Origin of the sequence: Streptomyces sp. NPDC052042, assembly GCF_044548345.1 — a bacterium.
GTDB lineage: Bacteria > Actinomycetota > Actinomycetes > Streptomycetales > Streptomycetaceae > Streptomyces.
The window spans coordinates 345063-401287 of record NZ_JBIUBU010000004.1 but is presented as its reverse complement, the minus strand read 5'-3'; the positions used below and the strand labels follow the sequence as shown (position 1 = coordinate 401287).

52 protein-coding genes (2 of these 52 cut by a window edge) are annotated in these 56225 nt (G+C 72.9%); 25 read left to right on the top strand and 27 right to left on the bottom strand.

Annotated features, from left to right (window positions below; genetic code table 11):
* On the bottom strand, window positions 1-90 hold the beginning of the coding sequence (locus ACIHCL_RS11245; protein ID WP_399859779.1) for a hypothetical protein. Its footprint begins 228 nt before the window's first position; 90 of the gene's 318 nt are visible here — the first part of the coding sequence; its start codon is at window positions 88-90; its stop codon lies beyond the left edge, outside the window.
* A 207-nt stretch (window positions 91-297) separates the two neighbouring features.
* Between ACIHCL_RS11245 and ACIHCL_RS11240 the strand changes: the two genes are divergently transcribed.
* On the top strand, window positions 298-1431 hold the full coding sequence (locus tag ACIHCL_RS11240; RefSeq protein WP_399859777.1) for a PLP-dependent cysteine synthase family protein: 1134 nt from the start codon (window positions 298-300) through the stop codon (window positions 1429-1431).
* Window positions 1432-1504: 73 nt separating this feature from the next.
* Here the strand turns inward: ACIHCL_RS11240 and ACIHCL_RS11235 are convergent, their stop codons facing one another.
* The 3 genes from ACIHCL_RS11235 to ACIHCL_RS11225 form a co-directional block, all read right to left on the bottom strand.
* Window positions 1505-1984: an SRPBCC family protein gene (locus ACIHCL_RS11235; RefSeq protein ID WP_399859774.1), complete on the bottom strand. Its 480-nt coding sequence runs from the start codon at window positions 1982-1984 to the stop codon at window positions 1505-1507.
* 85 nt (window positions 1985-2069) lie between these two features.
* Window positions 2070-3581 carry an SDR family oxidoreductase gene (locus tag ACIHCL_RS11230; RefSeq protein ID WP_399859771.1) on the bottom strand — a complete coding sequence of 504 codons (1512 nt, stop codon included), beginning with the start codon at window positions 3579-3581 and terminating at the stop codon, window positions 2070-2072.
* Between the two features lie 217 nt (window positions 3582-3798).
* Window positions 3799-4632 (bottom strand): DeoR/GlpR family DNA-binding transcription regulator, encoded by an 834-nt coding sequence (locus ACIHCL_RS11225; protein ID WP_399859769.1) that lies wholly within the window; start codon window positions 4630-4632, stop codon window positions 3799-3801.
* 264 nt (window positions 4633-4896) lie between these two features.
* Between ACIHCL_RS11225 and ACIHCL_RS11220 the strand changes: the two genes are divergently transcribed.
* Window positions 4897-7203 (top strand): hypothetical protein, encoded by a 2307-nt coding sequence (locus tag ACIHCL_RS11220; RefSeq protein ID WP_399859838.1) that lies wholly within the window; start codon window positions 4897-4899, stop codon window positions 7201-7203.
* Here ACIHCL_RS11220 and ACIHCL_RS11215 read toward each other — a convergent pair.
* From ACIHCL_RS11215 to ACIHCL_RS11205, 3 genes are all read right to left on the bottom strand, one after another.
* The gene (locus ACIHCL_RS11215; RefSeq protein ID WP_399859767.1) at window positions 7173-9605 is read right to left on the bottom strand and encodes a right-handed parallel beta-helix repeat-containing protein; all 2433 of its coding nucleotides are present in this window, start codon (window positions 9603-9605) and stop codon (window positions 7173-7175) included. The genes ACIHCL_RS11220 and ACIHCL_RS11215 overlap by 31 nt on opposite strands.
* Before the next feature lie 151 nt (window positions 9606-9756).
* A complete protein-coding gene (locus ACIHCL_RS11210) occupies window positions 9757-10371 on the bottom strand; it encodes a hypothetical protein (protein WP_399859765.1) in 615 nt (204 codons plus the stop codon).
* 314 nt (window positions 10372-10685) lie between these two features.
* The gene (locus ACIHCL_RS11205; protein ID WP_399859762.1) at window positions 10686-11165 is read right to left on the bottom strand and encodes a DUF6643 family protein; all 480 of its coding nucleotides are present in this window, start codon (window positions 11163-11165) and stop codon (window positions 10686-10688) included.
* Between the two features lie 292 nt (window positions 11166-11457).
* Here ACIHCL_RS11205 and ACIHCL_RS11200 point away from each other — a divergent pair, with 292 nt between their 5' ends.
* Window positions 11458-12759, top strand: coding sequence for a TerD family protein (locus ACIHCL_RS11200; RefSeq protein WP_399859760.1), 1302 nt, complete (start codon window positions 11458-11460; stop codon window positions 12757-12759).
* 52 nt (window positions 12760-12811) lie between these two features.
* Here the strand turns inward: ACIHCL_RS11200 and ACIHCL_RS11195 are convergent, their stop codons facing one another.
* Entirely contained in the window at window positions 12812-13984 is a 1173-nt protein-coding gene (locus ACIHCL_RS11195) for a glycosyltransferase (RefSeq protein WP_399859758.1), read from the bottom strand.
* Window positions 13985-14042: 58 nt separating this feature from the next.
* On the opposite strand from ACIHCL_RS11195, the gene ACIHCL_RS11190 reads away from it, so the two are divergent.
* The 6 genes from ACIHCL_RS11190 (at window position 14043) to ACIHCL_RS11165 (ending at window position 20638) form a co-directional block, all read left to right on the top strand.
* Window positions 14043-14828, top strand: coding sequence for a glutamate racemase (locus ACIHCL_RS11190; protein WP_399859756.1), 786 nt, complete (start codon window positions 14043-14045; stop codon window positions 14826-14828).
* Between the two features lie 60 nt (window positions 14829-14888).
* A complete protein-coding gene (locus ACIHCL_RS11185) occupies window positions 14889-15452 on the top strand; it encodes a hypothetical protein (protein WP_399859754.1) in 564 nt (187 codons plus the stop codon).
* A gap of 99 nt (window positions 15453-15551) precedes the next feature.
* Window positions 15552-17159: an apolipoprotein N-acyltransferase gene (gene lnt, locus ACIHCL_RS11180; protein ID WP_399859752.1), complete on the top strand. Its 1608-nt coding sequence runs from the start codon at window positions 15552-15554 to the stop codon at window positions 17157-17159.
* 229 nt (window positions 17160-17388) lie between these two features.
* Window positions 17389-17868, top strand: coding sequence for an NUDIX hydrolase (locus ACIHCL_RS11175; RefSeq protein WP_399859750.1), 480 nt, complete (start codon window positions 17389-17391; stop codon window positions 17866-17868).
* Between the two features lie 140 nt (window positions 17869-18008).
* The gene (locus ACIHCL_RS11170) at window positions 18009-19460 is read left to right on the top strand and encodes a ricin-type beta-trefoil lectin domain protein (RefSeq protein WP_399859747.1); all 1452 of its coding nucleotides are present in this window, start codon (window positions 18009-18011) and stop codon (window positions 19458-19460) included.
* Between the two features lie 170 nt (window positions 19461-19630).
* Window positions 19631-20638 carry a carbon-nitrogen hydrolase family protein gene (locus tag ACIHCL_RS11165; RefSeq protein ID WP_399859744.1) on the top strand — a complete coding sequence of 336 codons (1008 nt, stop codon included), beginning with the start codon at window positions 19631-19633 and terminating at the stop codon, window positions 20636-20638.
* Between the two features lie 7 nt (window positions 20639-20645).
* On the opposite strand, the gene ACIHCL_RS11160 is transcribed toward ACIHCL_RS11165, so the two are convergent.
* The 7 genes from ACIHCL_RS11160 to ACIHCL_RS11130 form a co-directional block, all read right to left on the bottom strand.
* Window positions 20646-21413, bottom strand: a complete 768-nt coding sequence (locus tag ACIHCL_RS11160) for an ABC transporter ATP-binding protein (RefSeq protein ID WP_399859742.1) — start codon at window positions 21411-21413, stop codon at window positions 20646-20648.
* Window positions 21410-22207 carry an ATP-binding cassette domain-containing protein gene (locus tag ACIHCL_RS11155; RefSeq protein ID WP_399859740.1) on the bottom strand — a complete coding sequence of 266 codons (798 nt, stop codon included), beginning with the start codon at window positions 22205-22207 and terminating at the stop codon, window positions 21410-21412. Before ACIHCL_RS11155 ends, ACIHCL_RS11160 begins: the two co-directional genes overlap by 4 nt.
* Window positions 22204-23100, bottom strand: coding sequence for an ABC transporter permease (locus ACIHCL_RS11150; protein ID WP_399859737.1), 897 nt, complete (start codon window positions 23098-23100; stop codon window positions 22204-22206). Before ACIHCL_RS11150 ends, ACIHCL_RS11155 begins: the two co-directional genes overlap by 4 nt.
* Window positions 23097-24062, bottom strand: coding sequence for an ABC transporter permease (locus tag ACIHCL_RS11145; RefSeq protein ID WP_399859735.1), 966 nt, complete (start codon window positions 24060-24062; stop codon window positions 23097-23099). The genes ACIHCL_RS11150 and ACIHCL_RS11145 overlap by 4 nt, the downstream gene beginning before the upstream one ends.
* Window positions 24062-25579 carry an ABC transporter substrate-binding protein gene (locus ACIHCL_RS11140; RefSeq protein ID WP_399859733.1) on the bottom strand — a complete coding sequence of 506 codons (1518 nt, stop codon included), beginning with the start codon at window positions 25577-25579 and terminating at the stop codon, window positions 24062-24064. Before ACIHCL_RS11140 ends, ACIHCL_RS11145 begins: the two co-directional genes overlap by 1 nt.
* Window positions 25580-25624: 45 nt before the next feature.
* Window positions 25625-26365: a DUF1684 domain-containing protein gene (locus tag ACIHCL_RS11135; protein ID WP_399859731.1), complete on the bottom strand. Its 741-nt coding sequence runs from the start codon at window positions 26363-26365 to the stop codon at window positions 25625-25627.
* 355 nt (window positions 26366-26720) lie between these two features.
* A complete protein-coding gene (locus ACIHCL_RS11130) occupies window positions 26721-27419 on the bottom strand; it encodes an HAD family hydrolase (protein ID WP_399859729.1) in 699 nt (232 codons plus the stop codon).
* A 578-nt stretch (window positions 27420-27997) separates the two neighbouring features.
* Between ACIHCL_RS11130 and ACIHCL_RS11125 the strand changes: the two genes are divergently transcribed.
* Window positions 27998-28675, top strand: a complete 678-nt coding sequence (locus ACIHCL_RS11125) for a ScbR family autoregulator-binding transcription factor (RefSeq protein ID WP_399859725.1) — start codon at window positions 27998-28000, stop codon at window positions 28673-28675.
* Between the two features lie 42 nt (window positions 28676-28717).
* On the opposite strand, the gene ACIHCL_RS11120 is transcribed toward ACIHCL_RS11125, so the two are convergent.
* From ACIHCL_RS11120 to ACIHCL_RS11105, 4 genes are all read right to left on the bottom strand, one after another.
* Complete coding sequence (locus tag ACIHCL_RS11120) at window positions 28718-29224, bottom strand: nucleoside deaminase (protein ID WP_399859723.1); 507 nt, start codon at window positions 29222-29224, stop codon at window positions 28718-28720.
* A 142-nt stretch (window positions 29225-29366) separates the two neighbouring features.
* The gene (locus tag ACIHCL_RS11115) at window positions 29367-29867 is read right to left on the bottom strand and encodes a nucleoside deaminase (RefSeq protein ID WP_399859721.1); all 501 of its coding nucleotides are present in this window, start codon (window positions 29865-29867) and stop codon (window positions 29367-29369) included.
* A gap of 136 nt (window positions 29868-30003) precedes the next feature.
* A complete protein-coding gene (gene cynS / locus ACIHCL_RS11110; RefSeq protein WP_399859718.1) occupies window positions 30004-30474 on the bottom strand; it encodes a cyanase in 471 nt (156 codons plus the stop codon).
* A gap of 59 nt (window positions 30475-30533) precedes the next feature.
* Window positions 30534-31133, bottom strand: coding sequence for a carbonic anhydrase (locus ACIHCL_RS11105; protein ID WP_399859715.1), 600 nt, complete (start codon window positions 31131-31133; stop codon window positions 30534-30536).
* A gap of 301 nt (window positions 31134-31434) precedes the next feature.
* On the opposite strand from ACIHCL_RS11105, the gene cynR reads away from it, so the two are divergent.
* Together cynR and ACIHCL_RS11095 are read left to right on the top strand one after the other, a co-directional pair.
* Window positions 31435-32367 carry a transcriptional regulator CynR gene (gene cynR, locus ACIHCL_RS11100; RefSeq protein WP_399859712.1) on the top strand — a complete coding sequence of 311 codons (933 nt, stop codon included), beginning with the start codon at window positions 31435-31437 and terminating at the stop codon, window positions 32365-32367.
* Between the two features lie 15 nt (window positions 32368-32382).
* Complete coding sequence (locus ACIHCL_RS11095) at window positions 32383-33027, top strand: GntR family transcriptional regulator (RefSeq protein WP_399859710.1); 645 nt, start codon at window positions 32383-32385, stop codon at window positions 33025-33027.
* A gap of 170 nt (window positions 33028-33197) precedes the next feature.
* On the opposite strand, the gene ACIHCL_RS11090 is transcribed toward ACIHCL_RS11095, so the two are convergent.
* Window positions 33198-33353: a hypothetical protein gene (locus ACIHCL_RS11090; RefSeq protein WP_399859709.1), complete on the bottom strand. Its 156-nt coding sequence runs from the start codon at window positions 33351-33353 to the stop codon at window positions 33198-33200.
* Window positions 33354-33511: 158 nt separating this feature from the next.
* Between ACIHCL_RS11090 and ACIHCL_RS11085 the strand changes: the two genes are divergently transcribed.
* The 4 genes from ACIHCL_RS11085 (at window position 33512) to ACIHCL_RS11070 (ending at window position 38924) form a co-directional block, all read left to right on the top strand.
* Entirely contained in the window at window positions 33512-34699 is a 1188-nt protein-coding gene (locus ACIHCL_RS11085; protein ID WP_399859706.1) for a PP2C family protein-serine/threonine phosphatase, read from the top strand.
* 171 nt (window positions 34700-34870) lie between these two features.
* Window positions 34871-36433, top strand: a complete 1563-nt coding sequence (locus ACIHCL_RS11080; protein WP_399859703.1) for a glutamate synthase subunit beta — start codon at window positions 34871-34873, stop codon at window positions 36431-36433.
* Between the two features lie 239 nt (window positions 36434-36672).
* Window positions 36673-38007, top strand: coding sequence for a diaminopimelate decarboxylase (gene lysA, locus ACIHCL_RS11075; protein ID WP_399859701.1), 1335 nt, complete (start codon window positions 36673-36675; stop codon window positions 38005-38007).
* The gene (locus ACIHCL_RS11070) at window positions 38001-38924 is read left to right on the top strand and encodes a LysR family transcriptional regulator (RefSeq protein WP_399859698.1); all 924 of its coding nucleotides are present in this window, start codon (window positions 38001-38003) and stop codon (window positions 38922-38924) included. The genes lysA and ACIHCL_RS11070 overlap by 7 nt, the downstream gene beginning before the upstream one ends.
* Window positions 38925-38945: 21 nt before the next feature.
* Here ACIHCL_RS11070 and ACIHCL_RS11065 read toward each other — a convergent pair whose 3' ends face one another.
* The 5 genes from ACIHCL_RS11065 to ACIHCL_RS11045 are packed head-to-tail and all read right to left on the bottom strand — an operon-like array spanning window position 38946 to window position 44023.
* Window positions 38946-39788 (bottom strand): serine hydrolase, encoded by an 843-nt coding sequence (locus tag ACIHCL_RS11065; RefSeq protein WP_399859697.1) that lies wholly within the window; start codon window positions 39786-39788, stop codon window positions 38946-38948.
* Window positions 39785-41401, bottom strand: a complete 1617-nt coding sequence (locus tag ACIHCL_RS11060; RefSeq protein WP_399859695.1) for an amidohydrolase family protein — start codon at window positions 41399-41401, stop codon at window positions 39785-39787. The genes ACIHCL_RS11065 and ACIHCL_RS11060 overlap by 4 nt, the downstream gene beginning before the upstream one ends.
* A complete protein-coding gene (locus ACIHCL_RS11055) occupies window positions 41401-42174 on the bottom strand; it encodes an amino acid ABC transporter ATP-binding protein (protein WP_399859693.1) in 774 nt (257 codons plus the stop codon). The genes ACIHCL_RS11060 and ACIHCL_RS11055 overlap by 1 nt, the downstream gene beginning before the upstream one ends.
* Window positions 42171-43127, bottom strand: a complete 957-nt coding sequence (locus ACIHCL_RS11050; protein ID WP_399859691.1) for an amino acid ABC transporter permease — start codon at window positions 43125-43127, stop codon at window positions 42171-42173. The genes ACIHCL_RS11055 and ACIHCL_RS11050 overlap by 4 nt, the downstream gene beginning before the upstream one ends.
* Before the next feature lie 8 nt (window positions 43128-43135).
* Window positions 43136-44023 (bottom strand): ABC transporter substrate-binding protein, encoded by an 888-nt coding sequence (locus ACIHCL_RS11045; RefSeq protein WP_399859688.1) that lies wholly within the window; start codon window positions 44021-44023, stop codon window positions 43136-43138.
* Window positions 44024-44174: 151 nt separating this feature from the next.
* Between ACIHCL_RS11045 and ACIHCL_RS11040 the strand changes: the two genes are divergently transcribed.
* From ACIHCL_RS11040 to ACIHCL_RS11020, 5 genes are all read left to right on the top strand, one after another.
* A complete protein-coding gene (locus ACIHCL_RS11040; RefSeq protein WP_399859686.1) occupies window positions 44175-45125 on the top strand; it encodes a hypothetical protein in 951 nt (316 codons plus the stop codon).
* A 247-nt stretch (window positions 45126-45372) separates the two neighbouring features.
* Window positions 45373-46614, top strand: coding sequence for an aromatic acid exporter family protein (locus tag ACIHCL_RS11035; RefSeq protein WP_399859683.1), 1242 nt, complete (start codon window positions 45373-45375; stop codon window positions 46612-46614).
* A 329-nt stretch (window positions 46615-46943) separates the two neighbouring features.
* On the top strand, window positions 46944-47930 hold the full coding sequence (locus ACIHCL_RS11030; protein WP_399859681.1) for an alpha/beta fold hydrolase: 987 nt from the start codon (window positions 46944-46946) through the stop codon (window positions 47928-47930).
* Window positions 47931-48253: 323 nt separating this feature from the next.
* Window positions 48254-48991 carry a hypothetical protein gene (locus ACIHCL_RS11025; protein WP_399859679.1) on the top strand — a complete coding sequence of 246 codons (738 nt, stop codon included), beginning with the start codon at window positions 48254-48256 and terminating at the stop codon, window positions 48989-48991.
* Window positions 48988-49617, top strand: a complete 630-nt coding sequence (locus ACIHCL_RS11020; RefSeq protein WP_399859678.1) for a hypothetical protein — start codon at window positions 48988-48990, stop codon at window positions 49615-49617. The genes ACIHCL_RS11025 and ACIHCL_RS11020 overlap by 4 nt, the downstream gene beginning before the upstream one ends.
* 48 nt (window positions 49618-49665) lie before the next feature.
* Here ACIHCL_RS11020 and ACIHCL_RS11015 read toward each other — a convergent pair whose 3' ends face one another.
* The gene (locus ACIHCL_RS11015) at window positions 49666-51441 is read right to left on the bottom strand and encodes a protein kinase (protein WP_399859676.1); all 1776 of its coding nucleotides are present in this window, start codon (window positions 51439-51441) and stop codon (window positions 49666-49668) included.
* A gap of 211 nt (window positions 51442-51652) precedes the next feature.
* Here ACIHCL_RS11015 and ACIHCL_RS11010 point away from each other — a divergent pair, with 211 nt between their 5' ends.
* Together ACIHCL_RS11010 and ACIHCL_RS11005 are read left to right on the top strand one after the other, a co-directional pair.
* On the top strand, window positions 51653-52348 hold the full coding sequence (locus ACIHCL_RS11010) for a ribonuclease H (RefSeq protein ID WP_399859673.1): 696 nt from the start codon (window positions 51653-51655) through the stop codon (window positions 52346-52348).
* A gap of 215 nt (window positions 52349-52563) precedes the next feature.
* A complete protein-coding gene (locus ACIHCL_RS11005; protein ID WP_399859670.1) occupies window positions 52564-53295 on the top strand; it encodes a CDP-alcohol phosphatidyltransferase family protein in 732 nt (243 codons plus the stop codon).
* Here the strand turns inward: ACIHCL_RS11005 and ACIHCL_RS11000 are convergent.
* Window positions 53261-53710 carry an adenylyltransferase/cytidyltransferase family protein gene (locus tag ACIHCL_RS11000; RefSeq protein WP_399859668.1) on the bottom strand — a complete coding sequence of 150 codons (450 nt, stop codon included), beginning with the start codon at window positions 53708-53710 and terminating at the stop codon, window positions 53261-53263. The genes ACIHCL_RS11005 and ACIHCL_RS11000 overlap by 35 nt on opposite strands.
* A gap of 207 nt (window positions 53711-53917) precedes the next feature.
* Between ACIHCL_RS11000 and ACIHCL_RS10995 the strand changes: the two genes are divergently transcribed.
* A complete protein-coding gene (locus ACIHCL_RS10995) occupies window positions 53918-55183 on the top strand; it encodes a glycosyltransferase (protein ID WP_399859665.1) in 1266 nt (421 codons plus the stop codon).
* Window positions 55180-56225: the 5' portion of a lipopolysaccharide biosynthesis protein gene (locus ACIHCL_RS10990; protein ID WP_399859664.1), read on the top strand. The gene runs 637 nt beyond the window's last position; only the first 1046 of its 1683 coding nucleotides appear in the window; its start codon is at window positions 55180-55182; its stop codon lies off the right edge, out of view. Before ACIHCL_RS10995 ends, ACIHCL_RS10990 begins: the two co-directional genes overlap by 4 nt.

The following is a 56225-nucleotide window of genomic DNA, read 5'->3' as shown; positions in this document are numbered from 1 at the left end:
GTCCTTGACGACCACCTGCCCGGCGCGGGTGAGCGACCGGGCCCACCGTTCGATCCGAACCCCCGTCGCGCTGAACTCCGTTTCCTGCATGGCTGCTTCGCCCCCTTCGTGGTGTTCTGATGGGCAGTCTGCACAAGCCGGGAGCGCCGCGCCAGGTCGCGTACCGGCGCACGGGTGCGTCCGTGCCGCGCGCCGGGGCCAAGGCGAGGCTATGGCTCATCAAAGGAAACGTTTGTGCAGGTGAGGGGAATATCGTGGGCGGCGTGGAGTTCCGGTGACACGAGGAGGAGCACGCCGATGAGTACCGTTCAGCAGGGGCACGGGGGGCCGGTCGTGGCGACCGCCGACATCGACCGTTCCGACCCCGGTTACCGGGCCTGGCTCAAGGAGGCCGTGCGCAAGGTCCAGGCAGACGCCAACCGCTCCGCCGACACCCATCTGCTGCGCTTCCCGCTGCCGGAGGCGTGGGGTATCGACCTCTATCTCAAGGACGAGTCGACGCACCCCACCGGAAGCCTCAAGCACCGGCTGGCCCGCTCGCTCTTCCTCTACGGGCTCTGCAACGGCTGGATCCGGCCGGGCAAGCCGGTGATCGAGGCGTCCAGTGGCTCCACGGCCGTCTCGGAGGCGTACTTCGCCAAGCTGATCGGGGTGCCGTTCATCGCCGTGATGCCCCGCACCACCAGCCCCGAGAAGTGCCGGCTGATCGAATTCCACGGCGGCCGGTGCCACTTCGTCGACGACTCCCGCACGATGTACGAGGAGTCCGCGACGCTCGCCGCGGAAACCGGCGGCCACTACATGGACCAGTTCACCTACGCCGAACGGGCCACCGACTGGCGCGGCAACAACAACATCGCCGAGTCCGTCTACCAGCAACTCAGGCTGGAACGCTACCCGGAGCCGACCTGGATCGTCGCCACGGCCGGGACGGGCGGCACCTCGGCGACCATCGCGCGCTACGTGCACTACATGCAGTACGACACCTGGATCTGCGTGCCGGACCCGGAGAACTCCTGCTTCTTCGACGGCTGGACCCGGCACGACCCCCTGGCCACCAGCGACTGCGGCTCCCGGATCGAGGGCATCGGCAGGCCCCGGATGGAGCCGAGCTTCGTGCCCGGGGCGATCGACCGGATGATGAAGGTGCCGGACGCGGCCAGCGTCGCCGCCGTACGCGCCCTGGAGACGGCCATCGGCCGCAAAGCGGGCGGCTCCACCGGCACCGGGCTGTGGAGCGCGTTCAAACTCGTCGCCGAAATGGTCGAGGAGGGCGCCACCGGCAGCGTCGTCACCCTGATCTGCGATCCGGGCGACCGCTATCTCGACAAGTACTACTCCGACGACTGGCTCGCCGGGCAGGGCCTGGACATCGCCCCGTACACGGCGACCATCGACACCTTCCTGAACGGCGGCGGCTGGACCGGATGACCGGGGCGGCCCGGACCACCGCGGCCACCGGGACGCGACACGGCCGCTTCCCACGCAGGGGCCGCGACCGGTCTCACGCCGAAGCGGCGGCCAGCCGCCCGTCGAGCGCGCGGACCGCGTCCCGGAAGGCCCGCCCCATCCCGGAGCGGCCCAGACGCAGCGCGAACCGGAAGGGGCCGGAACCGTCCGCGGCGAACGTCCACCGCACCCGCGTCCCGATCCCGTCCGGTGCGAGCAGCCACTCCTCCACCAGGGCCCGGACCCCGGGGGCGCCGGCCTCGTCCACCCGGTAGGCGTACCGCTCGCCGGGGTCCGCCGCGAGGACCGTCTCGCGCAGGGCCACGCCGCCCCTGAGCCGGACCTCGCGCCCGGTGCGCCCGCCGGTGGGCCGGGCCGCCGTGACCGAGGTGAACCAGCGCGGCCAGTCGGCCACGTCATCGGCGAGGGCGCGGTAGACCTCGCCGGGGGGCGCGGACATCCGGGCGGAGAACACCAGGCGCAGGGGAGCGGAGTCGACGAAGTCGACCCCCACGGAACGGAGTGGGCGTGACACGGGCGCACCTCCGTGCGGTCGGCGGCGTACGAGGCCGCGCACACGATAACCGGCGTCCGGTCAGATGTCTTGGTCCGCAAGGCCGTCAACCCGCCCGGTGCCGCGGGTCCGGGAACGCGGCGGCGGTGATGTTGCGGGCCATGCCGCCGAACACCACCGCGTGGAAGGGCCATACGCTCCACCAGTAGACATGGCCGAGCAGCCCGTGCGGGTGGAAGAGCGCACGCTGCCGGTAGACCGTTCGGCCCTGCCCGTCACGGCTCACCGACAGTTCGAGCCACGCCGGACCGGGCAGCCGCATCTCCGCGCGCAACCGCAGCAGCTCACCGGGAACGATCTCCTCCACCCGCCAGAAGTCCAGCGAGTCGCCCACCCGCAGCCGTTGCCGGTCCCGCCGCCCGCGCCGCAGCCCGACGCCGCCGAAAACGCGGTCGAGCCAACCGCGCACGGCCCAGGCCAGGGGGAACGAGTACCAGCCGTTCTCGCCGCCGACGCCCTCGATCACCCGCCAGAGCGCGTCCGGCGCCACCGGCACCACCAGCTCCCGTTCGTCCCGGTAGAGGGTGCCGCCGGACCAATCCGGGTCCGTGGGCAGCGGATCGCTGGGCGCTCCGGGCACCGAGGCCGAGGACCAGCGGGTGTCGACCCGCGCCTCCTTGATCCGCTGGAGCGCCAGTCGCAGCGCCTCGTCGAAGCCCAGGGGACCGCCCGGCGGATCCGGCACGTACCGGGCGATGTCGTGCTCGTGGCAGACCACCTCGTGCCGCAGCGACTCCGCCAGCGGCCGGGCGATCGAGGGCGGCACCGGGGTCACCAGCCCGATCCAGAGGCCGGAGAGCCCCGGGGTGAGCACGGGCACGGGCAGGATCAGCCGGTGCGGCAGCCCGGCGACCCGCGCGTAGCGGCGCATCATGTCCCGGTACGTCATGATGTCCGGGCCGCCGATGTCGAAGGCACGGTTCACCTCGGCGGGCAGCCCGGCGCAGCCCACGAGGCAACGGATCACGTCCCGTACCGCGATCGGCTGGATCGCCGTGCGTACCCAGCTCGGCGTGACCATCACCGGCAGCCGCTCCGTGAGGTGGCGCAGGATCTCGAAGGAGGCTGAGCCCGACCCGATGACCACCGCGGCCCGCAGCACGGCCGTCGGCACTCCGGAGCCGAGCAGCACGCGCCCCACCTCGGCCCGCGACCGCAGATGCGGTGACAGCCGCCGCTCCGGCACCCCGTCCGGGGTGAGCCCGCCCAGGTACACGATGCGCCGGACCCCCGCCGCCCGGGCCCGCTCACCGAAGATCCGGGCCGCCTCGCGGTCCCGCTCCTCGAAGCCGCGTCCGGAGCCGAGCGCGTGCACGAGGTAGTACGCCACATCCACGTCCCGCATCGCGTCCCGCAGGGACTCGGCGTCCTGGACGTCGACCGCCACCACCTCGACCCGGTCCGCCCACGGATGGTCCCGCAGCTTCCGGGGATCGCGCACCGCCGCGCGCACCCGGTGACCGGTGTCGAGCAGCGCGGGCACCAGCCTGCCGCCGATGTACCCGGAGGCACCCGTCACCAGACAGCGCGGTCGTGTTCCGGCCAAGGATTCGCTCACCCGCCCGAGTCTTGCATTGGACCGGCGCACGGGACCGGGCGAACGGCTCCGAACGGAGGCACGGGCCACCCGTACCGGCCACCCGCGCCTGCGCCGTCCGGACCCGTCCGGGCCGAGCCCGCCCACACCCCGGGTCCCGGCCACCGCCCCCGTCCGGCCGGCCCGCACCTGCCGCGGAGCACCGAGGCACCCTGGAAGCCGCGCGTCGTCCGCCGCCTCAGTCGCCGTCCGGGGCCGGCTCGGCCACCAGCAGACCCGGCAGATGCTCCGCGATCTCCTCGCGGGCCGCCGCAGACAGTCCCGAGTCCGTCACGAACGTGTCCACCTGCTCCAGCCCGGCGAACGAACTCAGGCCCACCGTGCCCCACTTGGTGTGGTCCGCGACCACCACCACACGCCGCGCGGACTGGATGAACCGGCGGTTGGTCTCGGCCTCCGCCAGGTTCGGCGTCGAAAGACCGGCCTCGACCGAGATCCCGTGCACCCCGAGGAAGAGCACATCGAAGTGGAGCGAGGCGATCGCCTGATCGGCGACCGGGCCGACCAGGGAGTCGGACGGGGTCCGCACCCCGCCGGTGAGCACCACCGTGGCGGCCCCGGTGCGCCCCCCGCCCACCGCGTTCGACCGCTGCACGGCGTGGAACACGTCGGCGACCCGCACCGAATTGGTCACCACCGTCAGATCCCGGACGTCCACCAGGTGTTGGGCGAGCACATACGTCGTCGTGCCGCCCGACAGCGCGACGGCGCTGCCCGGCACCACCATCGCCGCCGCCACCCGGGCGATGTCCTCCTTGGCCGTCGGCTCCAGGGCCGACTTGGCCTCGAAGCCGGGCTCGTGCGTGCTCGCCTCGACCACCGGAACGGCGCCGCCGTGCACCTTCTCGATCACGCCCCGGCGGGCCAGCGCGTCCAGGTCCCGGCGCACGGTCATGTCGGAGACGTTCAGCCTGCGGGTCAGTTCGTTCACCCGGACCCCGCCCCGCCTGCGCACCTCGTCGAGGATCAGGGCACGCCGCTGCTCCGCGAGCAGGTTCTGATTCTCGCTCAACGCCGGTCCGTTCCTTCCCGCCGCCCGCCGCTCTTCCGGGACGGGGTCATCCTCCCACGCGGTGTCGGCGGCGGACGTGGTGGGGAGATTCCGTGAGAGCGGCGCGGACTGCAGCGCTCCGCCGCGATCCTGGTGATCAACCATCAGAACCCCCCCACGAGAGAGCGAGCCACCTCTGTGCCATCCGCCACCTCGGCCCCGTCGTCACCGGGGCCAGCGCTGGAACTGCTGGTCCACGGCGTGGGCGGCGCCACCCCCCAGGAGATGCTCGACGACCCCCGCGCGGTCCGGATCACCGGCGACGCGACCGCGGCCGTCTACCGGCGCCCCGAGGACACGGACGCCGAACAGCACCCGGAGCGGTACCGCGACCGCCCCATCGAAGAGGCCTACTGCTGGTCCAACCTCACCTCCGGCAACGGCTCCCGGGCACTGTGGCTGCTGCTGCTCCCGTTCATGGTCGTCAACCTCGCCCACTGGATGCGCCCCACCGCCCGGGCCCGGACCCGCGCGGTGCGTCTGTACGGCGTTCTCGTCCGGCTCGTCGCGCTCAGCCTCACGGTCCTGCTGACCGCCGCGGCGTGCGAGGTCGCCCTCGACCTGACGGCCTGGCAGTGCGCGGGCGTCGCGGACTGCTCCGGCCGGCGGTCCTGGCTCGGCTTCCTGTCGTCGGCGCAGGGAGGCTGGTGGTCCCAGCCGGGGCGGAGACTGGCCGTCGCCTCCCTGGTGCCCGCCGCCCTGGTAGGACTGCTGTGGTTCCTGTCCAACCGGACATGGAGCGCGTACGAGTCGCAGCGCCCGCTCACCGGCTCCCGGCAGGACGACACCGATCCGGCGGCCGGGGACGGCACGGGCGCAGCCGGGAACGGGGAGGCGAGCCGCCCGGCCCTCGGCAGGCCCGGCTTCTGGTACGGCCGACGGCTGGTCGCCCGGCTGCGCGCCGCCCACACCGCCGCCGGGTTCCTGACCGTCGCGGCGTTCGTCGCGGGCGCCGCGGCCCGCCACGACCGTGCCGCCGCCGGCCCCGTGCCCGGAGTGATCGGCCGCCTCATCGAGGCGGCCCTGGCAGGGGCCGCGCTGATCGTGCTCTGGGTCGTATGCCGCCGCGGACGCAGCGAACGGCGCCTGGACAACCGGCTCGACCGCGCCCTGATCACCTACCTGCCGGGGGTCGGCCTGACGCTGCTCGTCCTCGCCGGGGGATACGCCGCCTGGTCGCGCCCCGGTTGGATCTCCTCGGGCGCCCTGCCCGGCGACACCGCCTTCGGCATCCTCACGCTCGCCCAGGTGGTGCTGGTGCTCCTGCTCGCCGGGGTGGCCTTCGGCCTGTACCGCAGGACGCCCGAACCCCGCACCGTCCTGTACGGACTGGGCGGGCCGGTGGTGGCCATGCTCGCCTGCGCGCTCGGCGGCGTCATGACCGGCGGGGTCGCCCAGCGCGTCGCGGACTGGCTCGACGGCCCCGGCACCCCGGGCACGGACGGTGCCGTCATCGAGGGACCGCCGGTGCTGCTGAGCTGGCAGGCCGCGGTCATCCCGGTGCTGCTGGCGCTTCTCGTCGCCCCGGGCCTTCTGCTCCTCGCCCGAACCTGGCTCACCGTCCGCTCCCTGGAGCCCGGGATCGAGCGGGAGTACCGGCACGAGCAGCCGGATCAGGCCCGGACGCGGCAGATCGCCCGGATCAGGGCCGCGGCGGCCCTCACCGACTCCGCCCCCTCGATCGTCGGCCCGGTCGCCGGCGCCACACTGCTGCTGGGCGCGGCGGCGGTCGGCGGCGCGTGGGTGAGCGGAGAGGTGCCCGGAGAGGCGCTGAAGGGGAGCGGCCCGTTCGTCGAGTCCGTGGCCGCGGCGGCCCAGTCCACCGGCTCCTGGCTGATCGGGCTCGGCTTCATACTGTTCGTCACCTGGGGGCGGCGTGCCTACCGGGACGCCTCCGCACGGCGCACGATCGGCATCCTCTGGGACGTCGGCACGTTCTGGCCGCGCGCCGCCCACCCCTTCGCGCCGCCCTGCTACGCCGAGCGCGCCGTCCCGGACCTGGTGTCGCGGATGTCCGGCTGGACCGCGCTCACCCGTGGCCGGCTCGTCATCTCCGGTCACTCCCAGGGCAGCGTCCTGGCCGCGTCGGCGGTGTGGCAACTGCCCGCGCGGACCCGGAGCCGGGTCGCCCTGCTCACCTACGGTTCGCCGATCGAGCGCCTGTACGGGCGCTGGTTCCCCGCCTACTTCGGCGCCGTACCGCTGCACGGCCTGCACCGCACCGTGAACTGCTGGCGCAACCTCTGGCGGTCCACCGACCCGATCGGCGGCCGGGTCGGCCTCGGCGAGGCGTCGGGGCCCGCCGTGGACCGGGGGCCGCTGAAGGACCCCCTGGTCTACGGACGCACGCCCGAACACCCGCTGCCCGAACCCGTTCTGGGGCACTTCGACTACCAGGCCGACCCGGTCTTCGCCGAGGAGCGGGCCGCGCTGCTCGACCGCCTCGGCCCCCTCCTGCCTCAACAGGCGGCGGGGGACGAGACCTCGAAGTCCCCGCGCGCTCAGGGGAGTTCCGGCAGATCCTCCGGGTAGAGCAGGCTGAGGTCGTCCGTGCTCGGCGCGGAGAGCTGGGCGACCCGGCCCGCGTGCCGCTCCACCATCGACTCGAACGTCTGGCGCGCGGTGCGGCCGTTGCCGAAGGCCGGGCCCTTGGGAAGTTCGGTGAAGTACTTCAGCAGTGCCTCATCGGTCCCGGGGGCCAGGCTGTACTCGTGCTCGTCGGTCTGCTGCCCGACGATCCGGAGCAGTTCGGCGGGTTCGTAGTCGCCGAAGGTGATGGTCCGTGAGAAGCGGGAGGCCACCCCCGGGTTGATGGTGAGGAACCGCTCCATCTCGTGGGTGTACCCGGCGACGATCACGACCACCGCGTCCCGGTGGTCCTCCATCAGCTTCACGAGTGTGTCGATCGCCTCCCGGCCGAAGTCACGGCCGGAGTCCTCGGGCGACAGGGCGTACGCCTCGTCGATGAACAGCACCCCGCCGCGCGCCCGGTCGAACGCCTCCTGGGTGCGGATGGCGGTCGACCCGATGTGCTCACCGACCAGGTCGACGCGGGACACCTCGACCAGATGCCCCCGCTCCAGCACCCCGAGCGAGGCGAGGATCTCCCCGTACAACCGGGCCACGGTGGTCTTGCCGGTGCCGGGGGAGCCGGTGAAGACGAGGTGGCGCCGCACGGAGGCGGCCTTGAGCCCCGCCTCCTGGCGCCGCCGGCCGACCTCGATCATGTCGGTGAGGGCGCGCACCTCCCGCTTGACGCTGTCCAGGCCCACCAGGGCGTCCAGTTCACCGAGGACGGTGTCCGAGTCGCGCACCGGCCGGGCCGGCGGCTCCTCGGCCGGCGCGGGGTCCGCGGCGCGCGGTCCGGGCAGCGCGCCGAGCAGTCCGGGGGAGGCGGGCTGGGTCGCGGTCAGTACGGCGGGCGCGGCGGGGGAGCGCAGCGCGCTCTCGTCGCTCGTGCAGTCCTCCACCACGGGGCCCGTGCCCTGGCCGTCGCCGAGGGCGCCGCCCTCCGCGAACTCGTAACCGCCGCGGGCGCACCGCTCGGTGCGGCACCGGGTGAGTGTCGTGCGACAGCCGTCCATCACATGGAAGCCGTAGCCCTCGCTGCCGGTGACCCGGCAGCCGTGGAAGGTGCCGCGGCCCTCGGCGGAGACGTAGAAACCGGCCTCGGTGGGTGAGGTGACCGTGCACCGCTCGATCGTCGGGTCGGCCCCCTTGGTGACGATCACCCCGGTCTGCACCGTGTCGATGGTGCAGTTGTTCAGCGTCCCTGCGCTGCCGTGGTCGCGGAACCAGGCGCCGGTGGACGCCTCGCGGACGCGGCAGTCGTCGAGCTGGGCCGTCGCCCCGTCGCTGACCGACACCGCGGTGTTGCGGATCTGGGAGAGGTCGCTGTCGACGACGTCGGCGCGTGATCCCCGGTCGAGCACGAACAGGGCGTCCGGCACGTCGTGGACCCGGCAGGAGTCCAGTACCACCGTCGCCCCGTCGCTCACCCAGACGGCGGGGTAGTCCCCCGTGCTGTCGTGGATCTCGCACTGGTTGGCGTCGACACGGGTGCCCGGGTCCCAGACCGAGAGCCCGTTGCGGCCGAACCGGCGCACCGTGGAGCGGGTCAGCGTCAGGACCGAGCGGGAACGCAGATCCACCGCGTTCTCCGGGACGTCGTGGATGTCGCAGTCGGCCAGGGTCAGCACGGCGTCGGTGTCGAGTGTGATCCCGTCCGCCGACGTGCGGTGCACCGTGCAGTCGGTGAGATGGGCCGCCGCGCGGGCCGACACCTGGATCCCGCAGCCCTTGATCTCGTACACCTCGCAGCCGACGGCCTCCAGTCCGCTGCCCTCGCCGATGACGCTCAGCCCCGCGCCGGAGGCGTGGTGGACCCGGCAGCGCTCCAGGCGCGGATGCGCGCCGTCGCGTACCGACACGCCGGACTGCCCGGCCGAGACGACCTCGCACTGCTCGAACGCCCCGCCCGCGCCGTCGAGTACGGCGATGCCGGCCCCGGCCGGGTTGTCGACCGTGCAGCGGCGCACCGTCGGCCGGGCCGCCCCGCGCACCTCGATCCCGGCGGCCGACCGCGTGACGATGCGCAGATCCGCGAGCTCCGGTGCCCCGTCCTCGACCAGCACCGCCGGGGCCGTCGAGTCCTGGCCCTCCACGTGCACGTCGGTGACGACGGCGGAGGCGCGGACGGTCAGCGGGACGCCGTCCACCGGCGCGATCCGCACCGAGCCGGCCGAGCCCTCGGGCCCGCGCAGCGTCACCGCGCGGTGCAGGACCAGATTCTCCCGGTAGGTGCCCGGCGCGACGGTGAGGACGTCGCCGTCCGCCGCGGCCTCCAGGGCGGCGGTGAGGGTGGGGTATTCCCCTGTGCGGCGCCGCCACCGCGATGTTCCGGCGTGCGTCACCTGGACCGTGCCCTGTGCCATGGCGCTGTTGTGCCCCCACCTCGTGCGTGTGTGTCGTCCGTGCCACCGGCTCTGGGGCAGCGGCGCACACGGGTCCGCCCGCCGAGGAAGCGGGCGGGCCGGTCCACCGTAGCGCGCGTGGCGGACGGGAGTTGACCCGAGCGGCCGCCGATCAGGTGCCGGTTCCGGTTCTGCCCCAGTCCGGACCGGTCTCGGTCCAGGCGTGGTCGATCCGTGCGTACCGTCCGCGGACCATGTGCCGGACGATCAGGCGGCGGGCGGACTCGATCAGCCCGGCGGTGAGCATCGCCGCCCCGAGCCCGGCCAGCACCGCGTGCGAGCGGGCCGTCGCCGCGTCCATGGGGCGCGGCACGGCGTGGCCCGTGCGGTCCGTCCAGATCCTGACCACGGTTTTGGGGGAGGTCCTTCCGGGCGGCGCGGTCACCGTACCGCGGCGCTCCGTGCCGTCCGGGGCCTTCCAGCGTGCCACCACCGACCTCCGCGCGCTGTGCTCGGAGGACCTCTCCGGCTCGGTGGCGCGAGGACGGGGCGACGCCGGGGACGGGCGCAGCACGACGGCCGTCGTGGCGATCCGCTCCGCCCGCTCGGCGCGGGCCGTCCGCTGCAGCGCGTCGTCCGCGAGCGCCCCGCAGACCGCGCCCAGGGCCGGTGCCACCAGCGTCATCAGAACCAGCGCGACCAGGGCCGTCCATGCCTCGCGCCGGTCGGTGGCGCGACAGAGCGGATTGTGCCGCCAACGCCACACCCCCTCGGCCGCTCGCACCATCCCGCGCCCCCTTCCGTATCCGTCGCGGCCCCGCACGGCGCTCCCCACGCCCCGGACCGGCGAGCCGGACCGAGCGGAGGCCGGGCGCGGTCCGGCACACCCCGCGTCCCCAACCGGTGCAGCGGAGCGCGGCCTCACCCGCCCGGGGCCGAACGGACCGGCCGCGCGGGGCCCGTCGGCGTGCGGTTGACGGCGCGTCCGACGCCGACGCGGCCGCGAGCGGAATGCGCGGGAACGACGAGGTCGCCGACGAGTCCCCATGGCTCGACGGCGACCTCGGTGCGACCGTGCGCGACTCCCGTTGCCTGGCCCTCTCAGTACCCCCGGCCCTGGTAGGGGTGCTGGTACGGGTCCTCGTAAGGAGCGGGCGCCGGGGCGGGGCGCGGTGCCGCCGGGCGCATCGCCTCGTACCCCGTGGCGGGGGCGGGCCGCTGCTGCTGCGGCGGCGGCGGATAGGGCGCCGGGTACCCGCCGCGGGCCGCGGTCGGCTGCGGGGGGATGTACGGCGCCGGGGCGCTCTGCAACTGCGGGGGCTGCGTCGGCGCGTACCCCTGCTGGGGCGGCTGCTGGTAGCCGTACGGCGGGGCGGGCTGGGAGGGTGCCGCCGGAAGGGCGGGCAGTGCCGCCGGGAGGGCCGGCAGATGGCCGCCTCCGGTGTCGTAGGCGGCGGGTACTCGGATCGGGGCGATCTGAGGGGTGCCCCGCTCCGCGACCAGGGAGTCGTAGATCGGAGTGTCGGAGAACGACGACGCAGCGTAGTAGCCGCTGCCGTAGGTGGAGCGGGGGGACGTCATACCCCCTAAGTTAAGCCCACGACGAGGCGGTTGGGGAGTCCGACAAGAGGGTTGTTTTGCGTGGTGCGGGGGAACCTCGTTCCCCAATGCGAGCGAACTTGGGAAAAAGGGGCACCAAAGTGTGACGGGATCGTGTAAAGAGGCGAGTTCTTGGTGGATGAACGGCTGATCACCGGACGTCTTCCCGTCGACGAGCGGTTGAACGCCGGACTCACCGCGCACCGTTGTGCACCCCGCGGCGGACGGGGCATTAGGTTGGCGGAAGAATGACCTTCGGTCGGCCGGACTCGCGATGGGGGCGATCATGACCATGATGAAAGGCGCCAATGTTCCGGTGCCGACTCGATCCGTGCGGGTCGAATTGGGGTGGCGCACCTCTCCGGGGACGCCGGGCGTGGACGGATCGGCACTTCTGCTCGTATCGGGAAAGGTGCGCGGCGACGCCGACTTCGTTTTCTACAACCAGCCCGCCCATCCCTCCGGTGCGGTACGCCACGAGGGCAGGCGGACCACCGGTGACGGGGTGACGGACAACCTCGCCGTCGACCTGGCACGCGTCGAGCCGGCCATCGAGCGCGTCGTCCTGGCCGCCTCCGCGGACGGCGGCACCTTCGGCCAGGTGACGGGGCTGTACATACGGGTCACGGACGCGGCGGACGGAGCGGAGATCGCCCGCTTCGACAGCGCGGACGCGACCGTCGAGACTGCGTTCATCCTCGGCGAGCTCTACCGTCGCCAGGGCGGCTGGAAATTCCGCGCCGTGGGGCAGGGGTACGCCACCGGTCTGGAGGGTCTGGCGACGGACTTCGGAATTTCCGTCGATGAACCGCAGAGTCCCGAGGCGTATCCCCAACCTCAATCACCTCAACAGGCCCAGCATTCAACGCCCGTCGGTCGACTTCCCCCGCCCGTTCCCGCGTTCCCGCCGGCCACGCCCCCCGCCCCGTCCGCCCCCGTCCGGCTCACGAAGGTCACGCTCACCAAACACGCTCCGACCGTCTCCCTCGCCAAACAGGGCGGCACTTCCGGGCTTCTCCGCGTCAATCTCAACTGGGAAGTCCGCAAACAGTTCACGGGATGGGGGAGCAAACTCGGCAGGGCCGTCGCCCACCACGCCGATCTCGACCTCGATCTGTGCGCCCTCTATGAACTCGCCGACGGTCGCAAGGGAGTCGTGCAGGCACTCGGGAACGCGTTCGGCGCGCTCGGGCAGCCCCCCTACATCCATCTCGACGGCGACGACCGCACCGGCGCCGTCGCCACCGGAGAGAACCTCACCGTCAACCTCGACCAGAAGGACAAGTTCCGCCGCGTCCTGATCTTCGTCACCATCTACGAGGGCGCCCGGAGCTTCGCCGATCTCCACGCGACCGTCACCCTCCAGCCCCAGAACGGCGCCCCGATCGACTTCTCGCTCGACGAGTGCACTGTCCCGTCCACCGTCTGCGCCCTCGCCCTCCTCACCAACGACGGCGGAGACCTCACCGTGCAGCGCGAGGCCCGCTACCTCGTGCCCGAGCGCGGAGTCAGCCCGCAGCGCACCATCGACTACGCCTACGGGTGGGGGATGAACTGGACGCCCGGCCGCAAATGACCCCCCGGACGTCCGGCCGGCACCGGTGCCACCGGACCACGGCCGGCTCCGTTCACCGGTCGGGCGCGGCCTCGGGGCGGGCGTATGTGCGACCCTTCCAGGCCGCGCCCCGCCCCCGGTGGTGCAGCACCGCCGAGTCGACGGTCATCAGCAGGTACAGCAGGGCGGTGAACGGCAGCAGCGGCGCCGTCCACGGCGACTGCCGGTAGTAGCGCAGCATCGGCAGGAACGTCCCGGTCATCACCGCCCACGCCGCACCGCCCGCCCACGCCGCCACCGGATCACCGCTCAGCAGGCCCGCGACGAGTGCGACCGGTGGCGCGAGGTACACCAGCGAGAGCCCCAGCACCGTTCCGACGAGCAGCACCGGACTGTGCCTCAGCTGGGCGTACGCGCTCCGCGACACCATCCGCCACAGATCGGCCAGACGGGGGTACGGGCGCACGCTGTCCACCCGCTCCGCGAGCCCCAGCCAGATCCGCCCGCCGTCGCGCCGCACCGCCCTGGCCAGGGAGACATCGTCGATCACCGCCTGCCGGATCGAGTCCGGCACCCGGGCCCGGTCCGCGGCCCGCGTCCGCAGCAGCACGCACCCGCCGGCCGCCGCCGCGGTGCGCGCCCCCGCCCGGTTCACCCACCGGAACGGATAGAGCTGCGAGAAGAAGTACACGAAGGCGGGCACGACCAGGCGCTCCCAGACGCTCGACACCCGCAGCCGGGCCATCTGCGAGACCAGGTCGAAGCCGCCTGAAACGGCGGCGGAGACCAGCTCCCGCAGGCTGTCCGGCTCATGCGCGATGTCGGCGTCCGTCAGCAGCAGGTACTCCGGCCGCCGGGCCCTGGCCAGCGCGATCCCGTGCCGCACGGCCCAGAGCTTGCCCGTCCAGCCCGGTTCCGGCTCGCCCGGCGAGGCCACCGTGACCGGCAGCCCCCCGTACCGTACGGACAGCGCGCGGGCGACGTCCCCGGTCCCGTCCCCGCTGGAGTCGTCGATGAGGAAGACCTCCGCGGCACCCGGATAGTCCTGCGCCAGCAGCGAGGGCAGACTCACCGGTAACATGTCCGCTTCGTCACGCGCGGGCACGACGATCGCGACCGACGGCCAGTGCTCCGGGTTCCGGCGGACCGGCATCCGCTGGTCCGTGCGCCAGAAGAACCCCTGTCCCAGCAGCAGCCACACCCACGCGGCCAGTGAACCCACGGCGATCCAGGCAATGGCACTCATTCGCCGCAGTCTGCCCCACAGCGACGGAATCGCAAGGGCGGTCGACTATGGTGACCGGGTGAAGATCGCGCTCATGGACTCCGGGATCGGCCTGCTCGCGGCAGCGGGGGCGATGCGCCGGCTGAGACCCGACGCCGATCTCGTGCTCTCCTCCGACCCCGGTGGCATGCCCTGGGGGCCGCGCACGCCCGAAGACCTCACCGCCCGCGCGCTGGACGTGGCCCGCGCCGCCGCCGCCCAGCGGCCGGACGCACTGATCGTCGCCTGCAACACGGCCTCCGTGCACGCCCTGCCGACGCTGCGCGCCGAACTGGAACCCGCGCTGCCGGTCATCGGCACCGTTCCCGCCATCAAGCCCTCCGCCGCGGGCGGCGGACCCGTCGCGATCTGGGCCACACCCGCCACCACCGGCAGCCCCTACCAGCGCGGACTCATCCGGGAATTCGCGGGCTGCGTCGAGGTCGCCGAGATCCCGTGCCCGGGGCTCGCCGACGCCGTGGAGCACGCGGACCAAGCGGCCATCGACCGCGCCGTCGCCGCGGCCGCCGCGCTCACCCCGCGCGACGTGCGGTCCGTGGTCCTCGGCTGCACCCACTATGAACTGGTCGCCGAACGCATCCGTGCCGCCCTGCGGGAGCGCGGCCTGCCCCCCGTCACGCTGCACGGGTCCGCCGGTGCCGTCGCCGCCCAGGCGCTGCGCCGGATCGGGGCGGCACCCGCTCCGTCGGCCCAACCGGCCGGAAGTCTCACCGTCCTCCTCGACGGGCACCCGGGCGACCTCCCCCCGGCCGCCCTGGCCTACGCGGAGGGGCGGCTGCTGGGTGCCGTCGCCCCCGTCCGCTGACCCCCTCACGGGCCCTTCGACGGGCCTCCCGCGCGCGGTCCCTTGAGTACGCTGCTTGACATGAGGGACCACCCCCGAGAACCAAGGCACAACGGGGCCGAGTCCGACTCCGACGTCTGGGTCGGCCGGGCCACCAACCGGGCCCAATGGGTGCTGGCCGCCGCGGGCGCCGCCTGTCTGGCGCTCGGTGTCCAGCTGGCCGTCACCTCCGACTGGACCTCCGGACGCGCCCCGCTGCTGATGTCCGTGATCGGCTGCGTGGCCGCCGGACTGCTCATGCTCTTCGGCACCCTCGCCTTCGTGAACGTGGCGGTCAGGGTCGACGGCGACGCCCTTGAGGTGCGGTGCGGCCACATGGGCCTGCCGCGCCGCCGGATCCTGCTGACCCATGTGGTGGGCGCGGAGTTCGCACCCCGGGTCACCCCGCGGCAGTGGGGTGGCTGGGGCTACCGCTGGCGCCCCGAGCAGGGCACCGCCGTGGTGGTCCGCCGGGGCGAGGGCCTGGTGCTCCGACTCGGCGACGGACGGACGTTCACCATCACGGTCGACGACGCCGAGGCGGGCGCCCGGTTCATCCGGGAACGCCTGCACCTGCCGACGAAGGGCGCGGCGGCCGGGACCTGAGCGGGACGAGGCGGACGACCGGGGCGCCGACGCCCCCCGGACCGGCGGCACGGGGGCGGGAATGCCGGGCGCACAGCCGATGACCGTAGACTCCGCCGGGTGAGCGCCACCATCACGTCACTGGACGACCCGCAGCGACCCGTCCCCGCTTCCGCGCCCGCGCCCGGACGGGGACGGCTGATCCCCGTCCTCGTACGGTCCGCGGCGGCCGTCGTCTCCGGGGCCCTGCTGTACCTCAGCTTCCCGCCCAGGCCCCTGTGGTGGCTGGTCCTGCCCGGCTTCGCCCTGCTCGGCTGGGTGCTCCACGGACGCCGGCCGCGCGCCGGATTCGGTCTCGGTCTGCTCGCCGGGCTGGGGTTCATGCTGCCGCTGCTGCGCTGGACGGGCGAGGAGGTCGGTCCGGTGCCGTGGCTGGCACTCGCCGCGGCCGAGGCGCTGTTCATCGCCGTCGGCTGCGCCGGGATCTCCGCCGTCTCACGGCTCGCCTGCTGGCCGGGGTGGGCGGCCGCGGTCTGGACCCTGGACGAGGCAGTCCGGGCCCGGGTGCCGTTCGGCGGCTTCCCGTGGGGGAAGATCGCCTTCGGGCAGGCGGACAGCGTGTTTCTGCCGCTCGCGGCGGTGGGCGGCACGCCGCTGCTCTCCTTCGCCGTGGTGCTGTGCGGCTTCGGCCTCTACGAGGCGGTACGCCGGTTCCGTACCTACCGGAGCACACGCGAGGTCCCCCGGGGCGCCGTGGCCGCCACGGCGGCCTGCGTCCTCGCCCCCGTCGCCGCCGCGTTCGCCGCCGTGCCGCTCGTGGACGACTCGGCCGAGAACGGCACCGCGACCGTCGCCGCGATCCAGGGCAACGTGCCCAGGCTCGGGCTCGACTTCAACGCCCAACGCCGCGCCGTCCTCGACAACCACGCGCGCCGCACCGAGCAGCTCGCCCGGGACGTGAAGGAGGGCAAGGCGCCCCGGCCCGACTTCGTGCTGTGGCCGGAGAACTCCTCCGACCTCGACCCCTACCGCAACGTGGACGCCCGGACCGTCATCGACCAGGCGGTGAACGCGATCGGCGTGCCCACCGTGATCGGGTCGGTGCTCACACCCGACACGGGCCGTCTGCGCAACACCCTCATCCGGTGGGAACCGGGGAAGGGACCCGTCGAAACCTACGACAAGCGCCACATCCAGCCCTTCGGCGAGTACATCCCGATGCGCTCCGTCGCCCGCTTCTTCAGCTCCGACGTGGACCGGGTGCGGCGGGAATTCGGCCCCGGGAACAAGGTCGGCGTCTTCGACCTGTCCGGCACCCGCACCGGGCTCGTGACCTGTTACGAGGCGGCGTTCGACGACGCGGTGCGGGACACCGTCGACCAGGGGGCCCGGCTGATCGCCGTGCCCAGCAACAACGCCACCTTCGGGCACAGCGAGATGACCTACCAGCAGCTCGCCATGTCCAGGGTCCGGGCGGTCGAGCACAGCAGGACCGTCGTCGTCCCCGTCACCAGCGGGGTCAGCGCGATCATCCGGCCCGATGGGACCGTCGTGCAGCAGACGAAGCTGTTCACCGCGGACGCGCTCGTCGACGAGGTGCCCCTGCGGTCCTCGCTGACGCCCGCGACCCGCATGGGCGCGCTCCCCGAGGCCGTGCTCGCGCTGATCGCCGCGGCGGGGCTCGGCTGGACCGCCGTCCGTGCGGTACGGCTCCGGCGCGGCCGGTGAAGCAGGAGGCTCCGGTTTCCCGGAGCGGGTGCAGTACCGCCGCGCAATGACGGTTGACCGCCGCACGGACGGCTGCGCGCGCGGGCGGATCGTAGGCGAGGCCGGCCGCCGAGGTCAGGGCGCGTTCGGACTCGCCCCCGTCTGACCGCTCCCGGGCGCCCCCGCCGTACCCCGTGCGCCGCTCCGCTGATCAACCGGGCACGGCGGGACGACGGCTATGGTCGGGCCCATGGGCACTCCTGAGTTCATCCGCAGGATCCGCGCCACCGCGGGCCATCAGTTGCTCCTGTTGCCGGGGGCGACCGCCGTGGTCTTCGACGACGAGGGCAGAGTGCTGCTCGGGCGGCGTTCCGACACCGGCAGATGGGCGCTGATCGGGGGCATCTGCGAGCCGGGCGAGCAGCCTGCGGCGACGGCGGAGCGAGAGGTGTACGAGGAGACCGCCGTGCACTGCGCGGCGGAGCGGGTGGTGCTCACCCAGGCCCTCGAACCGGTCGAGTACGACAACGGGGACCGCTGCCAGTACCTCGACGTCACGTTCCGCTGCCGGGCGACCGGCGGCGAGGCGCGGGTGAACGACGACGAGTCGCTGGAGGTGGGCTGGTACCCGGTGGACGCGCTGCCGCCGCTGAACGAGTTCTCGTCGTTCAGGATCAAGCAGGCGCTGACCGACGGGCCCACCTGGTTCGAACCCACCGCCCGGCCCTGACCACGGCCCCGCCGGCCGTCACCTCGGGTCCGTTCGGCGGGTACGGCGCCGGGCCGACGAGCACGTGTCCGACCCGCCGACCGGGTGTGCCGCGCGGCGGGTCGGTTGGTTCCGGGCGTCCACGCGGTGATCATCCGCAGATGGACCACCACGCGCGGGAGAAGGCTTGGAACGGCCGTCGCGCCGTCCGCCGCACGCTGGCGGCGGCCGCGGCGCTCTGCTCCCTGCTCGGCCCCGCCTCCGCCTTCGCGCCCGCCCCGCCCTCGGGACCCGGCACGGCGGCCGCACCACAGGCGGAGCCGTTCCGGTGCCGTCGCACCCTGGTGGGCGTGGCGCACCCCGACGACGACCTGTTCTTCCTGAACCCGGAGATCGCGCGGACGATCCGGGCGGCATGCCCGGTCCACACCGTGTACCTGACCGCGGGGGACGACGCCATCCGCGACCGCACCAAGGCACTGGAGTACGTGGACCGCAGGGAGTACGGGGTACGGGCGGCCTACGAGGCCATGGCGGGGGCCGTCGGCGGCTGGAAGCGGTCCGACGTGCGGGTCGGCGAAGCCCGCGTCCGGTCGTTCCTGCTGGCCGGCCGAGAGGCCGGCGCCGAGATCCGGCTCACCTTCCTCGATCTCCACGACGGGCTTCCGCACGGTCAGGAGGCCGACAGCGTGCTCAGGCTCTTCGACGGGAGCAGGCACAGCGTCCGCGGATTCCCGGACGGCCCCGACTACACCGAGGAACGGCTGGCCACGACCCTGCGCACCCTGGTCGGGACCGGTCGCGCGGAGCGCATCCTGACCATGGACCACGACAACGCGTCCTTCGCCTTCGGCCTCGGCGGCGGCGTCGACCACAGCGACCACGGCATCGCCGCCCGGTACTTCAGAAGTGCGGGCTACGCCCTCGGGGTTCCCGTGACCTCGTACCTCGGCTACCGGATGTCGCCGCTGAGCGCCAACCTCACGTCCGCGCAGACCGCCGAGAAGGAGCGGGTGGTGCGCTGGTACGTCGCCCGGCGCCGGTGCCCCGCCACCGGCGGGTGCGCGGAGGTGCCGCCCTACCTCGGTCCGCTCCAGGAGGACTGGAATCTGTGGGTCCGTCGGCAGTACACACAGGCGCACCGGTCTCCGGGGCCCGGCGAGATCCTCGGGGACATCGGACGGACCACGTACGCCTCCGGTCCGGACCCGGTCCGTTGCCTCGACGCGGCGGGAAACCCGGCGAGGACCCGGGCGGTCCGCATCCGCGCATGCGACGGATCCCCGGCCCAGCGGTGGCGGATGCGGCCCGACGGCACCATCGGCCTCAGGGACGAACCGGACTCCTGCCTCACGGCCGTCGGCACCGGAGCCGCGCTGCGACCCTGCCGGGGCGGCGCCGCGGACCAGCGGTGGACCCGTGTGCCGTGGCAGAGCCCGACGTGGAGGCGTACGGCATGGCGGATCGAGGACGCCGACCACCGCTGCCTGTACCAGGACGACCGCCGACTGCCCTCCCGCTGGGACAGCCGGGACCATGCCGACCCCCAACTGGTCCGCACCGACTGCACCGGGCCGGCCCGCCCCGAACAGTACTGGCGATGGGGCGGGTGACCAGACGATTCCGGCGCTACCGGCGCACGACGCGGTGAAGGATGGCACACTGCCACCGACCGACCCGCCGACGCATCCGGGGCCGGCGCGCCCCGGACTCCCCGGCGGCGTCCGGATCGCCCATCACCGTGGTGCGCGCCGTCTTACAGGGGGCTTTGATGCCATCTCCCGTGTCAGGGAAGCGAACCGTCGCGGCGGTGCACGCCGCGCCGGTGTTCATGGACACCGAGGCGACCGTCGACAAGGCCGTCGGCTTCGTCGAACAGGCCGGCCGGGAGGGCATCGACCTGCTGGTGTTCCCCGAGACCTTCGTGCCCGGCTACCCGTACTGGATCGAGGCCTACGCCCCGCTGGACCAGCAGAGCGCCAACGCCGCCTACGCCGAGGCGTCCGTCGAGGTGCCCGGACCGCAGATCGACCGGGTCCGCTCCGCCTGCCGCCGAGCCGGGGTCGGGGTGGTCCTCGGCGTCAGCGAACGGCTCGCGGGCACCCGTACCTGTTTCAACAGCCAGGTCTTCATCGACCCCGACGGCACTCTCCTCGGAATGCACCGCAAGCTCCAGCCCACCTACGCCGAACGGATCGTGTGGGCCCAGGGCGGCGGCGCGACGCTCGGCGTGTTCGACAGCGCCCTCGGCCGGATCGGCGGCCTGGTCTGCTGGGAGCACACCATGAACCTGGCCCGGCATGCCCTGGTCCTCCAGGGCCAGGAGATCCACGCGGCGGCCTGGCCCGGCCTGTCCACCATGGCCGGCTTCGAGGCCGTCGCCGACGTCCAGATCGACGCCATGATGAAGACGCACGCGCTCACCGCCCAGTGCTTCGTGGTCGCCGCGGGCAACCCGGTCGACGCGACGTGCCTGCGGTGGATGGCCGACACCGTCGGGCCGCAGCGGCACATCACCGAGGGCGGCGGCTGGTCCGCCGTGATCCATCCCTTCAACCAGTACCTGGCCGCTCCGCACACCGGCCCCGAGGAGCGGCTCGTCACCGCCGGGATCGACCTCGCCGACATCGCCGCCGTCAAGGTCTGGGTCGACTCGCGCGGCCACTACGCGCGCCCCGAGGTCCTCGGCCTGCGCGTCGACCGGCGCCCGCTCTGGCACGACGAGGGCGACCGCGGGTGGCCCACCGCCCCGGACGAGGACATCGCCGTGCCCGCGAGCGACGCGGACTGAGACGCGGTCAGGCGGGCAGCCGCGGCACGCTCTCGACGAGGCGACGCGTGTACGGGTGCGCCGGGGCGCCCAGCACCTGCGCCGTCTCGCCCTGTTCGACCAGGCGACCGCGCTCCAGGACCGCCGTGCGTTCGCAGAGCGAGGCGACCACCGACAGGTCGTGCGAGACCATGACCAGGGTCAGGCCCCGTTCCTCCTTGAGCTCCTTGAGCAGGTCGACGACCTTGACGCGCGTGGTGACGTCGAGCGCGCTGACCGGTTCGTCGGCCAGCAGGACCCGAGGCTCGCACACCGTCGCGCGGGCGATCGCGATGCGCTGGCGCTGACCGCCGGAGAACTCGTGCGGGTAGCGGCCCGCCGCGTCGGCCGGGAGACCGACCCGTTCCAGGGCCTCGGCGACCTTCGGCGCGGCGGTGACCCGGTCGTCGATCCCCAGGGAGCGCAGGGGCTCGGACACGATCGCGCCGATGCGCCGGCGCGGGTTCAACGACGAGTACGGGTCCTGGAAGACGCACTGCACACCGCGCCGGAACCGCCGCATCTGCGCGCCGTCGCGCGGCCTCAGCTCCTCGCCGTCGTACCGGACGGCGCCGGAGGACGGCCGGGCCAGCGCGAGCAGCAGACGCAGCAGGGTCGTCTTGCCCGCGCCGGACTCCCCGACGAGGGCGAGGGACTGCCCGGCCGCGACGGCGAGCGAGATGTCCTCGACCACGGGGGCGGTGCGTCCCCGGTAGCCGAAGGAGACCTCGTCCAGCTCCAGTACGGGCGTCATCATGTGCTCCTCAGGTCCAGCGCCGATTCCAGCCGGCGGGCGCTCGCCACCAGTTCCCTGGTGTACTCCTCGCGCGGGGCGCGCACGATCCCGTGGACGTCGCCCTCCTCGACGGCCCGGCCGTCCTTGAGGACCAGCACGCGATCGGCGACCTTCGAGACGACCGCCAGATCGTGGCTGACGAACAGGACCGCCATGCCCCGTTCCCGTACCAGGGCGTCGAGCAGGTCGAGCATGTCGGACTGCACGGTGACGTCGAGTGCCGTGGTCGGCTCGTCCGCGATGAGCAGCTGGGGGTCGCAGGCCAGGGCCATGGCGAGCGCGACGCGCTGGCGCTGGCCGCCGGACATCTCGTGCGGGAAGGCACGGGCGATACGGTCCGGCTCGGGCAGCCGCACCTGCTCCAGGGCCTCCACGACGGCCCGCTTCAGCCCGGTTCCCCTCAATCCCCGCCGTCTGCCGAGCGGTTCGGCGATCTGCCGGCCGACGCGCATCAGCGGGTCGAGGGCGGTGAGCGGTTCCTGGAAGACGACGGAGGCGTCCCGGCCGCGCACCGCCGTGAGCCGCTTCTCGCTCGCGCCCACGATCTGGGTGCCGGCGAGCTCGATGCTTCCCGTGGCCGTCATGCCGTCGGGCAGCAGTCCGAGCACGGCGAGGCTGGTCAGCGACTTCCCCGAGCCCGACTCCCCGATGAGTCCGAGGCGTTCGCCCCGGGCCATGGACAGCGAGAGCCCGTCGACGAGGGTCCGCCCCTCCGCCGTGCGGATCGTCAGGCCGTGTACGTCGAGGATGGTCACGCGCGCCTCCGCCGGGTCGCGGGGTCGAGGGTGTCGCGCAGTCCGTCGGCGACGAGGTTCACACCGATGACGAGCAGCACGAGCAGGATGCCCGGGGCCAGCGCGCCCGCCGGAGCCGTGGTGAAGGTGGCCTGGGCCTCCTGGAGCATGCGGCCCCACGAGGCGTTGGGCGGCGGCGCGCCCAGGCCCAGGTACGAGAGCCCGGCCTCGGCCAGCACCGCGAGTCCGAACTGCAGGGCGAGGTTCACCACCATGGTCGGCCAGATGCTGGGCAGCACGTGCCCGGCCACGATGCGCGGCCACGACGTGCCCGAGGTGCGCGCCGCCGTGATGTAGTCCTGTGCCAGAACCCGTTTGACCAGGATTCTCACCAGCCGTGCCACGACGGCGCTCTGCGCGAGGCCGATCGCCAGCACGGCGGAGCCCAGGGTGGCCGAGCGGGCAGCGACGATCAGCATCGCCAGCAGCAGCGTCGGGAAGGCGATCAGGATGTCGAGGAACGCGGAGACCGTGTCGTCGAGCCAGCCCTGTGCGAACGCGGCCAGCACCCCCAGTGTGCCGCCGAGTGCGGCGGCGATGAGCACCGAGCCCAGGCCCGCCTCGAAGGCGATGCGGGAACCGGTCATCAACTGGGTGAGCAGGTCGCGGCCCAGCTTGTCGGTGCCGAGCGGATGGTCCGCGCCGGGGCCGGTGAGCCGCCCGCCGGACGTGTCGTCGGCGGCGTACGGGAGCCAGAACAGCGAGACGAGCGCGACGAGGGCGATGAGCCCGGCCAGGGCACAGCCGACGGCCAGCGTGTACGAGCGCCGTCCGCGCCGCTTGCCGCCCGCGTGCTCCGCCGGGACCGCGGGCCTGGCCGCGCCCGTGCGTTCCGTCGGGACCGAGGATGTCACCGGGCACCTCCGGAGAGCCTGTCGCGCAGTCGGGGGTCGACGACCCGCTGGACGAGGTCGGCCACGAAGCCGATGAGCAGTACGGCGAGCGTGGAGACGAACAGCACGCCCTGGATCACCGGATAGTCGTGCTGCGCGATGCCGGTCGCGAGCATCGAGCCGAGGCCCGGGAGCGCGTACACGGACTCCACGACCACCGCGCCCAGCAGGGTGGACGCCAGCTCGATGCCGAGGATCGAGATCACCGGGACCGAGGCGTTGCGCAGTCCGTGCCGCCACATCGCCTGGCCGAACGACGCGCCCATGGCCCGGGCGGTGCGCAGGTAGTCGCTGTCCAGCACGTCGAGCACGGCCGATCTGACGTAGCGGATCAGCGAGGCGCTCATCACCAGGGCGATGGTGACGACGGGCAGGGTGAGCGAGCGGATCGCCTCGGACGGCTGCGACCAGCCCTCCTGCGGGAAGCCGCCCGCGGGGAGCCAGCCGGCGTTGAGCGCGAAGACCGCGATGAGGATCATGCCGAGCCAGAACACCGGCACGGCGATACCGAGTTGGGACACCCCGTTGAGCAGGGCGCCGTACCAGGTCCGGCGCCGGCGCGCGGCCACGAAGCCGACCGGCACGGCGATGAGCAGGGCCAGGACGAACGACGCCAGCGTCAGCGGGACCGTGACGTTCAGCCGGGAGCCGACTTCGGGGCCGACGGGCAGTGAGCTGACGAAGGACGTGCCGAGGTCGCCGCTCGCCAACTGCCCGATCCAGTGCGTGAACTGCTCGGGCAGCGGCCGGTCGGACCCGATGGAGTGCCGGGCGGCGGCGATCTGCTCCGCGTCGGCGCCCACGGCGGTGAGCGCGTTGGCGGGGTCGCCCGGCAGCATCCTCAGCAGCGCGAACAGGACCATGCTCGCCAGCGCCAGCGAGACCAGCAGGAAGGCGAGTCGGCGCAGCAGGTAGCGGCCCATCAGCCCTTCTTGATGCCGTAGGCGTAGAACTGGGAGTTCAGACCGTTGACCGGGTACCCGGAGAGCTTGCTGCTCGCCACCACGATCTGCGGGTACAGGTACAGCCAGTCGCTGGCCGCGTCCTCGGCGGTCTTGCGGTTGACCTTCTTGAGGAGCTCGGTCTGCTCGGCGGTGCTGGACGCCTGCTCGGCCTCCTCCACCCACCGGGTGACCTGCTTGTCGTCGTAGCCCCAGTAGAAGTCGGGGTTGCCGTACCAGACCAGGTCGCGGTCGTTGACGTGCTCCTGGAGCGTGGCCGTGAACGCGTGGTTCTTGTAGACCTTCGTGTACCACTCGTCCGGCGTGATCGTGTTGATCTTGACGGTGATGCCGACCTTGGCGAGTTCGGACTTGATGAAGGTCGCCGCGGTCGGGTGCGGGTCGTAGTTCGGGGTGTCGAGCGTGAAGGAGAAGCCCTTCGCGTACCCGGCCTCGGCGAGCAGCTTCTTGGCGCGCGCGGTGTCGTACGCGTTGACGTGGGTGAGGTCCTCGTACCAGGGGTCGGTGGGCGGCACCATGGAGCCGATGGGCTTGCCGTAGTCGCCCCAGACGGACTTCAGCAGCTTCTCGTCGTCGATGGCGGCGGAGACGGCCCGGCGCACCTTGACGTCCGTGAAGGGCTTGGCCTTGTCGTTGAAGGCGAGCAGCAGCTTGGTCGTCGAATTCCCGTCGCTGACCTTGTAGTTCGGGTTGTTCTTGAACTGGTCGAGGGCGTCGGGGGACTGCTCGCTCGTGACGATGTCCACCGCGTTGGTCAGCAGCGCGTTGTTCAGCGCCGTGGCGTCCTTGTAGTAGTGGAAGACGACGCGCTTGTTGGCCGCCGCGTCGCCCCAGTAGCCCGCGAACCGGTCGAGGGCGAGGGCGGAGCCGCGGGTCCACTTGTCCAGGGTGTACGGGCCGGTGCCGTCCTCGCTCGTCTTGAGGTTCTTCGCCTGGGAGTTGATGACCCAGACGTAGGAGAGGTTGTAGACGAAGGAGATCGACTTCTTCGACAGCCTGACCTCGACCGTGCGCGCGTCGGGCGTCCCGATGGACTTGATGACCGAGAGGTTGCTCTTGCGCGCGGACTGCGAGTCCTTCGCGAGGACCTTCTCCAGGCTGTACTTGACGTCCTGGCTGGTGAGCTTCTTGCCGCTGTGGAACGTCACGCCGTCGCGCAGCGTGAAGGTGTACGTGAGGCCGTCGGCGGAGACCTTGTGGTCCTGGGCGAGGAGCTTTTCGACCTTGCCGTCGTCGGTGAGCTTGAACAGCCCCTCGTAGACGTTGCCGTTGAGCGCCTCGGTGACGCCCTGACCGCCGCCCCCGGTGTTGTCGAGGTTCTGCGGTTCGTAGAGCGAACCGATGTTGACGATGGCGTCCTTGCCGCTTCGGCCTCCGGACGCGCCGCCGGAGCCGGATCCTCCGCCGCAGGCCGTGAGGGTCAGGGCGAGGGCGGCGGCGGTCGCTCCGCCGTACAGGGAGGTCTTCTTGATGTTCATGGGGGAGTACGCGCTTTCGTGCTGCGGGGCGGAGGTGCCGGGGGATCAGTGCTGTGCGGGGAAGCCGTCGCGGAAGACGGGCCGCTTCTCGCCTGCCGTCACGGGCAGGTGGAAACGGTTCTGCCGCGGCGGCATCGGACAGTTGTACTGATCGGAGAACCCGCAGGGCGGCACGAAGGCGCGGTTGAAGTCGAGGAGGACCCGGCCCTCGCCGACGCGGGTGACGAAGAGGAAGCGCCCGGCGCCGTAGGTGGTGTCGCCGTTGGTCGGGTCACCGAAGACGAGCAGCAGGGTGCCGTCGTCGTCGAAGGCGCTCAGGGTGTAGTCACGGCCGTCCAGGGTGAGTTCGATGTCTCCCGGCACGACGAGGTCGCGGGTGCCGCCGTTGTCACGGATGTGCTCGAACGGGACGCGCCGGGCGCCCGGCACCGGCGTGTACGCGGCCTCCAGCACCCAGGACGGGTCGTACGGGAAGACGTCGGTGCGGTCGAAGTGGCGGATCGCGGGGGAGTGCGCGTCCCAGAAGCGCAGCCCGTACTCCGGTCCGCCGGTGACGGCATCCGTGCGCTCAAGCGTGGTGACGGTCACGGAGTCCGACTGTCCGGCGCGGGCCGCGCCGAGGTCGGGGCGTTCACCGGCCGGGGCCCAGCGGGTCTCCACGAGGGCGAGGTTCCCGGTGGGCGAGGTGACGGAGCGCCGCCGCTCGGCACACCAGGCCTCCCAGTCCGCGGTGGCTTCGGCGGGCGTTCGAGGGGACGGGACGGCGTGCGGCACGGCATGACTCATTCAGGTAGGCGGTCACAGCTGTCACGCCTCGAATGTCACGATGCGTGATTTTAAACCCAAAGGGCCTTCTTTATCTTCCATAAGACACGCTAATGTCAAATGTGACTGCATGGTGAGACCCGGGACGTACCGGTCGTGGACGAACCGGTCGGGGCAGGGCGGGACGGGCCTTCGGGGGCGGGGACGTGCGACGGAGTGCGACGGCCCTGCCGACGCCGTGTGCCGCAGGGCGCCGGGCCGTGCCCCCGGCGGGGACCCGGCCGCGGCACCGTGCGCGCGCCCTTCACCCGTGCACCGGCCGGGCCGCCGGGAGCCCGGGGACGGGTGGGTCCGGCGGCCCGGCCGGCCCGCCGCCTCAGGCGACGGGGGGCGCGGTGTCGGCGATCCAGGTCTGGGCCCAGGCGACCAGAGCCGGATCGCTCAGGGCGTCCACCCAGAGGTCGACGCGGTCCGCCGCCTGCCCGGAGGGTCGCGGTCCGACGCCCATCACCCGCAGTCCGGCGGCCCGGGCGGAGACGATGCCGGTGAGGGAGTCCTCGACCGCCAGCGCTTGGTGCGGCCGGACGCCACAGCGTTCCGCCGCCTCCGCGTACACGTCCGGACGGGGTTTGGGGCGCAGGGAACCGCCCGCCACGACGATGTGGTCGAAGTGGCTGAGCAGTCCGGCCCGCCGCAGGCACGACTCAACCACTTCCAGCGGGCAGTTGCTGGCGACCGCGAGCGGGAGATGGCGGGCCGTGAGCCCGACCAGCGCGGCCGCGCCCGGCATGGTGACGGGGTCCTCGTCGACCAGCGCCATGAAGTTCCTGAGGAGCGAATGGGTCATCTCGTAGGTGAGTTCGGGTTTTCCGGTCTCCTGGGCCATCAGGCTTCCGCACTCGGTGTAGTGGACGCCCTGGGCGCGCTCGGCGAAGTCGGGTGGGGGTTTCAGGCCGAACTCCGCGAAAACTCTGTTGCGGGCGTCCTGCCAGTGGCGTTCGGTGTCCATGAGTGTTCCGTCGCAATCGAAGACGATGGCGGCGGGGGACCAATCGGGAATGGGATGAGCTGCCATTTCTCTGCCGTTCTCGGAGAGTGCGCCGACCGCGGCCCTGTTCCGATTCGCTGTTCTCCCGGGCTGGCGGAAGGTGCGCTGAACTGTGGGGGAACTGGATTCCGGAAGATCTCCGGTGACCTTTTGTGGAGGCGGTCGATTCGCCTCCGTGGGGCTCGCCGCAACGGATTTCATCCACCGATTCGGAGCGGGCCCGAAAACATCGTGGCGACTACGTTAATTTCGTGGCCGAGTCGTACGCAATCACTACTTCGAGTGTTTTGTGGCAGGTCGACCGTGCGCCGGGCGTGCGCGGAGGGGCGGGTCGAGGGTGACCGTGCGGCGTCGAACTCCCCGGCTCAAACGGCCCGAATGGCCGGTGATGTGAAAAAAACCTGGTCACTTCCGGGAGCGGCCGTGGCGGACTTGTGCACGCGGTCGACAGAAAGCGCCCGGAGCTCCCTCGGTATCGCCCCCTTGTGCGTGGTCGAAGAATAATAAAATCTCCGCACGGTACGGGTCGGCGGCATCATCGCTGCGCGGGCGCACTACCTCTTCGCGCCCTCCGTATCGCAAGAAACACCGAAGGTGGAACACACGTGCAGAAAAGGGCGCGAACGACCCGGAGATCTCTGCTGGAAGCCGCGGCGCAGCTCTTCGTCGAACGGGGGTATGTCGGAACGAGCGTCAACGACATAAGCGCCCGTTCGGGAAAGACCAGCGGGGCCGTCTATTTCCATTACTCCAGCAAGGAGAAACTCGCCCTCGCCGTGGTGCGCGACCGGTTCGCCGCATGGCCGCAGCTGAACGCGTACTACACGGCCCCCGACGTCCCGCCGCTCGAACGGCTGGTCACCCTGAGCTTCGAGATCGCCAGGGTCCTGTGCCAGGACGTCATGGCCCGCGCCGGTGCCCGGCTGTGGGCGGAGCGGCGGAGCATCGACGCGGTCGTGCCCACACCGTTCGCCGCCTGGACCGCGGCCGCCACCCGGCTGCTCGCCGCCGCCCGGTCGCGGGGCGAACTCGCCGAGGGCGTCGAACCGGCCGCCGCCGCCCCGGCCCTGGTGTGCGCCTTCTTCGGCCTGTACAGCCTCAGCGGCGACGGGGCGTCGCGGGAGGAAGAACTCTCGGCCGGGCTCGACCAGTGGTGGCGTCTGGTCCTGAACGCCCTGCAGGCGCGCCCGGACCCCGCCGCGCTGATCGCCCGCGCCCGGGACCGCCTTCCCGTCGGCGGCCCGGGCGCCCGGGGGGAGCACCGGCCGGGTTCCGGGACGTGATCCGGCACCGGCGTGCCGGAACCCGTGCCCGGTGCCCCGTGATCACACCGCCGGGTGCCTCGACAGGTAGGAGGAGCGGTGCATCTCCCGCAGGCGGACGGCCAGGGAAGGCACGGGGCCCTCGACCACGATGCCCGGCACCACCTCCTGGACCGGCAGGACGCGGATCGGGGAGGCCGGTGCGCCCAGTTCGTTCAGCCACTGCGTCAACTGGGCCGCGGAATGGGCGTAGACGATGCGGCCCAGGCCGACCCAGCCGTGGGCCGCCGCGCACATCGGGCAGTGCTCGCCGGAGGTGAAGACGGCCGCCTCGGCGCGCTGCGGAGCCGTGAGGTGTGCGGCAGCCCAGCGGGCCAGTTCGAACTCGGGGTGCCGGGTGCTGTCGCCGAGACCGTGCACACGGTTGCGGTCCTCGGCGAGGACGCGGCCGTCGCCGCCCACCAGGACGGAACCGAAGGGTTCGTCCCCGGCGTGCAGCGCCTCGGCCGCGAGGTCCACGGCACGCTCCAGGTGGCGGTGTTCGGCCTCGGTCAGTTCGACGGATGACAAGGGTCTCTCCTCATGTGTGCGGACAGGTCGGGTGTACGGACGGGTGCGCGGCGCGGCCCGCGGGTCCGTGGTACCACCATGTGCCGTGGGAGGGCCCGCCGACCGCGCCGCGTGGGGTGACGGGCGGCGCGGTCCCGGTCGCCTATTTCGTCGTCGGTGCGCCCGTGACCCTGCGGTTCCCGCCGTTGCGGTCCTGCCAGAGCCGGTAGACGTCGACCGCGGCCTCGCTCGGCTCGTGACGCATCGGCAGCCGGCGGTCCCGGTAGTCCTTGGCGAACTCACCGTAGAACGTCTTGAGTTCGAAGTACTTCCGGTCGTCCACATAATGTGGCTCGTACGCCTCCCGCGTGGTGAGGAACACGACCTCGTCGGGGGAGCAGTAGTACAGCGAGCCCAGGCACATGGGGCAGGGGTGGGCGAGTACGTAGATGGTGGCGCCGACGAGATGCTCGGTGCCGAGCTTTTGGCACGCCTCGCGGATGGCGAGGATCTCGGCGTGGGCGGTGGGATCGGACGTCTGGGCGACCCTGTTCGGGCTCTCGGCGAGGATCTCGCCGTCCTTGACGATGACGGTGGCGAAGGGGCGCCCGCCCTCTTCGACGTTCCGGCGGGCGATGTCGATGGTGCGTCGGGCGAAGTCCATGCGGGTCTCCGGTGGAAGGGGGGCCTGGTGGGGCAGGCGGATCCGGCAGCGGAGCGGGGGCGGGCCGGGGCGGCACCGGTCGGTGCTCTCCCGGCCCGCGGGCCGGCGGGCGTTCTCCTCCTGGACGGGTGGACCGTCAGAAGGGCTTGGTGGGCAGGTACTTGCCGTCCAGGGTGATGACGGCGCGCTCGCCGCCCTCGGGGTCGGCGACCTTCTTGACGTCCAGCTTGAAGTTGATCGCGCTGATGATGCCGTCGCCGAACTGTTCGTGGACCAGGGCCTTCAGGGTGGTGCCGTAGACCTGGAGCATCTCGTAGAAGCGGTAGATCGTCGGGTCGGTCGGGATGCCGCCGGGGATCGATCCGCGCGTGGGGATGGTCTGGAGCAGCATCGCCGCGTCGGCGTCCAGGCCCAGCAGCTCCGCCACGGCCTCGGCGGACTTCTTCGGCAGGGCGTGCTGACCGAGGACGGCGGCGGTGACGAAGGCGACCGACAGTTCGGCGGCGTCGGCGATCTGCTGCCAGGTCAGGTCCTTGCGAGTCTTGGCCTCGACGGCGGCAGCGGCGAGGGCCGCGCGGGCGGCGGGGTCGAACTGGGCGTGGGGCATGGGGGATTCCTTTCCTCGGTACCGGCTACGAGACGGCCGGTGAGTCCTTCGGGGGTGTGTCAGGCCGCGGTGACGGCCGGGTCGACCGTCTCGACGGATCCGGTCGCGATGTCGAACACCCAGCCGTGCAGGGTGAGCGTCCGGGCGGCCAGCGCGCGGGCCACCGAGGGGTGGGTGACCAGGTTCTGCAGCTGTGCCGCGACATTGGCGCGCACCAGGGCGGCCAGCCTGGACGTTCCGGGCGCGACCGGGACGGCGGCGGCGCGGGCGCGGGCGGCGTCCGCGTGCCGCAGCCAGTCGGCGATCACCGGGGCACCGCTCAGATCGTGCTCCTCGGCCAGTGCGGTCATGGCGCCGCACGCCGAGTGGCCGCAGACGACGACGTCGCGGACGCGCAGCACGCAGACCGCGTACTCGATGCTCGCCGTGACGCCGTCCGCGCCCGAGGCATGGGCGGGAACCAGGTTGCCCGCGGTACGGATGACGAACAGCTCACCGGGTTCGCTCTGGGTGATCAGTTCGGGTACCACGCGGGCGTCGGAGCAGCCGATGAACAACGTCTTCGGCCGGTGCGTCGTGGCCAGGCGGGCGAAGAGTCCCGCCTTCGCGGGGAACACCTCGCGGTGGAAACGCTCGGAGCCGTCGGTGATGTCGTGCACGATCACTCCCCTCGGTATTGCCGGCCCGGGTGGCTGACGTGTTCCACCATGCATGACCTGCCGCTATAGAGTCCAAGTCATGCTGTCCATAGATCTCATTGATCCCACCTATGGCTCAGTGTCGAACCGCCGTCGGTCGCCGCCGCGTGCGGTGCTTCTCCGGGCGCCGGGCGCGCGCCCGGCCGTGTGGCCGGACGCCGGTCTGCCATGCCTCCGGTCCCGAGTGACGCCGGTGAGCAGCGGGCATAGGTACAGACGAACATGTGCGGGTGATCGATCGATCCGCCCTATACTCCCTGCCATGGGTCCGGAACTGCGCCACCTCCGTTACCTGATCGCCGTGGTCGAGCACGGCAACTTCACCCGTGCCGCCGACGAACTGCACATCTCCCAGCCGACGCTGTCGCAGCAGATCAAGCAACTGGAGAGGGTCGTCGGCGTCCAGCTCCTCGACCGCGGGGGCCGAAGCGTCCGGCCGACCGACGCGGGCGAGGTCTATGTACGCCACGCCCGGCGCGCGCTGCGCGAACTGGCCTCGGCCGACCGCGCCGTCCTGGACGTCGCCGATCTCTCCCGGGGGCATCTGCGCCTGGCGATGACGCCGACCTTCACCGCCTATCTCGTCGGCCCGTTGGCACGGTGGCTCCACAGCCGCCACCCCGGGATCACCCTGGAGGTGCGGGAGACGACGCAGGACCGCATCGAGACGAGCCTCCTGGCCGACGAACTGGACATCGGCATCGCGTTCGGGGGAGACCATCTGCCCGGGATCGCCGCGACCCCGCTCTTCACCGAGAGCCTGGGTCTGGTCGTCACCGCCCACCGCCGGGACGCCCGCACCGGGCGCCCCGTCCCGGTCCGGGACCTCGCCGTACAGCGACTCGCGCTGCTCAGCAGCGACTTCGCCACCCGGAACCACATCGACGCGTACTTCGCCCGGCACCACGTCAGCCCCCCGATCGCCATCGAGGCCAACAGCGTCCAGGCGCTCACGGAGATCGTGCAGCGCACCGAGGGGCTGGCCACCGTGCTGCCGCACGCGATCACGGACGATCACCCCCACCTCGCCCCCGTCCCGGTCGATCCCCCCCTGCCGACCCGGGTCGCCACCCTGCTGCGCAGGGAGAGCGCCTACGAGAGTGCCGCCGCGCGCGCCTTCACCCGGCTGGCGCACGCCCTGGTCCGGGAGCGCGGCTACGCACCGGCCGGGGTGCCCCCCGACGCCGACGACTGATGGGAGAATGAGGACATGACAGCGCCTGGCGACTTCGAACCCGAGTCGGAGCGGGTCACCCGGCAGTTGCGCGACGAGATCATCGACGGTACGCGCGCCCCCGGCAGCAGACTCGTCGAACGCGAACTCGCCGCGGAACTCGGGGTGAGCAGGCTGCCCATCCGGGAGGCGCTCAGGGCCCTGGTGACCGAGGGGCTGGTCACGCCGAGGCCGCGGACCTGGGCCGTGGTCAGGGAGTTCACTCCGACGGACATCGCGGATCTCGACGAGGTCCGCACGGCCCTGGAGACCCTGACGTTCCGGCTCGCCGCCCAGCGACGCACCCGCGCCGGGCTGGCGAAGCTGCGCGCGGACCTCGACGCCGAGCTGGGGGCGGCGCACGAGGGCGACGCCGTACGGGCGCGCCGGGCGGCGGCCGACTTCCACGAGACGGTGACGACCCTGGCCGGCAACGAGCTCCTGAGCGAACTCGGAACCACCCTGCGCAGCAGGATGCGCTGGCTGCTGGGGCAGCATGACGACCTCGTGGCGGTCGCCGAGGAGCACGAGGACCTCTACGAGGCGATCGCGGACCGGGACGTGCCGCGGGTCGAGGAACTCGTCATGAAGCACCTGGCGACCAGCCGCACCGCCGCGCGCCGCAAGAACGCCCGGGGCTGAACACCCCGAACGGGTTCCGGCACCGGCTACTGGATCCCCGCGTCCCCGCGGATGCGCGAGGCCAGGACCGCGATGTCGTCCCGCAGAGCCCGGCGCGGCGGGCAGGATGCCCTCGGCCGGGGCACCGGCCCGCAGAGGCGGAGCCGCATGCGGGGGTCCGCCGCCGCGGGTCAGCTCTCGGAGTCGTCCGGCAGCCGCTCGCCCTCCGCCTGGGACGGCTGGGTGCGGATCGTGGCGGGGTGCCGCGGCTCGGCCGGGTTCAGATCCTCGTCCAGCCGCTCGCCCTCGGCCTGCGACGGAGTCGGGTATTCCTCGTTCTCGCTCATGGCCGCCTCCACGGTCGGAACGCGTGTGCGGACTGCCCGCAGAACGAGCCTAACGCGCCGAGCGGGCGACAGCCCGTCCCTGAGCCACGGCCGGTGCGCGGTCCGCGCCGCTCCCGGCCGAGTCGTCAGGCGGCCGGGAGCGGTGCACTGTGGAAGACGTGAGGATCGGCGAACGCTTTACGGCCCTTGGCAAGTCGTGGCGGCCGGGCCACGGGCTGCTGGCGCTGCCCCTGGTCCTCATCGGCGTGATCACCGTCACGGACATCCTGACGGGGCGGGACATACAGCTCGGACCGCTGCTGGTCATCGCGCCCGCGCTCTGCGCGTCCTTCGAGGGGCCGGTGCTGACCGGAATGGTCGGGTTGCTGGCGGTGTCAGCCCAGGTGTTCATCGTCCAGCACCTCGGCAGGCTGACCACCCGGAACTCGCTGGTGCAGATCACCGCCCTCGCGGTGCTCTCCGTGCTCATCGTGTTCTACTGCCTGCTGCGCGAACGCAGCGGCCGGCAACTCGCCCAGGTGCGCTCGGTGGCGGAGGCCGCGCAGCATGTGCTGCTGTGGCCGCTCCCGGACCGGATCGGCCCGCTACGGGTGGCCTCCCTCTACCTCCCCGCCGAGGACGAAGCCCTGATCGGCGGGGACCTGTACGCGGTCACCCGTGTCGACGGCGGCACCCGGTTGCTGATCGGCGACGTGCGGGGCAAGGGACTGGCCTCGATCGGCGAGGCCGCCGTACTGCTCGGCGCCTTCCGGGAGGCCGCCCACCGGCACACCGGCCTGCCCGAGCTCGCCGCGGCCCTCGAACAGAGCGTCAGCCGGTACGAGGCCGACTTCGAGCGGGAGGGCGAGGTCGGCGAACCCTTCGTCACCGCCCTGTTGCTGGAGATCCCCGACGAGGGCGGCATCAGCCGGATGACGAGCTGCGGACACCCTCCGCCCCTGCTGCTCGGCCCGGGGCACTCCGTCACCGTGCCCCGCCTGCACCCCTCGCCGCCCCTGGGAGTCGGCAGTCTCGGGCCGTCCTCCTACGTCCTCGACTCGTTCGCCTTCGAGGAGGGCGAGACCCTGCTCCTGTACACCGACGGCGTCGTCGAGGCACGCGACCGGGACGGACGGTTCTACCCGTTCGCGGAGCGGGCGGCCCGGTGGACCGAGAGTTCCCCGGAGGGACTCCTGCACCATCTGCGGCGCGACCTCCTCGCCCACGCCGGAGGACGACTGGGCGACGACGCCGCCGTCATCGCGCTACACCGCCAGCCCGTCGCCTCCGAGCCGCACCGGTTCGCCGAGACCGCCCGCGCCGGGGAAGTCCGGGACGGTGCCGGAGGAACCGGCTCCGTGGCCTGACCGGGGCCGCCGCGGCCACCGGCACACCGCCGGGACGGACGCGAGCGCCAGGAGGCCGGTGCCCCGAAAGGACCCCGTCCGCGGTTCCCCCGCGCGGATGGCCGCGGGGGTGGGCGGGCGTAGGCTGGCCGTAACGCCTGTGCACCGCGAGTGGGCGACGGAGGCGGATGCATGACCGATCCCCACGGTTTTCTCAGAACCGGCCGACGGCCCGTTCCGGCCCGGCCCGTGCAGGAACGGCTGGACGACTGGAACGAGGTCCACGCGGGGCGGGCGCTGCTGCCGCTCGTCTCCGAACAGGCCGGGCGCTGCATGGACTGCGGCATTCCCTTCTGCCACAGCGGCTGCCCCTTGGCCAACCTCATCCCCGAGTGGAACGCGTACGCGCGGAAGGGCGACTGGTGGGCGGCGGCCGAGCGGCTGCACGCGACGAACAACTTCCCGGAGTTCACCGGGCGGCTCTGCCCGGCACCGTGCGAGGACGCCTGTGTGCTGTCCATCAACGCCGACCCCGTGACGATCAAGAACGTCGAGCAGACCATCGCCGACGAGAGCTGGGCGCGCGGATACACGGCGCCCCGGCCGCCCGAGCGGCTCAGCGGCAAGTCCGTCGCCGTCATCGGTTCCGGACCGGCGGGACTCGCGGCGGCGCAGCAGCTCACCCGCGTCGGCCACACCGTGACCGTCTACGAACGCGCCGACCGCGTCGGCGGACTCCTGCGCTACGGCATCCCCGCGTTCAAGCTGGAGAAGTGGCTCCTGGACCGCCGGATCGAGCAGATGCGGGCGGAGGGCACGGAGTTCCGCACGGGGGTGCGCGTCGGTGACGACCTCGACGCCCGCGGACTCGCGGAGCACAGCGACGCCGTCGTCATCGCCGTCGGGGCCACGGAGCGCAGGGAACTTCCGGTGCCGGGCCGTGACCTGTCCGGTATCCACCAGGCCATGGACTACCTGACCGTGGCCAACCGGATCGCCGAGGGTGATCGCGGCGTCCCGGTCCTCACCGCTGAGGGCAGGCACGTCGTGATCGTCGGGGGCGGCGACACCGGAGTGGACTGCCTGGGCACGGTCCTGCGCCAGGGGGCCGCGTCCGTGGTGCAGCTCGACATCAATCCCGAACCCGGCCCCGTACGCGGGGAGGCCGAGCCCTGGCCCGTGCGCCCCAGGGTCTACCGTGTGTCCCACGCCCACGAAGAGGCCAGGGACCGGGAGGGCACGGACCCGAGGCGCTTCCGCGCGGTGACCCTGGGATTCGACGACGACGGCTCCGGTCACGTGTGCGCGCTGCGCCTGGCGGAGGCGGCGCCCGGGCACAGGACGCCGCGCCCGGGGACGGAACACGTGATCCCCGCCGACCTGGTGCTGATCGCCCTCGGCTTCCACGGCCCGGAGCGGGGCGGCAAGCTGGAGCGGCAGATCGGACTCACCCTGGACGACCGGGGGAACTACGCCCGGACCGGCGCCTTCGAGGCCGTGACGACCGCACCGGCCGGCCCCGGCCCGTCCGCGCAGACCGGGGCACCCGGACGGGACGGGCCGGACGAGGGGCGGGCGGGGCGCACGGAGCCGGGCGGCGTGTTCATCGCGGGAGACGCGGGGCGCGGCCAGTCCCTCGTCGTCTGGGCCATCGCCGAGGGGCGGTCCGCCGCGGCGGCGGCGGACCGCTACCTGAACGGCTCCACGGTCCTGCCGGCCCCCGTGACCCCCCTCGACCGGCCCCTGGTCGCCTGAACCCCCGGCCGCGGCGTGCCCCGGCGCACGGCGCACGTCCACGCCGCGCCCGCCGCCGAGGTCCGTGGCCACGCGTCGGCGGTGCCCCGCCGCCTCGCGCACCCGCGCGGGACCGGGGCGCGGGCCCGTCACCGGCCACGGCATCGAAGAACATGAGGCTCAGCCACGGAAGAATGCGCTTTTGTGTCCCCTCGCGCAGGCCGCAGGATGACCGGGAACCGGCCCACAGGGGAGGAATCATGACGTCAGCCATCGAAACGGGTCTGCTGCCCCTCACGGCCGAGGACCGCCCCGGCGGACTCGCCGTCGGAGGCGTCCCGCTCGTCGACCTCGCGGAGCGCTTCGGAACCCCGCTGTTCGTCTACGACGAGGAGCACCTGCGCCTGCGCTGCCGGGAGGCGGTCGCCGCCTTCGGCGCGGACAACGTCGCCTACGCCTCCAAGGCGTTCCTGTGCACGGCCATGGCCCGTCTCGCCCACGAGGAGGGGATGCTGCTCGACGTCGCCTCCGGCGGCGAACTGCGGGTGGCCCTGCACGCGGGCGTACCGGCCGACCGGATCGTGCTGCACGGCAGCAACAAGGACGAGGCGGAACTGCGCACGGCCATGTCGGCCGGGGTGCGGCACGTCGTGGTCGACAGCCTCGATGAGATGGACCGCATCGAACGGCTGCACGCCGAGGAACGACTGCCGCCCGCACACATCCAGTTGCGGGTGGCTCCGGGCGTCGCCGCCGGCGCGCACGAGGCGATCAGGACCGGCGGCCACGACTCGAAGTTCGGCTTCGGCCTGGCGGACGGGGCCGCCGAGCACGCCGTACGACGGGCCACCGGGTCCCCGGCGATGGTCCTTGAGGGCATCCACGCGCACGTGGGCTCCCAGGTGCTGGACGCCGCCGAACTCGCGGCCGGCGCCGCCGCCGTGGCACGGTTCGCGGCGCGGGTCCGCGTGCACCGGCTCACCGTCGGCGGTGGCCTCGGCGTCGCTTACGAGGCCGGGCAGACCGCCCCGTCGTTCGCCGACTGGGCCGCCCGGGTGCGGTGCGCCGTCCGGGAGGCCGGCTGGCACGGCGAGGTCGCGGTGGAGCCCGGGCGGTCCATAGCGGCCCGAGCCGGACTGACCCTGTACCGGGTCGGGACGATCAAACGGATCGAGGGCGTGCGGACCTACGTCGGCGTCGACGGAGGGATGAGCGACAACCCCCGCCCCGCCCTGTACGGCAGCCGCTACGAGGTGTTCCTGCCCCGCAGTCCGCGCGCGCCGCGGCCGTTGCGCGCGCGGCTGGTCGGCAAGCACTGCGAGAGCGGCGACGTGCTCGTCGACGACGCCGCCCTGCCCGCCGGGACCGCCGTCGGGGACGTCCTGGCCACACCGGTCACCGGCGCCTACGGATACGCCATGGCGTCCAACTACAACAAGCTGCCGCGCCCGGCGGTCGTCTTCGTCCGCGACGGCGGTGTCCGCACCGTGGTGCGCCGCGAGACCGAGGAGGACCTGCTGCGCCTGGACGCCGACGAACCCGCGCGGCCCCTGGAGCGGTTCGCGCCGGAACGGCCTAGTCTGACCCGATGCTGAACAGTGCCCGACTACTCGTCCTGCTGGAGATAGCCCGCACGGGCACCATCGTGGCCGCGGGCCGGGCACTGCACCTGAGCCCGTCCGCGGTCTCGCACCAACTCGCTCGGCTGGAACAGGAGGTCGGGACCGCCTTGGTGGAACGTCAGCCGCAGAGCCTGCGGCTGACCGCGGCCGGAGCGCGACTGGCCGAGCACGCGCAGGCCGTGGCCGACCTGATGGCCGTCGCACAGGACGACCTGCGCGCGCACGCGGAGGGTGAGGCCGGCGTACTGCGCGTCGGGTTCTTCGCCTCCTCGGGCCTGGAGCTGCTGCCGCGGGCCCTGTCCGCCTTCGCGGCCGCGCGGCCACAGGTCGAGCTGGAGCTGATCCTCGGACAGCCGCACGAGACGGTGCCCGATCTGGAGGCCGGCCGGCTCGACGCGGCGGTCGTCTTCGAACACCCGCTGGACCCCTGGTGCCGGCACGCGGGCGTCGACGTCGAGATGTTCTTCGACGAACCCCAACTGGTGGTCCTCCCGCTGGGACACCGCTTCGGCCGGCGCACCGCGGTCCGGCTCGCCGCCCTGGAAGGGGAGAGCTGGATCGGTACGCACGGCGGCCGCACCGGCGAACCGGTGCTGGAACGCGCGTGCGCGACCGAGGGATTCCGCCCCCGGATCCGCTGCCGCACCGACCACTACCAGGTCACGGTCAATCTGACCCGGGCCGGGATGGGCATCGCGCTCGTCCCGGCCCTCGGACTCGGGGACAGCACGGGCGTCCACGTCTGCCGGCTGGACCATCCCCGGCTGTACCGGCGGATCGGGGTCGCGACCCGGCCCACCAACCGCAACCCGCTGCTGCGGATCTTCCTCGCGGAACTGCGGTCGGCGGCCGAGGAGATCAGGTCGCTGCTGGAGATGCAGTGGTCCTGACGCGGCCCCGCCCCCGCCTCGTCAAGGGGCGGAGCGGCCGGCGCAGGCGGCGAGGGTGCGGCCGACGTCCCGCACGGCGTGCACCGCCGCCCGCTCGGCGCCCGGCCCGAGATCCGTGTCCCAGTGCGCTACCACCGCGTACGCGATCCGCCGCGCTCCCACGATGACCCCGGCGTCGGCGCGGACCCCGGTGTCGGTGCCGGTCTTGTTTGCCACCAGCAACCCGCCCGGCAGCGGATCCGGGAAGCCGGACGCGTACGGGTCGTGGTCCACCAGCGCCGGGACCAGCCCGTGGTCGGTGTTGGCGCGCATCCATCCCAGCAGCCGGGCGGAGGCCCCGGGAGAGACCATCGTGCCGCGCGCTGCGTGCGTCACCAGCCGCGCCAGGTCCCGCGCGGTACCGGTGGCGAAGACGGGAGGCGCGTCCGGGCCCCGGACGTCGCGGACCTTGTCGTGGAGCGTGAGGCGGTCCAGCCCGAGCCGCTGAGCCAACCGGGCCGTGGACTCCCGTCCCACCATGCGCAGCAGTGCGTTGGTCGCGGTGTTGTCGCTGACCGAGGCGGTCAGCCAGGCCAGGTCCTCGACACTCCAGCCGTCCCGGCCCATCCGGCGCAGCAGCCCGGTGCCGTCCGCACGGTCCTCGTCGAGGATCTCGACGATCCGGCCGGCCGGCAGCTCTCCGCCGTCCAGCCGACGGGACACCTCGGCGAGCAGCAGCAGCTTGGAGGCGGACGCAACGGGCAGCACCGCCTCGTCGTCGACGCCCACCGCGCCGCCGCCGTCGATGTCGACGGCGGCGACCGCCAGGGTGAGCGGCAGCGCGGCGGACCGCCGTGCCGCCGCGGCCACCTGGGCCAGTGTCATCGGACCCTCACCACTTCCCCCGCCCGTGCGGCGGTCGGACGGCCGTCCCTGACCGCGACCCGCCCCGCCACCACCACGGTACCGATGCCCTCGGGTGCCAGCAGCGGACGCTCGAACGTGGCACGGTCGCGCACCGTCCCCGGATCGAACACCACCAGGTCCGCCACGGCGCCGTCGCGGACCACACCGCGCCCGGTGAGCCCGAACCGGCGGGCAGGCAGCCCCGACATCTTGTGCACCGCCCGCTCCAGCGGCAGCAAGCGCTGATCGCGGGCGTAGTGACCGAGCACGCGGGCGAAGCTGCCCGCCCAACGCGGGTGCGGGCGGCCGGGTTTGGGGACACCGTCCGAACCGATCATCGACAGCGGGCCGGCCAGCACCCGCCGGACGTCGTCCTCGCGCATGGAGTGGCTGATGATGGTCACCTCGCCCCGCTCGGCCAGCAGCAGGTCGCATACGTAGTCGACCGGGTCGGCACCGTGCTCGGTGGCGAGGTCGGCGACACGGCGGCCCTCGATGTCCGGACGGGACCGGGCGGCGGCCACCGCGATGAGGTCCCAGCCGCCGTTGCCCACGGTGTTCTCCCACCCCGCCACGCCCGTGGCGATGTCCGCCCGGATCCGGTCGCGGACCTCGGTCCGGCGCAGCCGTTCCAGCAGCGCGCCGACGCCGCCCTCGCTCGCCCACGGCGGCAGCATCGCGTGCAGCACGGTGCTGCCCGCGGTGTACGGGTACACGTCGCAGAGCACGTCCACGCCCTCGGCGCGGGCCTTCTCCAGCCGGGGCAGGGTGCGCAGTGTGGCGCCCCAGGCGTACCGGCCGGCGGTCTTGTGGTGGGAGACCTGGAGTGCCGCGCCGGAACGCGCCGCGATCTCCAGTGCTTCCTCCAGCGCCGACTCCACCTGCGACATCTCGTCGCGCAGATGGGTGACATAGGGCTTGCCGCGGCGGGCGGCGACCCGGGCCAGGGCGACGATCTCCTCGGTGGCCGCATAGGTGCCGGGCGGGTAGATCAGTCCGGTGGACAGGCCCGCCGCGCCCTGGCCCAGCGCCCGGTCGAGCAGTGCGCACATGGCGTCCAGTTCGTCGGGCCGGGGCGGACGGTCCTCGAACCCCATCACCCCGGCGCGCAGCGTTCCGTGCCCCACGAGCGAGGCGATGTGGTTGTGCCGCAGCGCCGGGTCCTGACTGTCGGCGAACGCGTCGAAGTCCACCGCGGGCCGGACCGGACCGAGTCCGAAGGTCACCCGGAGGTGTTCGGCCAGTGCGGGCAGCCGCTCCGGCAACGACGGGAACAGGCTGGTCCCGCAGTTGCCGCAGATCTCCGTGGTGACGCCCTGCAGCAGCGGGGCCAGGCGCAGTTCCCCGGCCGGTTCTGGCGCGCCGTCGCCGAGGGGCGCGGCCAGGGCGTCGGAATGGGTGTGCACGTCGATGAAGCCGGGGGCGACGGCCTGGCCGGACACGTCCAGGACCTCGGCCGCCGCGGCCGCCGCGCCCGCCGGGAGCACGGTGATCCGCCCGTCCGCCACCGCGACGTCCGCCTCCCGGGCGGGTGCGCCGGTGCCGTCGACGAGCAGCCCGCCGCGCAGCAGCAGGTCCAGGGGGCGGCCCATCACAGCACCGTCGACAGGAAGGCCCGCGTGCGCGCGTGGCGCGGGGAGGTGAACAGCAGATCCGGGCTCCCGGACTCGACGACGGCGCCCCGGTCCATGAACACGACCCGGTCGGCGACCTCGCGGGCGAAGCCCATCTCGTGCGTGACCACGACCATCGTCATGCCCCGGCGCGCCAGATCGCGCATGACGCCCAGGACCTCGCCGACGAGTTCGGGATCGAGGGCGGAGGTCGGCTCGTCGAAGAGCATCAGGCCGGGTTCCATGGCCAGCGCGCGGGCGATCGCCACGCGCTGCTGCTGGCCGCCCGACAACTGCGCCGGGTAGTGGTCCGCCCGGTCCGCGAGACCGACCTCGGCCAGCAGTTCCAGGGCACGCTTCGCGGCCTGCGCGCGGGAACGGCCCTGCACGGCGACCGGCCCCTCCATCACGTTCTGCACCGCCGTGCGGTGCGGGAACAGGTGGAACCGCTGGAACACCATGCCGATCCGCTCGCGCTGACGCCGTACGTCGCGCGGGCGCCGTTCGCGCAGGACCCGGCCGGACGGCCCGTGCTGTTCGTAGCCGATCAGCTCGCCGTTCATCCACACCCGTCCCGCGTCGATCCGTTCGAGATGGTTGAAGCAGCGCAGCAACGTCGACTTGCCGGACCCGGAGGGGCCGATCACGCACAGCACCTCACCGCTGCTGACGTCGAGATCGATGCCCTTCAGCACCTCGGTCTCGCCGAACCGCTTGCGGATCCCGCGGGCCTTGAGGATCACGTCGTTCATGCCGTCGCTCCCTTCCTGGCGGTGCGTCCGGGCCGGAGATCGGCCAGGATGCGGCGCCGCAACGGCGGGGCGGCCCCCGGGCTGTAGCGGCGTTCGACCGCGTGCTGTCCGATGCTGGCGATCGTCGTGAGGGCCAGGTACCAGAAGGACGCCACCAGCAGCAGGGCCACCACCTCGAAGTTGGCGAGATAGAGGTGCTGGGACACGGTCATCAGATCGGAGCCGGCGATGACCGACACCAGCGAGGTCGTCTTGAGCATGGAGATGAACTGGTTGCCGAACGGCGGGACGATGACCCGCATCGCCTGCGGGAGGACGACCCGGAACAGGATCTGGCGGTTCGACATGCCGAGGGAGGCCCCGGCCTCGCGCTGGCCGGGATCCACGCTCCCGATGCCCGCCCGTACGATCTCGGCCATGTAGGCGCCCTCGTTGATGGAGAGTCCGAGCAGAGCCGCCACGAAGCCGGTGATGACCTGGTTCGACTGCCAGCTGATCAGCTTCGGACCGTCGAAGGGGACACCGATGCTGATCACCGGGAACAGCAGGGCCAGGTTGAACCAGAAGATGAGCTGGACCAGCAGCGGGGTGCCCCGGAAGAACCAGGTGTACGCGCCGGCCGTGAAGCGCAGGACCGGGCTGTCGGAGAGCTGCATCACGGCGACGACGACGCCGATGACGACGCCGAGGGTCATCGAGACGAGGGTCAGCTGGATCGTCACCCACAGACCCTGGAGGATCACCCCGTCGAACTGGTACTCGGCGACGATGTCCCAGTGCAGATGGGGATTGACGATGACGGTGTACGCGATCCACACCGCGAACAGCGTGGCGGCCAGCACCGCCAGCCAGCGCCCCGGCCGGGGGCGGCGGCTCACCCGGAGGGCGAGGTCGTCGTCGGGCGCCACCGGGTCGTCCACGGGCGCGGTGGCGGACGCTTTCTGGTACGTCATGTCCGTTCTCACTGCCCGTCGTTGACCGTCGCCTCGGTGACGGCGCTGTCGCCGACGTCCCAGGTGTCGAGGATCTTGCGGTACTCGCCGTTGTCGATCAGTTCCTGGAGGGCCTTGTGCACCGCGTCGCGCAGTCCGGCCTGGCTCTTCGAGACCGCGATGCCCCACGGAGCGGTGCCGTACTGCGTCGGCAGCACCTCGTAGGCGCCGCTCTTCTTCTCGTTGAACATCCTGGCGACGGGGTAGTCGACGATGGTGGCGACGGCACGCCCGCTGTCCAGTTGCAGCAGACCCGTCGGCGCGTCCTCGCTCTGCGAGATCCGCATCTTCTCCCCGCACGCGGCGTTCTGCTCCTCGCCGATGCGGAGGTTGGAGCTGCCCTTGGCGAGGACGACGCTCTTTCCGCACAGGTCCGCGAGGGAGGTGATGCCCTCCGGGTTCCCCTTCTTCGTCATGACGACGCCGCCGGTCCGGAAGTAGTCGACGAAGTCGACCGCCTGCCGCCGCTGGGCACTGTCCGTCATGGACGACATGACCAGGTCGAAGCGGCCGGACTCCAGACCGGGGATCAATCCGTCGAACGCGGCGTTGGTGAGTTCCAGCCTCAGCTTCAGCCGGCCGGCGACGGCCTTGGCCAGATCGGGGTCGACGCCGGTGAGCCGGGTGGTTCCCGGCTCGTACATCTCCATCGGCGGGTACCCCACCGCGGTGGCCACCCTCAGCACCCCCTTCGTCCGGTACGGCTCGGGGAGCAGCTCGGCCGCCGACCGGCCGTCGGCGGCTCGGGAGGAACTGCCGGACGGGGCGTCGCCCTGGCCGGAACGACCGCAGGCGGTGGCCGCGAGGGCGACCAGGGCCAGGGCTGCGAGACAGCGCAGAGAACGGGGACGTTTCATCTGATTTCTCCCTCAACGGGGTGGCGGTGCGCCGATGCTGGCAGCCAGGCCCCGGGGAATGGAAGATGATGAAGCCATTCATGCCTGACCATCGAAATCTGTACGGGTCGTCCGCCTCGCGGCCGGACCCGGAACGGGAACGGGGCATCGCATGCCAGGACCTCTCGGGCGCCGCGCCCTGCTGCTGTCGACCGGCGGACTGCTCACGGGAGCCGCCACCGGCTGCACGGACACGTCCCGGACGGCGCCGGTTCCGGCCCGGTCCCCGTCACCGCATGCCACCCTCCCCGCGACGATCGCCTGGCGCCCCGACCGCGACGATGTGGACCCCGACGTGAAGCTGCGGGCCGTGCAGGTGGTGGAGGCGATCGGGGCGTGGCCCGCCGGGCAGGGCGGCGCGGCGGCGGCGAAGCGGCGGGTGGCCGCGCTGGGGGCGGAGCCGTCGCTGGTGGACCGGGCGGGCGCGGTGCGGCCCGAGGCGGACGAGGCCGCGCTCCAGGTGATCGACGCGCAGTACGGCGGGATCCTGGCGGACAGGGCCAGCGTGATGGTGGCGTACCGGCAGTGGACCCCGGGGCGTGCGGGCGGCACGACCGTCGACGTACGGCTGAGCCGGGCGCGTCCGCGCTGGGAGGTCACCGAGCTGCGCCCGGGGGCCCTTCGCGCCGCCGCGCCCGTGCTTCCCGCGGAGGCGCGGCGGGTGCTCGACCACGCGCGGATCGGGCTGCCTCCGGCGGCGGACGCGGATGTCCGCAGCGGGCACATCCGCCCGGCCGCACTGAGGGCCCTGCGGGACCTGGCCGGTACCTACCGGATCGATGTCACCGTCTTCAGCTCCGGGCATCCGCTGTACGTGTTCGGCACCGACCGGCGCAGCGACCACCCGCCGGGCCGCGCCTTCGACGTGTGGCGGATCGACGGGCACCGGGTCGTGGACCGGGCGACCCCGCGGCGGCTGATCGAGTCGTTCATGCGGGACGCCGCCGCGGCCGGCTCGTACAACGTGGGCGGGCCGGTGCGGTTGTCCGGGGGCGCGACGCCGAACCAGTTCTTCACCGACGCCACCCACCACGACCACGTGCACGTGGGGTTCGCGGGCTGACGTCTCCCGCATCGGGTCCGCCGTGGAACACGTGCTCAAGGAACCGTCGTACCGGCCCCGGGCCGGACAACTCGCCGACGGGACACGGGCCGCACCCCCTGCGCGGAGCCGATCGACGCCCTCGCACCCTGGGGCCGAACCACCGGCGTGCCCGGGTGCCGGACCGCGCCGGCGCCCGGCACGTCCGTACGGTGGGGATCGCGGCGCGGGGGCGGTGCGACGGCGTACCAGCGGGCATGGGAAGGAGATGCCAGCAGTATCCGAGCCTGTGATCAAGCTCGTCCGGCGCACCATCGAACCCGTCGGGGCGCAGACCCTGCGTTCCACGGCGGCGGCCGTCATCGCCTACGCCGTGGCGGTGTGGACCCTCCCGCACCCGGCGCCCCTCACGGCACCGCTCACCGCTCTCCTCGTCGTGCAGGTGACCCTCTACGCCACCCTCACCACCGGGATCAGGCGCGTCAACTCGGTCGTGGTCGGCGTGGTCATCGCCAGCGCGTTCAGCTCCCTGGTCGGCCTCAGCTGGTGGAGCCTCGGGCTGACGATCTTCGTCTCGCTGATCATCGGACGGTTCGTGCGGGTCGACGAGTTCGTGCCCGAGGTGGCGATCAGCGCCATGCTGGTCCTGGGGGTCGCACAGGTCGCGTCCACTGCACTGGACCGGGTGCTGGAGACGCTCATCGGCGCGGGTGTGGGGCTCCTGTTCAACCTGCTCTTCGCCCCGCCGGTGTGGGTGCAGAGCGCGGGCGCCTCCATCGAGAGCCTGGCCGGGGCGATGGGGGCGATGCTCCGCGCGATCGGCGAGGACGTGCACGGCCGGCTCTCCGTGGCGAGCGCGGCCGAGCGCCTGCACGCCGCCCGCAGGCTGGACCACGACATCGTCGAGGTGGACGCCTCGCTGCGGCAGGCCGAGGAAGGGCTCACCCTCAACCCCCGCGTCCGGCAGGGGCTGCTCTACCGGGTCGTTCTGCGCACCGGTCTGGACACTCTGGAGATCTGCGCCGTGGTGCTCAGGGTGCTGTCCCGCACCCTGACCGATCTGGCCAAGGCCCGAACGCAGGAGGCGCTGTTCCCTGCCGACGTGGCCGACTCCCTCAGAGAACTGTTCGGGCAGATGGCCGCCGCCGTCGAGGCGTTCGCGGCGCTGATCACCACCCCGCTCGCGGAGAACGCCGAGACGGCGGAGGACCGGCTGGCCGAGGCGCTCGCCGTCAGCCGCGCCACCAGGGACCGGGTGGCCGGCCAACTCCTCGAAAACGTACAGGAGCACCCCCGGCAGTGGCAGTTGCACGGGGCCTTGCTCGCCGAGGTCGACCGGATCCTGGACGAGCTGGACATCGACAAGCGCACCGAACGACTCGGCGGGGAACTCGACCGGCGGGCGGCCCAACTGCACGAGCGCCACCCCTGGTTGCGGGCCGTGTCCCGGAGACTGCGGGGCGGGGGCGCGGCAACCGGACGGGACTGGGGCCAGGAGGGACGAGGCTGAGGCCGAGGGACGGGGCTGAGGGCGGAGCCGGCCGGGGAGGAGGGGGCGGCGGGGGAGGAGGGGGCGACCGGGGGGAGAACGGCCCGGGAGCCCGGGAGCCGGGCGCGGCGGTGCGGACCGCGGCGGGGCGTGACGCGGAGCGGACGGGATCAGAGGGGAGCGGGGCAGCGGGCCCGAGCAGGCGTTCCGGGGCGCTCCGGCCTTGCCGCGCCGCCGCTCACCCGGACGGTCGGCCGGTTTCACTCCGACGCTTTCCGCGTCGCGCCGATCCGGGCGAACCCCGGGAACGCTGGGTTCACCAACCGCTCCCCGACGAAGAGAGATCAGCAATGACCGCCTCACCCCTCCCCGCCTCGCGCACACGGACGGCCGGGCGGACCGTCGCCGCGGCCCTGGCGACGGCCGCCCTCGCCGCACCTGCCGCACCCGCCGCGGCCGCCGATCCGGCGGGCGACAAACCCACCGTGGTGCTGGTGCACGGAGCGTTCGCCGACGCCTCGGGCTGGAACGGCGTGGCGGAACGCCTGCGGGGCGACGGCTACCGGGTCGTGGCCCCGGCCAATCCGCTGCGCGGGCTCGCCGGGGACTCGGCGCGTCTGGCCGGTGAGCTGAAGCGTGTCCAGGGCCCGATCGTGCTGGTCGGCCACTCCTACGGCGGAGCGGTGATCAGCACCGCCGCGGCGGGGAACGCACAGGTGAAATCGCTGGTGTTCCTGTCCGCGTTCATGCCGGACAAGGGGGAGTCGCTGAGCGAGCTGGGGGCGAGGTTCCCCGGCGGACTGCTGAACTCCGCCCTGAAACCGAAGTCGTTCAAGAGGGCCGACGGCACGGAGGGCACCGACCTGTACATCCATCCCGACAGGTTCCGCGACGTCCTCGCGGCCGACCTGCCACAGGACACCGCGGCACGGCTGGCCTCCGCCCAACGTCCCCTCAGCGGCGACGCGTTCACGGACAAGGCGACCGCCGCCGCCTGGAAGACCATCCCGTCCTGGGCACTCGTCGCCACCCGGGACAGGGCCGTGGTCCCGGAACTGGCCCGTTTCGAGGCCCGGCGTGCCAACGCGCACACCGTCGAGGTCGACGCCTCCCACAGCACGCCGATGTCGCACCCCGACGCCGTCGCCGACCTCATCCGGCAGGCGGCGGGCGGGCAGAGCCCCGACACCTCGGCCCTGGCCTCGATGGGCACCAGCACCCTGGTCCTGGCCGGTCTCGGCGGACTGGCGGGCCTGGCCGCCCTGACCGGCGTGGGCGTCGTCGCGGCGTCCCGTCGACGCCGCGCAGCCGAGGGCGGCCCCGGCCCGGCCCTCTGACCCCTGCCCGCCGGCCACGGGCCGGGCCCGCCCTCGGTGGCGCGGTGTCCGGAACGCGCGACGGGCCGGAGCCGGCCCGGAGCCACGGCCTACGGGTCCCGGCGCGGGAGGTCCGCCCGCCCGGCCGACCGCGGCCCTGACGAGGACGGCCGAGGCACCACGACGGTCCCGGCCGGGCCCGCGTCCCCGGATCCGGTGAGTACGGTGCGCGACGGGGCCTCACCGGGGCCGGGAGAGCCCTGGTGAGGCCCCGTCGGGTGGTGTGGATCACGGACAGGCCCTGGACGCCACGTGTAAGGTCCGGCGGGGCCTTTCGTGGCCCCGTGACCGGCGACGACCAGGGGCGGACAGTGCGGCAGAGGGCCTACGGGCAGGTGATGCGGGCCGTCGCCTGCCTGTTGATGGCGTGGCAGGTCTGGATGGTCTGGTACATCGCCAGTCACGAGGCGGTGGGCGTGGAATGGACCTGTGACGGGACCGGCGGCTGCGCCAGCAACCAGTTCGCATCGGCGGCCCCGATCGTCGGGCTGGGCTCGGCCGTCGTCCTCGGCCTGATGTCCGCCCGGTTCCTGCACCGTGCCACGCCCGGCGCGATGGTCGTGCTCAGCGCGGTCGGCGCCATCGCGGGCTGGTACGACGCGCTGGCGGAGGGCCAGGTGGACCACGACTCCACCACCTCCTTCCACCTCTTCTTCCCGTTCGCGGAGTTCTCCGTCTCCGCGTGGCTGACCTTCCTCTGGACCGTCGCCGGGGCGGGCTGCCTCGCCGCCTGGTGGGGCGCCGCCGTGAGCCTGCGCCGCACGGCGGGACTGCGCCGCCTCTCACGCCGCTACCACACCGCCGACGCGGTGCTGGAGGGCTGGCGGTCGGCGGGCGGCGGGTACGGCGAGGTCATGGTGGTGTTCGACGACGCCACCGGGGTGCGCCACCGGGTCCCCGTCGTGGTGGAACGCATCGCCCTGCGACGCGAGGTCCGCGCCGTGTACGACGCCGACCGCCCCGACGACCCCGCCCGCACCAGGGTCGCCGTCTCCCGCCGAAAGGGCCTGAAGCTCGTATGAACCGACCGCTGTCCTCCCTCCGCAGGTTCGTCACCGCGCTCGGTCTGCTGTCCGTGGTCGCCGCAGGGCTCGCGTTCACCGCGCTCGTGCACGGTGCCCTCTTCGGCCCCCGCTGGCTCCTGCTGATCGGTCTCCCCGCGAGCGCCCTGGCCCTGGTGGTGTTCGGCAAGGTGGGCGAGCCCGCGCAGTCGGACGTCGTGGCCCGCGGACTGCGCCCCGGCGGCCCGCGGGCCTTCGCCCCCGCCCTGGTCCACGGAGTGAAGGCGGTGGACAGGGAGACCGGTCGGCCCGTGCTCGACGGGCGTTCGCTGGAATCCGTCTTCGCCTTCGACCTGACCGTGGTGCCCGACGGCCTGCCCGTGTACCGGGTCCAGGTCCATCACCCCCTCGACGTGCAGGGGCTGCTCCACCGGTCCAGAGGGGTCGTCGAGTACGACCCCGAGCAGCCCTGGCGGGTCGTCATCCCCGACAACCCGCCGCGCGCGTGGCTGGCCCGCGCGAACGGCGTCACCCCGCCCGCCGTGGTGGAGCAGCACGTCGGCGGGGCACCGGCCGGTCTGCGGATCTTCGTGGGGAGCGTGGTCTTCGCGGCCGTCCTGCTGGTCCTGGTACGCGTGCTGGGCTGAGCCCGCCGCGCGGAGCGGGCGCGGGCCGCGGCCGGTGGGCCGGGCCCGTCAGCCGCCGCGCGGGTACCGCGCGAGCACCGTGCCGCGCACGTCGGCCCGCAGATACGCGCCGCCGTACTCGTCGGAGACGTAGAAGCTGAAGGTCGGCTGGTAGCCGTCGAACGGCGAGGCAGGGTCGACATCCACGTAGTGATTGGTGGGCTTGGTGATGTGCAGTTCCTTGTCCGCACGGCGGATCAGCGCCGGGAGCGCGTCCCAGTCGAACTTCTTCAGATCCACCGCCTTGTCCTTCGGCATGAGCGTGCCGCCGGCCCGGTCACGGGTCACCTCGCCGTCCCGGTACGTGTAGACGTCGTACAGGTTCGCGTCGGTCTTCACCGGGGCCTCGATCCGCGCGAGGTCCTCGTACAGCGTGAAGGAAGTGACCCGGCTGCTGCCCGTGACCCGTTCGAGCGCGGCGATGACGGACCGGGCCCCGTCCGGCGTCAACAGGTTCCCCTTCCCCGCCTCGTCCGTCTCCGCCGCGCCCTTCGCCTCGTCCTTCTTCTTCGCCGGGCCGGCGGACGGGGTGCCCGAGGGACGGGCCGGGGCGGATGCCGTGCCGGCGGTGGCGCCGGTGTCCGAGGTGGCGCCGGTGCCAGGGGTGGGCAGCAGCGCCCACACGAGGGCACCGGTCAGGGCGGTTCCCGCGAGAGCCGCCGAGATCGCCGCGGCCCGGCCCCGGCGCACCCGGCGGCGGACCTCGTGCTCGCCCAACGGCGCGGGCCGCGGCGGCTCGGGTGCGGCGGCGGGTGCGGGGAGCACGGTCGTCGGGCCGTTCGGCCCATGACCGGGCGGCACGGCGTCCTGCGGTGTGCTCGGTGCGTGACGCGGCGGTACCGAGTCACGTACCGCCGCGGAGGGGCTCTGCGGCGGTACGGGGCTCCGGGGCGGGGCCGCGGGCCCGCCCAGCGGCTCGTCCACCGGGGCAACCGGCTCGTCCGCCGGCTCGGCGACCGCCGCGAGCATCCGGTCCAGTTCCTCCGCGCCCGGCCGTGCGGCTGTGTCCCGGGTCAGCACGGTGCTCAGCACCGGGGCCAGCGCTCCGGCCTGCCGGGGCGGCGGGATCTCCTCGTCGAGCACGGCGGCCAGCGTGGCCAACGTGCTCGCCTTGCGCAGCGGATGCCGGCCCTCGACGGCCACGTACAGCATCATGGCCAGCGACCACAGGTCCGACGAGGGATCGCCCTCCTCACCGCGGATCCGCTCGGGTGCCATGTAGTCGGGCGAGCCGATCACGGAGCCGGTCGTCGTCAGACTGGTGGACTCGCGGATCGCGGCGATGCCGAAGTCCGTGAGCACCGGGCTGCCGTCCGGGCGCAGCAGTACGTTGGCGGGCTTGACGTCTCGGTGGTGGATGCCTGCGGCGTGGGCGGCACGCAGCGCCGAAAGCACCCCGCGGCCGATCCGGGCGGCCTCCGCGGGGGCGAGCGGGCCCTCGGCGAGACGTTCCGCCAGCGACATGCCCGGAACCAGCTCCATCACGATCCACGGGTAGGCGTGGTCGCCGCCGTCGACGATGTGATGGACCGTGACCACACCGGGGTGATCGAGGCGGGCCAGCGCCCGCGCCTCGCGCAGCACCCGCTCGCGCAGCAGCCGGGCCGCGCCCGGGTCGTTCTCCATGAGCGCCGGATCCGGGGGCCGTACCTCCTTGAGCGCCACATCGCGGCGCAGCGCCAGGTCGCGGGCCCGCCACACCATGCCCATGCCCCCGCTGCCGAGCCTGTGCACCAGCTCGAAACGGTCGTCGATCACACGGCGCGCAGGCCCCCCGGCGTTCATGGGGCAGAGCCTACGGGGCGCGGACCAGGTGCCGCGCACCCACCCCGTGCGTCCAGGCGCCGCCGCCAGGTGCGTGCCGCGGCGGCGCGATCCCGAGGCGCCCTCGCCGTGAGCGCATCGCGCCGGGCCTCGCCGCGCGGGACCGGGCGAGAGGCGCCGCCGTACGCCGGGGGAGGAGGGGAGGGCGCCGTGCGCTGGCATGATCGGGGACATGAACGAGAGCATCATCGCCGCGTGTGACGGCGCATCGAAGGGCAATCCCGGACCCGCCGCCTGGGCGTGGGTCGTGGCCGATGCGCAAGGACGGCCGCGGCGCTGGGAAGCGGGCCCGCTGGGCACCGCCACCAACAACGTCGCCGAACTCACCGCGCTGCGCGAACTGCTGGAGTCGACGGAACCGGCCGTCGCGATCGAGGTGCGGATGGACTCGCAATACGCGATGAACGCGGTGACGAAGTGGCTCCCGGGGTGGAAGCGCAACGGATGGAAGACATCGGCCGGGAAGCCGGTGGCCAACCGCGAGCTGGTGATGCGCATCGACGAACTGCTCCAGGACCGGTCCGTGAGGTTCGTCCACGTCGCCGCGCACCGGGTGGACGGCGACCCGCTGAACGCCCTCGCCGACCAGGCGGCGAGCGAGGCGGCGGCGAGCCAGCGGCCGGACGGCACGGCGCACGGCGCCACCGGGTTCCCGTCCCCCGCCCCCGCGCGGGCGACCGAGGGACGGAGCGGACGCACCCCGGCGCGGAAGGCGTCCGGCACGGCCCGCTCCGGGCGCTCCGGCGGCACCATCCGGGCCAGGTACGCGGGCCGCTGCCACTGCGGAAAGCCGTACGCGGCACAGGAGATGATCGCGAAGTCCCCGAACGGCTGGGGCCACCCGGAGTGCCGCACCGAGTCCTCCTGAGCACCGGAGGACCCGCCGGGGGAGCCCGTCGCCCGGGTCCCCCGGACGCGGGCTCCGGCTCGGCGACGGGCCCGCACCGGTCGCTCGCCGCAGGACGCGGATCTCCCGGCCGGTGCCGTCGACTCCCCGCGCGCGCCGTGCCCCGCGTGCCATGATGCGGGCGGGATGGCGGTACCGCGGACCTCCGCCGGTGCCGGAGACACGCTGGGGGGCGTATGGGAGGCACGGGTACGGTCCTGCGCGAGCTGCGCGGCGCGCAGAAGACGGCCAAGGGGGTGTCGCTGTACTCGCGCCACGTGAACCGGCCGTTGGGCCGGCTGTTCGCGGCGGGCGCCTTCCGTATGGGGCTGACACCCAATCAAGTAACCCTGATCAGCGCACTGTTCACCTTCGCCTCCATCGCCTCGGTGGCGCTCTCCCGGCCGTCCTGGGAACTGGGGGCCATGGTGTACGCGGGGCTCGTGATCGGCTTCGCGCTCGACTCGGCCGACGGCCAGCTGGCCAGGCTGACCGGACGGGGCGGCCCGGACGGCGAATGGCTGGACCACGTCGTGGACTGCGCCAAGATGATCCTGGTGCACACCGGGGTGCTGATCTCGTTCTGGCGGTTCTTCGACCTCCCGTCCGAGGGATGGCTGCTCCTGCCTCCGGGCTTCCTGTTCGCCGCCGTGCTGACCTTCTGCGCCGGGCTGCTGCGCGAACAACTGGGCCGGGCGGCGGGCCGGTCCGAGGCGGGCGGCGGCGCCCCGGGCCGGATCTCCCGCGTACGGGCCGTGGCGCTGCTGCCCGCCGACTACGGGGTGTTCTGCCTGGTGTTCCTGTTGCTGGGCGACCAGACCGCGTTCCGCCTCGGATACGCGGCGCTCGGTGCCGTGCACGCCCTCTTCCTGGCGCTGTTCCTCGTCAAGTGGTTCAGGGAGCTGAGAGCGTTCCGGGCTCCGGACTGACCAGCGTGTCCAGCACCCGGCGCAGCTGGGTGCTGGAGGTGTGCACGGTGTACGGGAAGTAGACGACGTCGACGCCGACCTCGGCGAAGTCGCGCTCCAGCCGTTTGCCCTTCTCCGTGTCCCGCCAGTCGTCCCCCTTGAAGATGACGTCGAACCTGACCTGGCGCCAGGTCTCGACCTTGTCGGGCACGGTCTCGACGAACGCGGCATCCACATAGCGGACGCTGCGCACGATCTCCAGCCGCTCCCGCAGCGGGATCACCGGCTCGTGGCCCTTGGCGCGTGCGGCCATCTCGTCCGAGACGACCCCCGCGACGAGGTAGTCGCAGCGGTTGCGGGCGTGCCGCAGGATGTTGAGGTGCCCTATGTGGAAGAGGTCGTAGACCCCCGGCGCGTAGCCGACCCTGTACACCATCCGTTCTCTCCCCCCACGGTGAACACGATCTTCCGTTCCCGTGGTGGTCGCTCGGGCGTGCCGCCCGGTGCCACGGGAATCCGGTATCGGTGTTGATGGAGCAACGACCTTACTGTGAAGAACAGTTGCTCATCCCGTGAACGGATAAGCTCGCTTTTGGGAGTGTTCCACGGGGCACGGAGACATCCGGGGGGAAGGCGAACACCCATGTCCGAAACCGACGGTCATCCAGCGTGGGAGGGCCGCACACTGCTGGTCGTCTCGACGAACTACGCGCCGGAGGAGACGGGGATCGGCCCCTACGCCGCTCAACTGGCAGAGCACTGGGCCGCGTCCGGGGCCGAGACCCATGTGCTGACCGGGATGCCGCACTACCCGGCATGGCGGACCGAGGAAGGCTACCGCGGTGTGTGGCGGGTCACCGAGCGGCGGGCCGGAGTCCTCGTCCACCGGCGCAGACACTATGTGCCGTCCCGCCAGACCGCATTACGCAGGGGCGCGTTCGAGGCATCGGTGCTCGCCCACGGCCTGCTGCCGCCGGCCGTTCCGCGCCCGCCGGACGCGGTGGTCTCCCAGATGCCCAGCCTCGCCGGCGGTGTCCTCGGGGCCCGGCTGGCCCATCGCCACCGCGTCCCGTACCTGCCGGTGGTGCAGGACCTGATGGGGGCCGCCGCCGAGCAGAGCGGGATCAGGGGCGGCGGCCGGGCGGCGGCGGTCGCCGCGGCGGCCGAATCCCACGTGCTGCGCCGCGCCGCCCTCGTCGGGGTCATCCACGAGAGCTTCGTCCCGCGCGTCGCCGGGTACGGCGTGGACCCCGGCCGCATCCGCGTCGTGCCCAACTGGTCGCACGTACCGGTACCCTCGGCCGACCGGCGGGCCACCCGGGCGCGGCTCGGCTGGGACGAGGACGTCCCCGTGATCCTGCACTCCGGCAACATGGGGCTCAAACAGGGCCTGGAGGTCCTCGTGGACGCGGCACGCCTCGCCCCGGACGTCCGCGTCGTGCTCATGGGTGACGGGAGCAGGCGCGGGGCGCTGCGCGAGCGCGCGGCCGGCCTGCGCAACCTCGACTTCCTGCCGCCCGCCGACGCCCGCGACTTCACCGACGTCCTCGCCGCCGCCGACGTCCTCGCCGTGACACAGCGGGCGTCCGTGCTCGACATGAGCGTCCCGTCCAAACTCACCTCCTACTTCGTCTCCGGCCGCCCGGTCGTCGCCTCGGTCGCCGAAGGGGGAGGCACCGCCCAGGAGGTCCAGCGGTCCGGGGCGGGCGTCCTCGTCGCCCCCGAGGACCCCGCCGCGCTGCTGTCGGCCGTACGCGAACTCGTCGAGGCACCCGCGCGGGCCGCCGCCCTCGGTGCCAACGGACCGCGCCACGTCGCCAGGCACCTGGGCCGGGAGGCCGCCCTGGCCCGCTTCGACGCCCTGCTCACCGAGGCCCTCGCGGACGCACAAGGGAGACCACGCCGATGACCCACCCGATCCGCGCCCTGGACGACCAGGACGAACCGGAACTGCTGCGGGACCAGTTCCGCCAGCTGCTGCGCTACCGGACGCTGCTCGCCACGGGCGTGGCCGCCGGGCTGCTCGGCGGCGGCTGGCTCGCCCTGAGCGGCGAGAAGAGCTACACCTCGACCGGCGAGGTGGTCGTGCGCTCCGCCACCTCCGACCCCTTCGCCGCGGGCGCCTCCGCCGACAAGGGGATCAACATCGGCTCCGAACGGCAGACCGCGGTCAGCGACACCGTCGGCACACTGGCCGCCAGGACTCTCGCCCGGGGCGGCGACCCGGTCCAGGCGAGACCGCTGCTGAAGGGCCTCCAGGTCACCAACCCGCCGAACACCCTCGTGCTCCGCTTCGCCTACACCGGCCGCAGCCCCGACCAGGCGCGGGCACGGGCCCAGTCCCTCGCCGACGCCTACCTGGAGATCCGCCGGCAGCGCACCGAGAACAGCATCGCCAACATGGTCGACGGCTACCGCGCCCAGCTCGCCCCGCTCACCGAACAGCGCGACCAACTGGCGGGGCAGGCCGCGGGCAGCGGTGAGGCGGCCGGTGCCCGGGCCGGCCTCCTGGTGACCATCTCCGAACTCAACCGCAAGATCTCCGAGTTGCGCGCCCTGGACACCACCCCCGGCTATGTGACGAAGCAACCGGCCGAGCCCACCGGCCCCAGCGGCGCGGGGCTGCCCCTGCTGCTGGGACTCGGCGGTGTCGTCGGGCTCGCCCTGGGACTGCTGCTGTCCTGGGTGCGGCTGGTCTTCGACCCGGCCGTGCGCTCCACCCGGGAACTCGTCCGCTCGCTCGGCGCCCCCCTGCTCGGCACCCTCCCGAGGGAACGGGCGCCGTCGGGCACCCTGCTCGCCGTCGGCCGCGGCGGGAGCCGGCTCGCCGAGGAGTACCGGGCGGTCGCCTTCCGGCTCGCCTACGACCCCTCGTTCGCCCGGCGCCGCAAACTCCTGGTCACGGCACCGCGCGGGGACGGCGGCGCGGCCGTGGCCGCCGCGGCCAACCT

Excerpts from the sequence above, each read along its gene's own strand:
- ACIHCL_RS11240 (WP_399859777.1), top strand. The coding sequence starts at position 298 with ATGAGTACCGTTCAGCAGGGGCACGGGGGGCCGGTCGTGGCGACCGCC.
- ACIHCL_RS11220 (WP_399859838.1), top strand. The coding sequence starts at position 4,897 with ATGCTCGACGACCCCCGCGCGGTCCGGATCACCGGCGACGCGACCGCG.
- ACIHCL_RS11215 (WP_399859767.1), bottom strand. The coding sequence starts at position 9,605 with ATGGCACAGGGCACGGTCCAGGTGACGCACGCCGGAACATCGCGGTGG.
- ACIHCL_RS11210 (WP_399859765.1), bottom strand. The coding sequence starts at position 10,371 with ATGGTGCGAGCGGCCGAGGGGGTGTGGCGTTGGCGGCACAATCCGCTC.
- ACIHCL_RS11205 (WP_399859762.1), bottom strand. The coding sequence starts at position 11,165 with ATGACGTCCCCCCGCTCCACCTACGGCAGCGGCTACTACGCTGCGTCG.
- ACIHCL_RS11200 (WP_399859760.1), top strand. The coding sequence starts at position 11,458 with ATGGGGGCGATCATGACCATGATGAAAGGCGCCAATGTTCCGGTGCCG.
- ACIHCL_RS11195 (WP_399859758.1), bottom strand. The coding sequence starts at position 13,984 with ATGAGTGCCATTGCCTGGATCGCCGTGGGTTCACTGGCCGCGTGGGTG.
- ACIHCL_RS11185 (WP_399859754.1), top strand. The coding sequence starts at position 14,889 with ATGAGGGACCACCCCCGAGAACCAAGGCACAACGGGGCCGAGTCCGAC.
- ACIHCL_RS11175 (WP_399859750.1), top strand. The coding sequence starts at position 17,389 with ATGGGCACTCCTGAGTTCATCCGCAGGATCCGCGCCACCGCGGGCCAT.
- ACIHCL_RS11170 (WP_399859747.1), top strand. The coding sequence starts at position 18,009 with ATGGACCACCACGCGCGGGAGAAGGCTTGGAACGGCCGTCGCGCCGTC.
- ACIHCL_RS11160 (WP_399859742.1), bottom strand. The coding sequence starts at position 21,413 with ATGATGACGCCCGTACTGGAGCTGGACGAGGTCTCCTTCGGCTACCGG.
- ACIHCL_RS11145 (WP_399859735.1), bottom strand. The coding sequence starts at position 24,062 with ATGGGCCGCTACCTGCTGCGCCGACTCGCCTTCCTGCTGGTCTCGCTG.
- ACIHCL_RS11140 (WP_399859733.1), bottom strand. The coding sequence starts at position 25,579 with ATGAACATCAAGAAGACCTCCCTGTACGGCGGAGCGACCGCCGCCGCC.
- ACIHCL_RS11135 (WP_399859731.1), bottom strand. The coding sequence starts at position 26,365 with ATGAGTCATGCCGTGCCGCACGCCGTCCCGTCCCCTCGAACGCCCGCC.
- ACIHCL_RS11130 (WP_399859729.1), bottom strand. The coding sequence starts at position 27,419 with ATGGCAGCTCATCCCATTCCCGATTGGTCCCCCGCCGCCATCGTCTTC.
- ACIHCL_RS11115 (WP_399859721.1), bottom strand. The coding sequence starts at position 29,867 with ATGGACTTCGCCCGACGCACCATCGACATCGCCCGCCGGAACGTCGAA.
- cynS (WP_399859718.1), bottom strand. The coding sequence starts at position 30,474 with ATGCCCCACGCCCAGTTCGACCCCGCCGCCCGCGCGGCCCTCGCCGCT.
- cynR (WP_399859712.1), top strand. The coding sequence starts at position 31,435 with ATGGGTCCGGAACTGCGCCACCTCCGTTACCTGATCGCCGTGGTCGAG.
- ACIHCL_RS11095 (WP_399859710.1), top strand. The coding sequence starts at position 32,383 with ATGACAGCGCCTGGCGACTTCGAACCCGAGTCGGAGCGGGTCACCCGG.
- ACIHCL_RS11090 (WP_399859709.1), bottom strand. The coding sequence starts at position 33,353 with ATGAGCGAGAACGAGGAATACCCGACTCCGTCGCAGGCCGAGGGCGAG.
- ACIHCL_RS11080 (WP_399859703.1), top strand. The coding sequence starts at position 34,871 with ATGACCGATCCCCACGGTTTTCTCAGAACCGGCCGACGGCCCGTTCCG.
- lysA (WP_399859701.1), top strand. The coding sequence starts at position 36,673 with ATGACGTCAGCCATCGAAACGGGTCTGCTGCCCCTCACGGCCGAGGAC.
- ACIHCL_RS11070 (WP_399859698.1), top strand. The coding sequence starts at position 38,001 with ATGCTGAACAGTGCCCGACTACTCGTCCTGCTGGAGATAGCCCGCACG.
- ACIHCL_RS11065 (WP_399859697.1), bottom strand. The coding sequence starts at position 39,788 with ATGACACTGGCCCAGGTGGCCGCGGCGGCACGGCGGTCCGCCGCGCTG.
- ACIHCL_RS11060 (WP_399859695.1), bottom strand. The coding sequence starts at position 41,401 with ATGGGCCGCCCCCTGGACCTGCTGCTGCGCGGCGGGCTGCTCGTCGAC.
- ACIHCL_RS11055 (WP_399859693.1), bottom strand. The coding sequence starts at position 42,174 with ATGAACGACGTGATCCTCAAGGCCCGCGGGATCCGCAAGCGGTTCGGC.
- ACIHCL_RS11050 (WP_399859691.1), bottom strand. The coding sequence starts at position 43,127 with ATGACGTACCAGAAAGCGTCCGCCACCGCGCCCGTGGACGACCCGGTG.
- ACIHCL_RS11045 (WP_399859688.1), bottom strand. The coding sequence starts at position 44,023 with ATGAAACGTCCCCGTTCTCTGCGCTGTCTCGCAGCCCTGGCCCTGGTC.
- ACIHCL_RS11040 (WP_399859686.1), top strand. The coding sequence starts at position 44,175 with ATGCCAGGACCTCTCGGGCGCCGCGCCCTGCTGCTGTCGACCGGCGGA.
- ACIHCL_RS11035 (WP_399859683.1), top strand. The coding sequence starts at position 45,373 with ATGCCAGCAGTATCCGAGCCTGTGATCAAGCTCGTCCGGCGCACCATC.
- ACIHCL_RS11030 (WP_399859681.1), top strand. The coding sequence starts at position 46,944 with ATGACCGCCTCACCCCTCCCCGCCTCGCGCACACGGACGGCCGGGCGG.
- ACIHCL_RS11020 (WP_399859678.1), top strand. The coding sequence starts at position 48,988 with ATGAACCGACCGCTGTCCTCCCTCCGCAGGTTCGTCACCGCGCTCGGT.
- ACIHCL_RS11015 (WP_399859676.1), bottom strand. The coding sequence starts at position 51,441 with ATGAACGCCGGGGGGCCTGCGCGCCGTGTGATCGACGACCGTTTCGAG.
- ACIHCL_RS11010 (WP_399859673.1), top strand. The coding sequence starts at position 51,653 with ATGAACGAGAGCATCATCGCCGCGTGTGACGGCGCATCGAAGGGCAAT.
- ACIHCL_RS11005 (WP_399859670.1), top strand. The coding sequence starts at position 52,564 with ATGGGAGGCACGGGTACGGTCCTGCGCGAGCTGCGCGGCGCGCAGAAG.
- ACIHCL_RS11000 (WP_399859668.1), bottom strand. The coding sequence starts at position 53,710 with ATGGTGTACAGGGTCGGCTACGCGCCGGGGGTCTACGACCTCTTCCAC.
- ACIHCL_RS10995 (WP_399859665.1), top strand. The coding sequence starts at position 53,918 with ATGTCCGAAACCGACGGTCATCCAGCGTGGGAGGGCCGCACACTGCTG.